Raw genomic sequence first — 55,829 nt, 5'->3', positions numbered from 1 at the left:
GTCCGGGAGATGGAAGCCAAAGGCGTCCAGTTCCAGGACTACGACCAGCCGGACCTCAAGACCGAGAACCACATTTGTACAACTGATTCCGAGAAGTGCGCCTGGTTCATGGACACCGAGCACAACATCCTCTGCGTCCACGAGAACATCACCACGGCGGCTGACTACCAGCTCTAGCCGCCAGCATTTGGCCTAACTCACCCAACCAACAGCGTCCCGGCATGCCGGGGCGCTGTTCTCCTGCTCCGGGGCCGGGGGAACTTTGGCGCGGAAACGCCGGTCTTCGTCGGCGGAACGGGCGCTGCGGCCATCAAAGTGCCCCCCAGCCGCTCAAGCGGGATTTGCGCCGCGCCATCCCCGATGGCAGGGGCGTGGGTACGGTAACTGTCATGTGTCTCGGTGGTCTTCATCGGGATCCTGGGCCGTTGTTTCCCCGTCCGCAGTCTGTCGTTCGTCATGTACGCGTTTTGTACCTTTGCGGCGGCCAAAAGACATCAGCGCGAAGAGGACCGCCAGGACGACGATGATTCCCGCGATGATCAGGATGAGCTGAACGGTTTCCATTGTTGTGCCTCTTCCGTTTTGTTACCGTGCGCCCGCATCTCTGCCGGCCCTGCTGTCATTGAGTAAAAGGTGGCAGCCCGGCGGTGTCGGTCTCCCCGGTGTAGGCGCATGCTGCGCGACCACAGGTGGTGTGCAGCCGGTGACTGCACCCGGGTTAAAGCATTGTGGTGCCGCGGTGGGGCTCTATGGCGAGGATGGTGATGTCGATTGTGCCTGGGGTGAGGCCGGTATGGCTGATGGTTTCGCGCACGCGTTGCTGAACTGTTTCGGCGACCTGGAGGGCGGTGTAGGCGATGTCGGTGACGATATCGAGGTGGACGCGTGCAGTGCCGTCGCTGATTGTCGCCGTGACGCCGTTGTGCCGGTAGGTGCCGTTTTGGCTGCCTGGATTGCGGCGGTTGTGCACGGCGGGCAGACCGAGCCGGGCCAGGAAGCCCTGGATGGTGGGCTCAAGTCTGAGGACTCCGGGTGTTTCCAGAGTCGTGCGGGTGGCGAGAGAGGCTATGAGCTGGCTGGTGATGAGTGAGCCTCGGAGGGGTCGGTCAGACATCGTAGAGGTCCTCCACAGTGATGTTGACGGTTCCGGCCCCAATACCGACGGCCGCCGGAATCGCATTGCTGATCTCTTGTCGTAGCGCCTCCGCAACCAGGGGGATGACGACGTCCGGGGCGGTGGCAACCCGAAGGTTGACGATGAGGCGAGGACCGGCGTTGGTGGCGCTACCGGTGGCTCCAGACGGGTGGTTTTCGCCGGCCAAGCTGGCGGCGGCTGAGCGTAATTCGATGCGGCAGCGTCGTGAGTGGACACCGGGGACCGCTGCGGCCGCAAACCGGACGAGGGAGCCCAGGGCCAGTTCGCTGATCTCCGTGGTGCCGTTGCCTGCGCTCCGCAGGAGGAGTCGGCGGCCGCCCCGGGCTTCCGCGCGGGCCACGTCCACGATGGCTTTCTTGATCTCGGGACGGGGTTTCAGCGCCGGATTATGAAGGTCGCTTTCCCGTAGTAGACGGGTTGCTTCACTGAGTCTTTGCAGCCGGCTTTTGGCAGTCTGGCAATGTTTGCACTGTCCTTCATGTGCGGTGGGTGGCCGGTCGATGTTTGCCCAGATGAGGTCGATGCTGAGGCCGCAGCCGAGCCGGGGGATGTCGTCTAGCGCCATTGGCTCATCCCTTCTGCTATCTGGTGCCGTGCCCGGGCGAGTGTGCCGCGAACGGCTGCCGGGCTGATCTTCAGTGTGACACCAATCTCGGCGTAACTGCGTCCATGCATTTCCCGCAGCAGCCAGCAGGCCCGCTGTGCCGGGGAGAGCGTGTTCAAGACTGCGGTCAGGCCATCCTGTTCGGCGGACCACTCAGCCTCGTGGGCCGGATCCGATGCGGCCGGCACGGCGCGGCCGCAGGCTTCGGGGATGGTGTCCAAGTCTTCCGAGTCGATGATGTTCTCGGCATGGGCGGACCGCTTGCGCAGCAGGTCCAGGCATTTGTTCGTCGCCAGCCGGTAGATCCAGCCACCGAAAGCATCGACATCAGCAAGCATGGGAAGACAGCGCCAGCAGGTTGTCAGAGTCTCCTGCACGATGTCTTCGGCTTCGCCGATGTCGTTCAGCATCCGAAATGCCAGCCGAAAGAGTCTGGACTGATAGGTGAGCACCAAGTGTTCGAATGCTGCCAGGTCGCCGTCCTGGGCGCGGGCGACGATACTCCCCTCGTCCAGGGCCGGTTCGAAGCCGGGGCCAGGATCACCCATGCGCTGTCCATCCCGTCCGGTTAGTTTCCGGCGCCTGCCCCCAATATCCCACAGCCAGCCCACGCCGGAAACCGAACCGCGGTTCTGTTGCCCCGTGAGAAAAGCAATCTGCGCTATCACGTGACGATTCCTGTCGGGCTTCGTCTTTATGGGTGTAAGCACGATCACGAGTACCACGAGGAGATGTTTTCCATGACAGAGACACCCAGGACCCCCGGAGCTTCCAGCGGCGTCATGACGACCTCCGAGGAGCAGAAGCACAGCAGGGATCTGGAAAAATCGAAGGCGAGGGACGCACTGCACACTGATCGCGGTGCCACCACGATCGAGGAAACCGTGGTGCAGAAGCTGGCCGGCATGGCCACCCGTGAGGTTCCCGGCGTGTACGCCATGGGCAGTGCCGGCCGGCGCGCGTTCAGCGCCCTGGCCGAACGCATTCCCGGTTCCCAGACCAATGTCAGCGGCGGTGTCAGTGTGGAAAAGGGCGAACGTCAGACAGCCATCGATGTTTCCATCGTCGTCGAGTACGGGTTCTCCGTGGTGGAGGTCAGCCAGGCCATCCGCCGCAACATCATTCAGTCTGTTGAACGCGCCACTGGGCTGGAAGTGCTGGAAGTGAACGTCAATGTCACCGATGTCCACCTGCCCGAAGAGGAACACGACGACCAGCAGGTCCAGAAGACTCAACTGCAGTAACCACCCGTCGAAATATCCCCGAGAAGGGGAACGGGACGATGAGGAAAAGGATGGCTATGTCTACAACACGGTGGTGCCTGACGATAGGGCTGGTACTGGGAATTGTCTTGGGCTTCGGCGGCTGGCTGGCGCTGCTGACAGCGGTAATCCTCGGATTCATCGGTCTGGTGGTCGGTCGGGTCGCGGAAGGAAAACTCGATATGCAGGCCCTGTTCGGTAGAGCATCGAGCCGATGAACCCGCGAGGAGCCCACGCGCTGCCTCTGCCCTTGGCTGGGGCCGCCGGCGAGGACTTGGGCGAGACGGGCACGCGGGGGCAGACCGTCGTGGCGGCCAGGGTGATTGAGAAAATCGTCGGCCAGGTCGCCAGCGACGAATCATCCGCCGGCGGTTCCTCCGGCGGGTTTCTGGGCATCGGAAGCCGTGCTGATCTCTCCGCCCGGCCCAAGGCGTCCGTGGAACTCACCGGGAACATCGCGACCCTAAGAGTCGAAGTCGGGATGCTGTATCCGGTGCCGTTACGCCAGGCGACCGAGGAACTGCGCAACCGGATCGCTGCCCGGGTGACAGAGCTGACTGGAGTTGACGTCCGGCAGGTCGACATCAGGATCTCCTGGCTCACCACTGGCGCGGACACCAACGGACGAAGGAAGCTGCTATGAGCCGGTACGACCAACGGTCCACGCGCCTGCGGCACCGGCCCAGCCGCGCCGTCCCGGCACTCATCGTCGGAATAGTGCTCCTCGCCGCCGGTGTCGCCCTGGTCTGGCTGAGCCTCACCCGCTTGGTCAACGGCTCGTGGCCCACCCTGCTGCAGGGACCCCGCGACTGGCTCACCGCGATGGCATGGAACGACCCTGCCGCCTGGCAACTGGCGATAGCCGCCGTCGTCGCTGGGGTGATCCTGTTACTGTGCGCCATCGTTCCCGGAGGGTTCAGCGCCCTCACCATCGATGATTCCGGGACCGGCGCCGGAGATGGGGCGCCACCGGTGCGGGAGCAGGAAACAGTGATGACCCGCCGTGCCGTCGCCCGCCTGGCCAAAGCCCGATGCCTGCAGATCGACGGCGTCGGCTCTGCCTCTGCGACAGCCACCACCCGGCGCGTACACGTGAAAGTGACGACTTCCCTGCACGAGCCCGGCGACCTGCGCACCAGGATCACCGACGCTGTCCGGGTCCGTTTGGAAGAGACTGGACTCTCGCCGGTTCCGCAGGTTACCGCCACGGTCCGGTCCGGTGACTAAGACTTTCGCGCACCCGCCCACTGCGACTAATTGAAGGATGGCTTCCGATGAGACAGACCGCAGGAACCCTGAACCGGATCTGGTTGACGATTCTCGGCATCCTTGTCCTGGCCGCCGGCACCGCACTGCTCCTGCAGGCCAGCGGGACCCTGCATCCTCTTCTAAACACCGCCCCCGCAGGAACATCCGTCGTCACCGGTGATCTGCACGCGGTCTTCGCGCCGCCGTGGGTGGCAGCCATCTTACTGATCATCGGAGTCATCATCGGGGTCCTTGGGCTGCTGTGGATCATCGCCCAGATCCCGAGGAAAAACACAGCAGGCGCCTACCGCCTCCATTACGACGGTAGCCAGGGATTCACCCTCTGCGACCCTTCCGTCCTGGCCGCTGCCGTCGAGAGGCAGATCGACACCCTGCCCGGTGTCGTCACTTCCGCGGCCCTGCTGCGAGGAACGGCCAACGCCCCCGACCTGACCTTGAAGGTGACGGTCAACGACAGGGCCGACGTCCAGGACCTCATCCACCGCATTCAAACATCCACCCTGCCGGAGCTCTCCAGCGCACTGGAGGCGCCCCTGCAGCGCAGCCGGCTGCAGATCGACATTAGCGGACGAACTCAAAGCACCGGAACCGTTGTCCTTACCACCGGCACCGTCGTCCACTAGCATCTGCACCTTTTATGCGCCGGAGCGCTCCTGTCGGGTTCAGTTGTGTCTGCACAGATGTCGCATTCGGAAGCGCCTCGCCGTTTTCCTTCAACATGGCCGAGGACCCGACCTCAATTTCATTGCCGTCAGGCGGGGCAGGGGCACATTGACACGGACACGCCGGTATTCGGCGGCGAATGGACCCCCAAGGGCGTCAAAGTGCCCCCGGATCGCAACGAGGTGGCTGCGAAACCCCTCCCGTGGCCGTCAAAGTGCCCCCGGACCGCCGGACCGCCGGACCGCCGGACCGCCGGACCGCCGGACCGCCGGACCGCCGGACCCCCGGACCGCTGGGACGCCGCGGCTGGAGGCCGAGGGAACGAGACCCCTGCAACCGTCAGGCCGCCTCCGGACCGGGGCGCGACCATGGAGTCACCGGTTTGGGCTGCAGAACGCCTGCCACCGTCAGGTCGACGCGCTCGTTGAAGAAGCTGATCAGGCCGTGGATCTGCGCGGCGTCGAGGAACCGCCGGTCGTAGCTCCATGCGACGTTCCGGCCCTTCACGGAGCCCGGGTGGGTCCAGTAGCCGGCCTGGCCCTTGTACGGGCACACGGTCCGCTTAGGGCTCTCCTCCAGCAGGTCCAGCCGGACGTCCGCGGGCGGGATGTAGTAGCGCACCGGCAGCAGCGTCTCGTAAAGCAGCTGCGCGCCGTTGGTGCGGGCCAGCGTCACGCCGTCGAGCGCCACCTCCACGTCCTGGGACGACGCACGGATGTCCACGCGGTGGAACGGGTCGCGGGGGTGGCCGATGATCTCCTCATCGTCCTCCAGCCAGGTGAAGAGGTCGAAATCCAGCACGACATAGCCGGCCAGATCCGGGTCCTCGGGCCGGAAGGCGGCGTGGGAAGCCGTCGCCGATGCCGTCATGACGTCGAGCTCCTCGCCGGCGATGGTGTGCTTGCCAAACGCGGTGGTGGGATCGAGCATCGTCGGGGCCCCGCCCGCGCGGATCGCGAACGGATGTTCCGCGACCGAAGCCGCCGGCCGGTCCGGCGCGGTGAGGTAGGCCTGAAGATCCTGCTCCGGCACGGCAAAGACGGGTGTGACCCGCCGCGGTTCCCACACCAGGCAGGCCTGCAGTGTGTCGACGACGGGGTCCCGGCCGAGGCTCGCTCGGACCCTCTTGGGGGTGGGTTCATAGCGCAGCAGGGGGATTGTGCCCATTATCACCTGGGATAATTTCGTGGCCATCCTCCCAGCGTGGCCCGGGTGCCGGGTGCCGTCAATGGGATTCTGCGCGGCGCACCGGAGACGCGATTGGGCCCGACGCGCGAGCCCAACGCAGCCGCCCCGCGGCCTGGAAAAAAACGCCTTAGCGCGGGACGTGCAGGCCGCGGAAGACCATGGTGATGACGTCGTCGGCCAGTTTCTCGGGGGAGAGGGGGCCGCCGGGTTTGTACCACTCGACGATGGAGTTGATCGTGCCGAAGAGCAGCCGGGTGACGGTGCGCGGGTCGATGTCCTGCCGGAGCGAGCCCTCGTCCCGGGCAGCGGAAATCAGGGCCGCGACCTTGTGGTCGAACGTGCGCCGGCGTTCCATCGCGTCGCGCTCGATCTCGGTGTTGCCGCGCAGCCGCAGCAGCAGGGTGACGAACGGCAGCCGCTCCACCAGCACCGAGATGGTCTCGCGAAGCACGAATTCCAGCCGGGCCTCGGCGGTGCCGGTCTGGGCCTGCGGCTGTTCCAGGATCCCCTCGAGGCCGCCCAGTGCGTGGTTCAGGGCCAGCTTCAGCAGGTCACCCTTGGACGGCACGTGGTGGTAGATCGCCGACTTTGAGATGCCCAGGTTTTCGGCGAGGATGCCCATCGACGTGGCGTCGTAGCCGTGGCGGTTGAAGACGTCGACGGCGATCAGCAGCACCGACTGCTGGTCATAGCCGGGACGGCCGCGTTTGGTGCTGGTGGCTGTTGTGGGCATAGTCGCTAGTTTCTCACGATCAGATGATCAGCCAGCCCGCCGGCGGCCCGGGTGGGCCGGCCCGGCGGGCTGGACACGAGGTGGTCAGGCCTTGGGGCGCATGTCGTAGATCCGGCGGAGCTTGCCGTTGGACCGCTCCAGGGAGCCGGGCTCGACGACGTCGACAGCGCAGGAGGACCCGACGTGGATCTTGATCTGCTGCTGCAGGACCTTGGCGGCCGAGGCAACCCCCTCGGCGGTGACGGACTCGCGGCGTTCGATCTTCACGGTCAGCTGGTCCATCCGCTGGCCCTCGGGCCGGGTGAGCTCGAGCTGGAAGTGCGGGCTCAGCTCGGGGATCCGCAGCGCGATCTCCTCGATCTGCGACGGGAACAGGTTCACGCCGCGCAGGATGATCATGTCGTCGCTGCGGCCGGTGATGCGGCCCATGCGGCGGTGCGCGGGTCGGGCGGTGCCGGGCAGCAGGCGGGTGAGGTCCTTGGTGCGGTACCGGATGATCGGCAGCGCTTCCTTGGTCAGTGAGGTGAAGACCAGCTCGCCGGGTTCGCCGTCGCCCAGGACCACGGAGGAGTCGAAGGCATCGATGATTTCGGGGCGGAAGTGGTCCTCCCAGATGTGGCTGCCGTCCTGCGTTTCCACGGCCTCTCCGGCGACGCCGGGCCCCATGACCTCGGAGAGCCCGTAGATGTCGCAGGCCTTGATGTTCATCATTACTTCGAGCTCGTGGCGCATTTCCTCGGTCCACGGCTCGGCACCCAGCACGGCGTACTTGAGCGAGGTCGACGCCGGGTCGATGCCCTGCTTCATCATCGCGTCGGCAATGGTCAGCAGGTAGGTCGGGGTGGCCAGGATCGCGTCTGGCTTGAAGTCCTGGATCAGCGTGATCTGGCGTTCAGTCTGGCCGCCCGAGATCGGGATGACCGTGCAGCCGAGGGCCTCGGCGCCGGCGTGGGCGCCCATGCCGCCGGTGAACAGGCCGTAGCCGTAGGCGTTGTGGACCTTCATGCCCGGGCGGACGCCGGCGGCGCGCAGTGAGCGTGCCACGAGCTTGGCCCAGTCGGCGAGGTCCTTCTTGGTGTAGCCGACGACGGTGGCGCGGCCGGTGGTGCCGGAGCTGGCGTGGATGCGGGCCACCTCGCGCTGCGGCACGGCGAACATACCGAAGGGGTACTCCAGGCGGAGGTCCTCTTTGGTGGTGAACGGGAACTTGCCCAGGTCGGAGAGCTCGCGGAGGTCGGTGGGGTGGACGCCGGCCTCATCGAACTTGCGCTTGTACAGGGCTACACGGTCGTAGGCGTAGGCCACGGTGTGCTGCAGGCGGCTGAGCTGCAACGTCTCAAGCTCGTCGCGGGAAATGGTTTCTTCGCGGTCCAGGACGGCATCACTGGTGCTGGCGACGGTTTCTTGGGTCATCTGGGGTTCCCTGTTTCTATTTCTTGGAGATGGTGCGGCTGCGGCCGCGGAACTCGGCGACGAGTTCGCCCGGGAGGATATCGGTGGGGAGTTCGCCCGGGACCGTGGCGGGGGCCGGGCCGGCGGAGGACTCCGGGGAGCCCACGCCGGGATCGGCGGCGTAGATCTGGATGTCGTAGAGGCCGCTGCGTCCGGTGCTGGCGCGGCGGTTGGCGACGGCGGTCAGGACCTGGCCGCGGAAGGCGGGCTTGAGGAAGTTGATGTCGACGCCGGAGGCGACGGTGATGTTGCCCTCGTCAGCCGGGCTCGGGGTGCTCTGGTTGCAGGCCAGCGCGAAGGCTGTGTCGCCGAAGGCGAAGATCATCCCGCCGTGGGCCATGCCGAATCCGTTCAGCATTTCCTGCCGGAGCGTCATGCGGATGGTGGCATGTCCGTCGTCCAGCGCCACTACCTCGATGCCCATCCACTCAGACGCGTAGTCGTCTTTGAGGATGGGGTGAATGTCACCGGAAACCGTCGATCCAGCCATGCGTCATTGCCTCCAGCTTTATTTACCGAATGTTCATTAGGTAATCCCATTATGGCGCCTTCTGTCAAGAGCGGGCGACCTCCGGGCACGCGTTGAAGACACAGTTCGGGGCTGGCAGGGCTGGTGGGAGCGGCACCCCGGGCGGGCAGAATGTCGCCGACCCCGGTGCTAATACTGGCGCGACGCCGACGCGCGGTGCGCGCCGTAGCGACACCCACGCCGACGCCGCTGCCGTGCGCGCCGACGCGCGGTGCGCGGTGCGCGCCGTAGCGACGCCGGCGCCCGGCTGCCGCCGACGCGCCGGCCGCAGGATGCCGCGAGGTCCTCCGGTTCAGTTCCGTTCGAAGGTCAGCGCCCAGGGTTCGCTTCCGCTGCCGGTCTGGGTCCATCCGTCGTGCCGGACGTCGCTGACGAGCTCTTCCAGGCAACGGGTCATGCCCGGGGCCCATTGTTCCTCCGGCGGCATTGGCGAGGCCGGCGTCGGGGACACGAAAGTGGAGCTGGTGTAGCGGACCTCATCGGCCACCCGGCCAACGAACCGGAACTGCGTGCTGCCGAATTGGGACGAGAGGGTGGAGAGGATGCGGGCCCACCAGGCGGTGCCGCCAATATCCTGCAGTTCAACATGAAGCGTTTCCACGAGATCCCCTGCCCTGGCCATCCGATGCACTTTCGCTGCCGGCCGTCCGGATCGGAATCGAACACGGTCGCGGTCGGTGGCGTCAGCGCCTGCCCTTCAGACTGGCTGGCGGGGGCCGGATGGGTAAGGGGCCAAAGTCCCGCGGGCGGCCTCCGGGTGCCGCATGGAGAAACCCCCGCTACAGGTGAAAGTATGGAGGGAACGAGCATCACCACGGCACAACCTAAGGGCGAACCATGGCCAAAGGAATCTACGTCAGCGCGACCACCCCGGGCTCGGGGAAGTCACTCATAGCCCTCGGACTCGCGGACACTCTGCACCGGCACGCGGACCGGATCGGGTTCTTCAAGCCGGTGGTCAACGGCCACGACGCCGCCTCGGACCCGATGGTGGCGCTGATGAAGTCCCGGTTCAACCTCGACGACGAACGCTGCCGCGGCGGGCTGACCTTCCCCGAGGTCCGCAGCCTGCTCGCCGAGGGCAAGCGCGAGGAGATCGATGCGCGCTGCGTGGAGATCTTCGCGGAGATGTCCCGGCACTGTGACGTCGTGATCGTGGAGGGCACCGACCTGACCGGCCAGGATGCCGCCGTCGAGTTCGACCTCAACGCCCGGCTGGCCAACAACCTCGCCGCCGCCGTCGTCGCCGTCGTCGGGGCGAAGGGCCGCACCGTCGCGGAGGCGGTCGACGCCGTCGAGGTCGCCCGCAAGGAACTCGTCGCCGAGCGCTGCACGCTGCTGGCCATCATGGTCAACCGCGCCGATCCGGAGGACCTCGAGGCCATCGCCGCCGCGGTCCGCCCGGGCGCCTCCGGCCGTCCCGTGTATGTGCTGCCCGAGCTGGAGGAGATCGCCCGGCCCACCACCGGCGAGGTGGCCGCCGCGATGGGGATGGGCCAGGTGGCCGGCCTCGCCGACCTGGAGCGCGACGTGCGTTCGGTGAAGGTCGCGGCTATGTCCGTGGCCAACTTCCTGCACGTGCTCGACGACGGCGCGCTGGTGATCGTGCCCGGTGACCGCGCCGACGTGCTCGTCGCCTGCCTGGCGTCCTCGTTCTCGCCGGAGTTCCCGGTGCCGTCCGCGCTGATCCTCACCGGCGGCCTGGCCCCGGACCCGACCATCTATTCGCTGCTGGCGCAGGCCCCGTTCCCGATTTTCGCCGCCCCCGACGACACCTACGTCACCGCCAAGCGCGTCTCCGAGGTGCGCAGCGAGATCTGGTCCGGGCACCGCCGCAAGGTGGCCTCGGCCCTGGGGCTGTGGGCCCGCCGGGTGGACGAAACGGAGCTGCTGGAGCGGCTGCACCTGCCGCGGCTGGAGCGGATGACGCCGCTACGCTTCCTGCATGACCTGATCGAGCGCGCCCGCACCGACCGCCGCCACATCGTGCTGCCGGAGGGCACGGACGTGCGCATCCTGCGGGCCGCGGAGATCCTGCGCCGCCGCGACGTCTGCGACCTGACCCTGCTGGGCCGCGAATCCGATGTCCGTGAGCTCGCCTCGACCCAGGGCATCGACCTGACCGGCATCAGCATCATCGATCCGGCCACGTCGGAGCTGCGCCAGGGCTTCGCGGAGAAATACGCCGAGCTCCGGGCGCACAAGGGCGTTGACCTGGCCAAGGCCCTCGAGGTCATGCTGGACGGGAGCTACTTCGGCACCATGATGGTCCAGCTCGGCGTCGTGGACGGAATGGTCTCCGGCGCAGCGCACACCACGGCGCACACCATCCGGCCGGCGCTGGAGTTCGTGAAAACGCGCGACGGCGTCAAGATCGTCTCGTCCGTGTTCCTGATGCTGATGCCGGACCGGGTGCTGGTCTACGGCGACTGCGCCGTGAACCCGGAGCCCAACGTGGAGCAGCTCGCGGACATCGCGCTGGCCTCGGCCGAAACCGCGGAACAGTTCGGCGTGGAGCCGCGGGTGGCCATGCTCTCCTACTCCACCGGCGGCTCGGGCGCCGGCGAGGCCGTGGACGCGGTCCGCCAGGCCACCGAGCTGGTCCGCGCCCGCCGCCCGGACCTCGCCGTGGAAGGCCCGATCCAGTACGACGCCGCCGTCGACGCCGCCATCGCCGAGTCGAAGATGCCCGGCTCGTCCGTAGCGGGGCAGGCGACCGTCTTCATCTTTCCGGACCTCAACACCGGCAACAACACCTACAAAGCGGTCCAGCAGTCCTCCGGCGCGGTCGCCGTCGGACCCGTGCTGCAGGGCCTGCGCAAACCGGTCAACGACCTCTCCCGCGGCTGCACCGTGGAGGACATCGTGAACACGGTGGCCATCACCGCGATCCAGGCCCAGTCCACGGAGCCCGACGCCGGGCGGGCAGCCGCCGCGTCGTCGGCACCTGCGGAGCAGGCTGCGGCTGCCCGCGCCTAGCCAGAGCGCCAGCGCGGGATCCGGTCAGCTGTTTTCAGGCTTCGCGGGGCTGTCCGGATCTTCCTGCTTGGCGGGCTCATCGGACAGGCCCGACGGCGTGAGGTCCAGGTCTTCGAGATTCTCGGGGGCCTCGGGCGCTTCTCCGGTCTCGGCGGACTTGAGCTTCCCGGTGTCGTCCAGCGCCGGGTTCGCGCCCTCGACTCCGGTGGGATCCGGCTTGCCGGACCCGCTGGTTGAGTCGGTGCCCTCCGGCTCGTTGGCCTCTTGCTGGATTGGCTGATCAGTCATGGAAATCCCTCCGTGCGTTGTCCAATAGGTCCGCCGACTCTAAGCGGTCGCCGCAGCTGTGCGCAACGGCCCCGCCGCGGCTCCCGCACCGCTCCGCTGGCGTGGCAGGAAAGTACTCGACGAAGTGAGGAAGCGGTCCGGCTGAGAGCGAACTTCGCCCTGGTCGTCTTCAGAGGTCGTGGGGACAAATTTCAGTGCCCGCCAGCTCAGGCCTTCCCTGTCCGAATGAGGAGTCTTCGTCTCTTCCGGCCCAGACCACACCACCTCCAGGGCAGGGCATCACAGCGAATGCCATGCCGTCATGCTGGGCCCGCAGGTGGCGCCCGTCATCCTCGACCACTTTCCAGCCCGCCGCTTGCAGCGCTGCACGATAGTGCTGCAACACATCGACGTCTCCTGAGAGCACAAATCCGCGGGAACAGCCGCCGACACCACTCATGCCGCCACCACTGAAATGGCCGATGTGCTCGATGGAATCGAACGCCCGCTGGGACTCGCGATCTGCAGTGGCCATGGGCTCATCCGAGCCCCCGATCACGCATTGTGGAGTCGAATTGAACTGCGCCTCCATCCGGGCCCCAAGTGCCGCGGGGGTGACCGCGAACATCCCGATCAGCATGAGGACCGGGATCGCCACGGCCGTCAGCCGCATCCACCGACGTGTCGAGAGCATCAAGCCGATCCCGGCAAAGACCGCGACCAGACCCAACGCCAATCCGGAGGGACCTGCCGTCAACCCCCAAATGAGCCCCTCGAACGCGGTACCGCTGACATCGCCGTAAATTCTCATGAAACCGTAGTGGACCAGCACAGCCAGCACCGCCAGTCCTGCCCCAATGACGAGCAGCACCACGGCGGAGACCACTCGTCCGGTCACGGGCATGGCTCAGTTTAATCCCGCCGGACCAAATGTCCACAGCAGCCGGTTCGCCAGCCCCCGTCCGGGTCCGGACCTATAGTGGGTCCTGTGGAGCGCCCGGCCGGCTGCGGCCTCGCGCCAAGCGCCACCAACACAGCATCAGCCAAGGCTTAGGAGGCCCAGTGCTCGTCCTCGTTATCAACTCAGGTTCGTCCTCACTGAAGTTCCAGGTCCGCGACGTCGAGGCCGGCAGTGTGCTCGCCGAAGGGCTGGTCGAGAAGATCGGGATGGGCAACGGCGGCGGGGGCGACGGCCAGATCGAAGGCCCGCAGGACCACGCCGAGGCACTGGAGCAGGTGGACGCGGAGATCCACACGGCGCTGGGGGACCGGACGCTGGATGCTGTGGGCCACCGCGTGGTGCACGGCGGCGAGCGCTTCGGCGAGCCGGTGCTGATCGACAACGAGATCACGCGCGCCATCGAGCGGCTCAACCCGCTGGCGCCGCTGCACAACCCGGCCAACGTCCTCGGCATCCGCGCCATCGCCAAAAAGTGGCCGGACATGCCGCAGGTCGCCGTGTTCGACACAGCCTTCCACCGCACCCTGCCCGAGCACGCCTGGCGCTACGCGGTGCCGGACGCGCTGTACACAAACCACGGAATCCGCCGCTACGGCTTCCACGGCACCTCGCACGAATACGTCGCGCACCGGGCCGCGGCGCTGCTGGATGTCCCGGTGGACGAGTTCGACGCCGTCATCGCCCACCTCGGCAACGGGGCCTCGGTCACGGCGATCCGCGGCGGCCAGTCCGTGGACACCTCAATGGGCTTCACCCCGCTCGAGGGCCTCGTAATGGGCACCCGCTCCGGCGACCTGGACCCGTCCATCCTGGTCTTCCTCGGCCGGGCCGGCTGGTCCCCGGAAGACCTGGACTCCATGCTGAACCGCGAGTCAGGGCTCAAGGGCCTGGCTGGCAACAACGACATGCGCTCCGTGGTGGAGGCCGCGGACGCCGGCGACGCCAAGGCAGCCATGGCGCTCGCCGTCGCGTCCTACCGGCTCGCGAAGTACATCGGCGGCTACCACGTCGCCGTCGGCGGGGCGAAGGCCCTCGTCTTCACCGCCGGGATCGGCGAGAACTCGCACCAGTTCCGCACCCTGGTCGCGGACCGGCTCGGCGCACTGGGCGTGCAGCTCGACGCCGGCCTGAACCGGGAGCGGTCCAAGGAACCCCGTGTGATCTCCACTCCCTCCTCGGCCATCCCGGTGCTCGTGGTCCCCACCGACGAGGAGCGGGCGATCGCCGAGGCCACCGCCGCCGTCGTCACCCACCCATCGGCTGCTCCGTAGCGGCCCTTTTCGCGGCTCAGAAGGGCACTTGCGGAGCAACCGATCTTCATTCCCCTGCGGGGCCAGCGAGAATGGCCGGCACCGGACGGGCCAGGACCGGCGCCCTCCAACTTCAGATCGGCGTCGAGCAGGAGATATGCGTTCATTCCGATTGAAGAGCCGGCCACGCCGGGACGGTCTAGGCTGGCGCAGCTTGCCGGTTCCGGCCTTGGTAGAGGCGGCGGTAGCTTGAGGGTGTGGTGTTGAATTTCCGGGTGAAGTGGAGCCGGAAATTTGCTGTCGTTCCCAGTCCCGTCCTTGAGGCAACCGCCTGCACCGTAAGGTCAGTGGTTTCCAGGAGCCGGCATGCTTCGGCTATGCGTTGATCGTTCAGCCACCTTAAAGGTGTCATCCCCGCTTCGGCCGTAAATTTCCGTGCGAAGCTCCTAGGTGCCCACCCGGCATGGGCGGCCAGCTCGTTCATTGTGAGCGGTTCAGCCAGGTTCTGCCTGGCCCAGGCGCAGGTGTCGGCGAAGAGGGCCATTGGTGCGGCGACTGCACGGTCCATGAACTGGACCTGGCCTCCTTCCCGGTGCGGGGCCACGACCATCCTTCGTGCGATGCTGTTGGCCGCCTCCGTTCCATAGTCCTTGCGGACCAGGTGCAGGCATAGGTCTATGCCTGCCGCGACCCCGGCGCTGGTGCTGACGCTGCCTTGGTCTATGTACAGGACGTCTGCGTCGACGGTGACGGCCGGGTACAGGGTTTGAAGGCGTTCGGCGTTCTTCCAGTGGGTGGTTGCCCGCTTGCCGTCCAAGAGACCTGCCGCAGCGAGAGCGAAGGCGCCGGTGCACACCGACACCACGCGGGCTCCGTTGGCCGCTGCCTGACGCAGAGCCTCACAGACTTCCGCGGGCGGATCGTTGAGCGGTGCGTAGCCGGGCACCACGACTGTATCCGCGGACAGGAGGGCGTCCAAACCATCCCGGGCCTGGATGGAATACCCGGAGGTTGTCGGCACCAGGCCAGGTTGGGCTGCGCAGACCCGAAAGGAGTACCGTCCCCGTTCATCTTCGTGACCGAAAACCTGCGCAGGAATGGCAAGGTCAAAAGCGACCACTTCCGGCAGTGCCAAGGCGACGACTCGGTGCATAGGGCCCACTGTAGCCACCCAGGCACCGGATGGGCAGGATCCTTTCCATACAGGGCATTTTGCCCCGCATTTCCGCTGCCGGTGACTGACAGCATGGGCGCATGACAAACTTTCCGGCGGTGCAGGAATTGACGGCTACCACTCCCACGGGCCCCACATCCAAGGGCCGGGACCGTCCGCCCGGCGCTGGTCCTTCGCCGAAGGGACACCTGGGTTGGGCAGTGGCAGGCTCTTTGCTTACCGGGGTCCTCGCTGCACTACTGCTGGCCGCCGCGCCGTTCATTCCGGCAACCGAAAGCGGCGTGACCGGCGCCATCCTGTTGGGGCTTGCCTCGGGGTGGGCCATGGTGGCGGTGTTGTCGGTGCGGTTCACGGATCAACCACAGAGATGGGCCGTGGCTCCAGCGCTTTTCCTGGGCCTGGTCGGATTCCTGCTGGTGGCGTTCGGTTCCCCAATGCACGAGACGCTCACGTGGGTATGGCCTCCGGCCTTGCTGGTGTTAGTGGTTTGGATGGTGGCCAGGGCGCATCGGCAGCTTCGAAGCCGGAGCGGGCGCGTGCTGCTCTACCCGGTGATCGCGATGCTGGGTCTGGCTTCGCTGGGCAGCGGCTACGAAACGGTGCGCGAAGCGGTGGATGCAGGGGCATCTCCGGAGCAGGGCCAGCTGATCGACGTCGGCGGACACCGCCTGTACCTGAACTGCACCGGATCAGGCAGTCCTACTGTCTTGATCGAACCCGGCGCCGGCCTAATGTCGTCCGATCTGGCATTGATCGCACCGCTTGTTGCCCGGGACACGCGGGTTTGCGTCTACGACCGCGCTGGACGTGGGTGGAGCGAACCGGCGGGGACCGCGCAGGACGGGGCCCAGATAGCGACAGATCTCCACGCATTGCTGCAGCGCGGGAACGTTCCGGGACCGTATGTGCTGGCCGGCCATTCATTCGGGGGTCTCTACGCACTGACTTTCGCTGACCGCTACCCCGATGATGTGGCCGGATTGGTCCTGGTGGACTCGACTGCACCAGCATCAGACCCGGAATCAGAACACCCCATTCGCACCGACTCTGACGACTCGATCAGCCGTGTCACCGCACTGGTCTCGAGCGCAGCGCGACTGGGCGTCGGCCGGTTGCTCGGTGTGACACCAAGCCACCTCCGAAGCACGGTCAACGAGTACATTCAGGCGGGTTCCTCCGCGCAGCAGGCTGCCGCCCTGAGAAACTTCGCCGACAAGCCGCTGGTCGTTCTGACCGCAGGCAGTGGAAGCCAGCCCGGCTGGGACGCCTCGCAGGAAGCCCTTGCCTCGCTCTCAACCAACAGCCTGCACCGCGTCGTTGACGGGGCCACCCATGCGTCATTTGTCACCGACCAAGAGGACGCGGCCGCGACCGCGCGGGGGGTCCTCGACGTCGTCTCCGCCGTGCGGACTGCCAGCCCGCTCATCCCGCAGGACGGAGGCAGCCAGTGACTCCCGCATCGGGGGATAGCGGCACCTCGTTGATCCTGCCGCGGGTGGGGCCCTGCGGCGTGTTCCATTCCACGGGTGTTCCCTGGCTCAGGGACATCAGCACTCCTCGGATCGGGCGGTCCGGCGGACGGGCGCCAGCCACCGGAGCCTCACCAGTAAGCATGGTGGGTTTTACTGGGTATCGTCCTGTAATGGGGCATGAGCGAATGCTTCAGGAGCGGCAGCAAGACGCGGCAGTCGCTGTAGATCGGGAGGACTGATGGCGCGAATCTTCATCACCGGCTCCACCGAGGGACTCGGACGGGCTACCGCAGGGTCCCTGCTCGACGGCGGTCATCGTGTCGTCGTGCACGCGCGCAGCGCCGGCCGCCTGGCCGCCGTGCAGGATCTCCTGGACCGCGGCGCGCTCAGCGTGGTCGGTGACCTGTCGGACCCCGGGCAAACGCGCGACGTCGCCGACCAGGTGAACCGGGCCGGTCCCATGGACGCTGTGGTCCACAACGCGGGCGTATTCTCCGGCGCGGACATCTTTCAGGTCAACGTCGCCGCCCCCTACCTTCTCACCGCCCTCATCCACCGACCGAGCCGGCTGATCTACCTCAGCAGCGGCATGCACCGCGGCGGCCGCACCGACCGCGCCGGCTTGAGCCGGAGCGGTGCGGCGCCCAGCGTGTCCTACTCCGACAGCAAGCTCTATGTCACCGCCCTCGCCTTCGCCGTCGCCCGGTTATGGCCGGACGTCCTCAGCAACGCCGTCGATCCCGGCTGGGTGCCGACGAGGATGGGCGGCCGCGCCGCCCCGGACGATCTGCGTCTCGGCCACGTCACCCAGGAATGGCTCGCCACCAGCGACGACGCCGAGGCGCGCACGAGCGGCGGCTATTGGCACCATCAGCGCCGGGCGACAGCGCACCGTGCCACTTACGACCACGGGCTGCAGGACGAACTGCTGAACGAGTTGGCCCGCATCACCGGAGAGCGCCTTACCTAACGCGCGCGGCAGCACCGGGGATGAGCGCGGGCCATGGATCGACAGGTAGCGTGGGGTCCATGACGGAACTGACCCTGCCGATCCGCACCGAACGGCTGGTGTTGCGGCGCTTCGAGGCTTCCGACCTCGAGGCCTTCTACGCATACCATTCGGTGCCCGAGACCGCCCGGTTCCTGCCCGGGGAGGCGAAGGGCTACACCAAGTCGATGGAGTCCGTGGGCAAGTACGCCAACTTTGTCTTCGAGAAAGAGGGCGACTGGATCTGCCTGGCCATCGAGGCCGCAGACTCGCCCGGACTGCTCGGCGAGGTCGTGCTGAAGTGGCTTCCGGGCTGCGGGCAGGCCGAGATCGGCTGGAGCCTCGCCCCGGAGGCCCGCGGAAAGGGCATCGCGACGGAGGCGGCCGCGGCCCTATTGAAGCTCGGATTCGAGGAACTCCACTTCCACCGGATCGACGCCAAGCTCGATGCCCTCAATACGGCCTCCGCGGCGCTGTGCGAACGCCTCGGCATGCGGCTGGAATCCACCCAGGTCGACAAGTGGCACTACAAGGGTCAGTGGGCCACGGAAGTCGTCTACGCCCTGCTCGCCGATGAGTGGAAGTCCCGCCGGCCGGCTTGAATCCACCCTTAGGACTGCACCGATTCGCCCCAAATGGCCGCTATGGCCGGTTGCTTCCACCCGCCCGGTCACCGGTTCGTCGCAGATGGCCGCTATGGGCGGTTGCTTCCACCCGCCCGGTCACCGGTTCATCGCAGATGGCCGCTATGGGAGGCTCATAGCGGCCATCTGCGACGGATGGTGACCATAGGTGGCGCCGTCGGTGCTGCGCCGGCCGGTGAACAGCCTTCCGATGGGCGCAGCTGCCTGCACTGATATGCAGAAGCTTTCAATGAACCCGAAATGGGTATTTCCCATCGCGCAATGCCGGCCCTACCGTTGAAGCAGCACCACATGTGATGCCGGACACACCGAAGGCGGCCTGTTTAGGACAGCAGCCGAACACGGACCGTGCCCGGCGGATTACGCCTCGGCGGCTGGACCGCCGCAGACGTCACGAGCAGCGACCACGTCGGACTGCTCCTCAAATGCATCTCACCCGCCCCAGCTGCCCGAGCCGTCTTCCTTGGGGGAAGTCGGTCCGGGCCCCCTTTTGAAGGACACATCATGACAGCAGCCAGCCACAACGACCTCGTAGATCACACCACATCGCAAGCGCCGGAGGTTCGCTCGACGGCGCTGGTCCATACCGCGTGGGCCGGTTGGTACTACGAAGGGTCCGCCACGGAAGTTGCGCTCGCCGCCGCGTAGAAATTCCGCCGCCGAGAGACCCGCTCCCGGCATCCGGGTCACGACGATGTGACGGAAGCGACCACGACTTCAGCGAATTGACGCACCTACCCCACGGGGCCAATCAGCGGCAGGATCTCGAGGTCGCCCGCGGAGTCCGAGCCTCCAAGCCGGCCTACCGGGCCGTGCGGCGAGTGAAGATCAGATGGATAACACCGAATTGAGAAGTGGTCGCTTCGATTTCAAAGCGTTGTTCGAGTCCTTCGAGTCCATCCCAGAGCCGTTCGCCCCTGCCCAGGACGATCGGCACGAGGACGATGTGCATGTGGTCGATCAGGTCAGCCTCGAGGAACTGTCGAACCGTGCTGACGCCGCCACCGATCCGGACGTCGAGGTCGCCGGCCAGGGCGCGTGCCTGCTTGAGCGCGGAGACGGGGTCGGCGTCAACGAAATGGAAGGTTGTTCCGCCTTCCATCTCGAGTACCGGCCGGGGATGGTGTGTCAGAACAACGACAGGGGTGTGGAAGACAGGGTTATCGCCCCACCATCCCTTCCATTCCTCGTCCTCCCAGGGACCGCGTTGAGGGCCGAACTTGTTGCGCCCCATGATCTCCACGCCGATCCCGGGCCCCCACTTGCTGGCGAACGCCTCGTCGACGCCGAAGGATCCCTCGGACTCCCCGGGGATGCCCATCTCGCGGAAGGTGCGCGTCTCGATGGCCCACTCCACGAGCCGTGAGCCTGCGTGACCGAACGGGGCATCGAGTTGCTGGCCCTCACCGGTGCCGAAGCCGTCGAGCGAGACCGAGAAGTTATGCACGCGGACGAGGGACATGTCATCTCCTGAAGTGCTGGTCGTTCGCCTCACTTTAGGGTGATCGAACCCAACGGCTCAAGACCAACGATGAAAGAATCAAGCCGCGGTGCACTCGGAACCGCGTAGCGGATGCCCCATCAATGCGGCGCTCGACCAGGTACGCTGTCGGGCTCGAGCACGCGCCTAGTCGCCACGGCGGATGAAACCCGCGATGAGTTCCCCGATGAGGACCGCTGTCGCGGCCGGACCGCGGGTCGGGGTCGTCGGCAGGATCGACGTGTCCGCCACGCGAAGCCCCTGGACTCCATGCACGCGGCCGTACTGGTCCACCACACTCGAAGGATCCTCGGCGGGTCCAAACTTCGCGCTGCCGCAGAGGTGGATGGCGGTTCCGAGGTGGAGCCGCATCCACTCGTCGAGGCGGGCATCGTCGTCGAGCGTCGGCGCACGCCGAAGGATGTCAGCGAACCGCGTACGACGGCGGGTGCTACTTGGTGCCCTCTGCTCGCCTGACCCCGGCCGGCGCCTCGTCAGGGGATCGTATTTGAGATGCCGGGGAGGGGGCACAATCGATTGCGGGCCGCGTTGCCTCTGACTGTGCCGGGCGGTGTTTTGTCAGATAACGATGCAAAAAACTCGGAGGGACAGCGATGCTGTAGTCGCAGTCGTTGGAGCAGCGGACATTTGAACCTGAAGGGTGCAGGCAGCTCCGGTGGGGGAGGGATTACGCGGGTGTACCAACAATGTCTTGCAAGTCGGCTGAAGCAGTTCCAGCATTGGGATATGGACGCCCGGTCCAGGGCCCGAGACCTCCTCGCAACGAGCGAGCTGTCCTTCGAGAGGATTTGGCTCTTTTATTTTAGCGCCGGCGGTAACGCCGGGCCCTTTGAGCTGGAAGCCTTCATCTACGGGGTTGTTGACATGCTTGACCCGATCGACCTGATGTTGCTCGAGTGCGCACTCACTGATGCGCTCCCGCCTGACGTCGCGGTCTGACTCCCTCAGATTCGACGACATCAGGGCGCGGGATAGGGCCGATGAGGGAATCGGGGCGGCAGGAATGCCACTCCTGCGTCCTCCACCCATATCCGAGGGCCGGCAGCGCGCAGTACCCCCACCCGGCTACTCAAGCAGTACCCCCACCTGGCTACTCAAACAGGAAAGCCCCTCGACGGAGGGGCTTTCGCGGATGAAACATTGAGTTGGTGGTGTTGGTCAGCGGTGATGTGCGCCCCCTTCCCGGACGTCGTGTCCGTTTGCCTGTATTCGATACAGCAAGACTGTAATAAATGATCCGCGCATCGTCCAGCCGCGGTACGGCGTGTCTTGCAGCACCCGGGTTGGCCCGCGTTGAATGCGCCTTGGGGCACAATGAATTCATGTGCGGCAGATACGTGATGTCGAAGGCCACCGGGGATCTCCTCAGCCACTTCGAAGCCAAGGAAGTCGAGGGCAGCCCGCCGCCGCCCAGCTGGAACGTTGCCCCCACCCAGGATGTGCCTATCATCGCCGAGAGGCTGCACGACGACGGAAGGGACCGCCGGCTGCTGATCGCCCGCTGGGGTCTGGTTCCGTCCTGGGCCAAGGACATCAAGATCGGCGCGAGGCTGATCAACGCCCGCAGCGAGTCGATCCTAGACAAGCCGTCGTTCCGCAGGGCCGCCTTCAAACGCCGGGCTCTGGTCCCGGCGGAGGGTTATTACGAGTGGCAGAAGACCGGTGACGGGAAGAAGATCCCGAATTACCTCTATTCCGAAAAGGATGATGTGCTGGCCTTTGCCGGGTTGTATGAGTTCTGGCCGGACCCGTCCCTTCCCGAGGATGACCCGCACCGGTGGCTGCTCAGCTGCACCGTTCTAACGACGACGGCGCATGATTCCCTGGGCCACGTCCATGACCGGGCTCCCGTCATCATTCCGCCGAGTATGTATGCCCAGTGGCTGGACCCGGACACGACGGACAAGGAAAAGGTGCAGAAGATGCTCGATGCCATCCCTGAACCGGTGCTGACGCCCCGGGTGGTCACCGACCGGGTCAACAGCGTGCGCAACAACGGCCCGGAACTCATTGAGCCGGCCACCTGATGGGTGGGGACGATTCGAATGCTGTGAAGTTCCGGACTTATATGCCACCGCGGTACCGTGCTGTGCTGGCCGCCGTCGGCGTTGTAGCGGTTTTGATCCTGCTGGTTAGTGGCTCTTGGCCCTGGCTGGCGGTGCCCCTGGCGGCGGTTTTCGTCGCAGCCACCATGATGAGCACCCTAGTTCGGCTGGATAAGACCGTCCTGTCGATCCGCGTGGCCGGCCTCTTCTCGACCACCATCCCCTATAGCGACATATCCGCCGTGTCCGCCGGGCGTGCCACAGGATTTGTTCAGGGTATGGGTTTGCGCATTCTTCCCGGTGGAGTCACCGGATACCTCGTTGGTGGCCCATCCGTGCGCATCCAGTGCGGAAATACCCCAGTGCTCGTCTCGTGCGCTGACACCCAGTACCTGGTCACACAGATTGGCACCCGCATGCCACGATGAAGACCGCGGGCGGAGCAGCGGGGAGAGGATTATCGCGGGAGGCCTTCGCACTAAAGACCCAGTCTTGTGCCAAGCCCCCGACCGAGCTTGATAGAAAAGACACCATGGAACTCGACGATCTCCTTGAGGCACTGAATGCCGGCGATACCATCACCGGGGACTCGCCCGTGCATGAGGTCATGCGCCGGGTCAGCCAGGATGCCCTGCGCCTTACCGGCGAACTCAACAGCGGATATCAGGAACCGGCGCGGATACGGGAGCTGTTGGCCCAGCTCACCGGCAAGCCGGTTGACGAATCCGTGACGGTTTTCCCGCCCTTCTACTCCGACTTCGGGAAGAACATCACCCTCGGGAAGCGGATTTTCATCAATTCCGGCTGCAAGTTTCAGGACCACGGCGGTGTCGTCGTAGGGGACGACTGTCTGATCGGGCACAACACGGTGATTGCCACACTCAACCACGACCTGGCACCGAGCCGCCGCGCGGACATGCACCCGGCCCCTGTCGTCATCGGCCGCAACGTATGGATCGGATCTAACGCCACCATTCTGCCGGGCGTGACTATTGGTGATGATGCCGTCGTGGCGGCTGCCTCCGTGGTCACGAAGGACGTGCCCGCAAAGTCCATTGTTGTGGGCTTGCCTGCACGAGTAGTGCGCTCACTGGCCAACTGAGCCGCCGCTGGTGGATCATCGGCAGGATCTCAAGGCCAACCGCAAGCTCCGAGCCGCATTAGGTGAAGTTCAGGAAGTTCGACGTCGACTGCCGTTGGGCCGCCGGTCCCTGTCCTGCAAAAGCGGCTCCGGCCGGACCAGTAGCCGACGCCTGCATCCCTGACGACATGTACAACCCGGGCAGGAGAGCGGGATTTGCTGGAACGAAGAAGGCGAAGATGATCAGCGCCGCCCCGACGAGCCTGCTCAGCGCGCGCCCGTGGCTCCAGGTCTTTTCCAGCAGCACGACGGCCGCGATGACCGCCATCCACCCCAGATTCATCACGCCCACGGCCGTCAGCACCACCATCAGTCCCCAGCAGCACCCGATGCAGTACAGGCCGTGGTACAGGCCGACGCGAAGGTCACGCAGCGGGCCTTTGTAGCCTGCGACATGGAGCAGGAAGGCCACCGGCGAGCGGCAGTGGCGCAGGCAGAAGTCCTTGAGCGGGGTCAGCTGGTAGATGCCGGCGGCGGCCACAACCCCGGCGCCCACCCAGGGGGCGGCTTCGGGCGCCCGCATGGCCAGCTCGGCGGCCAGCACGGCCGTTGCAAACGCGATTGCGCCGAACGCGGACCAGGCCAACAGGTACCCGATCACCAGCGCACCGGTGCGTGCCGCCCGGCCCAGGGCGCTCCTTGTCGCACGGATGGACCGGAGGTAGACGGCGGTCAGCGGCGCCAGGGATGGCAGCATCATGGCCGCCATCATCAGCGTCCAGGCCGAGAGGAACCCGGCGAGGCCGAACCCCATCGTCCCGGGTCCCGGCGGCATATCCCCGAACTCCAGGATGGTAAAATACCACGCGATGACCGCGCACCCAAGCAGCACCAGCAGTGCAGCGTGGCTGCGGATCCGTACGTGGGCCTGCCCCGGCAATTCAGGCCGACCAGGCGAACGGCGCCGAGAAGGAATTCTTTCCGGCGTTGTCCCAGGCCAGCCCGAAAACACCCACGGTGGACGTGACGGCGCGCCCGGCCGCCAGCGTGTCGGCGGGGAAACCGACTCCGCTGACCTTCACCCCGGCGCCGGTGGCATCAAACGGAGAGACGAAGTCCTCCACCGCCATCTCGACGGCCCCACCAATCCGGACACTGTGCCCGCGGCCCTCGTCGGCGTAGGTGAATCCGTGGGACTCCATGCCCAGCATTTCCCCGATCAGCGGAGCCAGACCCTCCATCGGCCCGCCCAGCTGCCCGCCAAACACCTTCCCAAGCGCGTCCGCCTGTTCCGGCGAAGCCGCCGCGTCCATCAGGACCCCGACTCTCCACCCGCCCTCGCTCATCACCGCAGGCGTGTCGGCCACCACGCAGACGTTCAGGCCGCCGACGTCGACGCCGTTAACCTCGCCGCGGCTGACGTGGAAGGCCAGCGCGACGTTGCAGCGGTCATTGTCCGCGGGCAACGTCTGGCCGGAGGTCGTACAGGGGCAGACCATATCGCAATTGCAGTTTTCGAAGTACGTGCCTTCGATTTGCCATGTCATTTGAGGCTCCCTTGGAAACCCCCCACGCTCACAGTTTCCCTCCGGCCAAAGTCGGCGTCAACAACAAGAATTCGATGCAGGCTCCACCGGTCGGCGGGCAGCGATTCCGCCCCGTTCCCGGAGGGTCTCGAGCGTCCCGGACCCGCCGATCCGACGAAAATGGCCGCTATGCGGGGTCCCATTGCGGCCATCTGTGACGGATGGGCGAGCCGGTGACGTTGGCGGATGGCCCATAGCGGCCAGCTGCGGCGAATCGGTGAGCGGCCGGTCGCGCCCCCCCGCGTCGGCCCATCCGCTGCTCCGTAACCGCCCTTATCCGGGCTCAAAAGGGCGGCTACGGAGCAATCGATGGGGGGTGGGAGGTGGGGGTTACTTGACCCCGGCCCCTGGCAGCAGCTCAGTCGCGCCCAGGGAATCGGCGACGAAGGCGTAGTCCCAGGCGCGTTCCTTCCACTGCACGTAGCGGCCGGAGGCGCCGCCGTGGCCGCCCTCCATCTCGATCTTCATCACTATCGGCTCGCTGCCGGTGTTGAGTTCGCGCAGCCGCTGCACCCACTTGGCGGGCTCCACGTAGAGCACCCGGGTGTCATTAAACGAGGTGACCGCCGCGATCTTCGGGTATGCCACCGCGCGGACGTTCTCGTACGGTGTGTAGGACTTCATGTACTCGTACACGGCGCGGTCGGTGATCGGGTTGCCCCATTCCTCCCACTCCAGCGCGGAGAGCGGCAGTTCCGGATCCAGGATGGTGGTCAGGGCGTCCACGAACGGGACGGCCGCCACGATCGCCGCGTACTTCTCCGGCGCCAGGTTCGCCACCGCGCCCATCAGAAGGCCGCCGGCCGAGCCGCCCATCGCCGCGATCCGGGCCGGGTTCACCCAGCCGGACTGCGCCAGCCAGTCGGTGGCCGCGATGAAGTCGGTGAAGGTGTTCTTCTTCTGCAGCTTCTTGCCGGTGTCGTACCAGTGCCGGCCCAGTTCCCCGCCGCCGCGGATGTGGGCGATCACAAACACGATGCCGCGGTCCAGCAGCGAGAGCCGGGGGATCCCGAAGCTGGGATCCATGCTGAGCTCGTAGGAGCCGTAGCCGTATACCAGCCCGGCCGCCGTCGAGTCCCGCGCAATGGAGGCGTGCCGCAGCACGGAGAGCGGAATCCGCGTCCCGTCGGAAGCCGCCGCCCACTCCCGGGTCGCGACATAGTCAGCGGACGAGTAGCCGCCCAGCACCGGGCTTTCCTTGCGCAGCAGCAGCTCGCCGGCGGGCTGCTCAGCGGTGGGCAGGACAAAGTCGTAGACCCGCGACGGCGTAAAATAGGACGTGTAGCCCATCCGGATCACGGGGGCCTCGTAGTCGGACCCGGCCACCCCCGCGGTGTAGAGCTCCTCCTCGAAGGCGGGCTCCACCGGCGCGCCCTGCTCCGGCGTGCCCAGCCCGGCCAGCGGCAGGATCTGCACCCGCTCGATTGTGTCCTTGCGGATCGAGACCACCAGGTGCGTCGAGGTGACCCCGGCGCCGTTGACGCGCACCTGGTCGGAATGCTCGACGACGGTCGTCCAGTGCTGCTCGGCGACCGGCTTGGCGAGCTCCGCCGGGTCCACCAGCGAGACCATCGAGTTGATCGCGTCCCTGTTGTGGGTCAGCAGGATCGCCTCGGCCTGCGTCCCGGACGCGTCGGTGAGCAGGAACGGCTCCGCCTCGTAGAGGATCCGCTCGTCCCGGGAGATCACGGTGCGCAGTCCGGCGTCGAGCGCGTCGAAGCGCAGCAGCCGGGTCTCGCTGAATTCCGAGCAGCCGATGCCCAGCACCAGGTGGCGCCGGTCGGCGGAGAGCTCGAAGCCCAGCCACATGGCAACGTCGTCCTCCTGGTAGATGACCTCGTCACCGGCGACGGGCGTGCCGAGCACGTGGGCCTTCACCTGGTAGGGCCGCCAGGAGTCGTCTACCACGGTGTAGAAGATCCGCGTGCCGTCGGGGGAGAAGGAGATGCCGTAGAAGACGTTCTCGATCACGTCGGGGAGGAGGTCCCCGGTCCGCAGGTCCTTGATCCGCAGGGTGAACCGCTCGTCGCCGGAGTTGTCCACGGCGTAGGCGTAGAGGTTCCCGTCGATCGTCACGGCGGAGCCGCCGACGGCGAAGAACGGCTTGCCCTCGGCCTCGACGTTCCCGTCCAGCAGGATCTCCTCTCCCGGAATCTCGACGCCGACCTCGACGGCGGGAGGCGTCCAGTCGGCGACGCGGTCCCCGGTGTCCTCGGCCCGGACGCGGCACTGGATGCCGTACTCCTTGCCCTCCACCGAGCGGGTGTAGTACCACCAGCCGTCCTTGCGGTTGGGCACGGAGAGGTCCGTCTCCTGGGTGCGGCCCTTGATTTCCTGGAAGATGGCCTCACGCAGCGGCTCCTGGTGCGCGGTCACGGCCTCTTGGTAGGCGTTCTCGGCCTTGAGCAGCTCCACAACCTCGGCGGATTCCTTGTTCCGCAGCCACTCGTAGTTGTCCTCGAAGGCGTCACCATGGTGGGTGCGGAGGGCGGGGATTTTCTTGGCAACGGGTGCGGTCACGGCGGAATTTTCCACGGCGGTGGAAGGGCCACCCGTGGCGGGAGTCTCAGTCATGCTCCCCAATATATAGAGCCAACAAGCGCGTGGCGCCCACTTTCGCCACGGGGGTATTCGCCCGCCCGGCAGACCGCGCCCGACGGCGGCGCAGCTGCCTCGCAGATACGGCCCGACGGCGGCGCAGCTGCCTCGCAGATACGGCCCGACGGCGGGACCGGCGCTACGTGGGCCCGTCTGCCAGGAGTCCGAGCAGGTAGGTCCCGTAGCCGCTTTTCACGAGCGGCTCGGCCCTGGCCCGCAGCTCGTCGTCACTGAGGAATCCCAGCCGCCACGAAATTTCCTCCGGCGCGCCGATGATCAGTCCCTGCCGTTTCTGGACAGTCCGGACGAAGTTGGATGCGTCATTGAGATCGTCGAACGTGCCGGTGTCCAGCCAGGCAGTTCCGCGGGGGAGGACTTCGACGTGAAGCCTGTCGAGGCCAAGGTATGCCTTGTTGACGTCGGTGATTTCCAGCTCGCCGCGGGGGGACGGTTTCAGTTCGCGGGCGATCTCCACCACGTCGTTATCGTAGAAGTACAGTCCGGGAACCGCGTAGTTGCTCTTGGGCTGCGCAGGCTTTTCTTCCAGGGACAGCACACGCCCGGAATCGTCGAACTCCACGACGCCGTAGGCCCCGGGATCCTGCACCCAGTAGCCAAACACCGATCCGCCGTCGACGTCCGCGTACTTGCCGAGCTGGGTGCCCATGCCGGGCCCGTAAAAAATGTTGTCGCCGAGGACGAGGGCCACCGAATCCTGGCCGACGTGTTCCTGGCCCAGAATGAAGGCCTGGGCGAGCCCATCCGGTGATGGCTGGACCTTGTAGGTGATGCTGACCCCAAATTGCGAGCCGTCACCCAGCAGCCGGTGGAACGGGTCCGCGTCATGCGGGGCCGTGATAATCAGGATGTCCCGAATTCCGGCCAGGATGAGCGTGGACAGCGGGTAGTAGATCATCGGTTTGTCGTAGACCGGGACCAGTTGCTTGCTGATGCCAAAGGTAATCGGATGCAGCCGTGAACCGGTTCCCCCGGCCAGAATGATTCCACGCATGGGCACATCTTTTAGGTTTCTCGGAGCAAGCGCAACGGGTAGGGTCTGTGTCATGCAGCGAGTACTCGTCACAGGTGGCGCAGGTTTCATCGGCGCCAACTTCGTCCACCACGTTCTCGAGAACACCGGGGACCACCACATCACGGTGCTGGACAAACTCACCTACGCCGGCAATCTAAAGTCGCTGGCCGGGCTTCCGGAAGAGCGCTTCGCGTTCGTGCAGGGCGATATCTGCGACGCCGGTCTGGTGGACGGTCTCGTGGCTGACGCCGACGTTGTGGTTCATTACGCCGCGGAGTCGCACAATGACAATTCCCTGCACGATCCGCGGCCGTTCCTGGACACGAACATCATCGGCACGTTCACGCTGATTGAGGCGGCCCGGAAGCACGGGAAACGGTTCCACCACATCTCCACGGACGAGGTCTACGGCGACCTGGAGCTGGACGATCCGGAACGCTTCACGGAGGACACCCAGTACAACCCGTCCAGCCCGTACTCGTCGACGAAGGCCGGGTCGGATCTGCTGGTCCGGGCGTGGGTGCGGTCCTTCGGGCTGCAGGCGACGATCAGCAACTGCTCGAATAACTACGGCCCGTACCAGCACGTGGAGAAGTTCATTCCGCGCCAGATCACCAACGTGATCGACGGGATCCGCCCCAAGCTTTACGGCAAGGGCGAGAACGTCCGGGACTGGATCCACGCCAACGACCACTCCTCCGCCGTCCTGGCGATCATCGCGAAGGGCCGGATCGGCGAGACGTACCTGATCGGCGCCGACGGGGAAAAGAACAACAAGGACGTCGTCGAGCTGATCCTCAAGCACCTCGGCGAGTCCCCGGACGCCTACGACCACGTGGTGGACCGGCCCGGCCATGACCTGCGCTACGCGATCGACTCCACCAAGCTCCGCACCGAGCTGGGCTGGGAGCCGCGGTTCTCCAACTTCGACGCCGGCCTCGAGGACACCATTGCGTGGTACCGGGAGAACGAGGCCTGGTGGCGGCCGCAGAAGGCCGCCACCGAAGCGAAGTACACCGAACAGGGCCAGTAGATTATGCCGATCGAGTTCTCGAAAAAGCTCACCGCCCACAACACCCCGATCCCCGGCGTTGTTCTCTACGACCTGCCGGTCCATGGCGATAACCGGGGCTGGTTCAAGGAGAACTGGCAGCGGGAGAAGATGCTGGCGGCGGGCCTGCCGGACTTCCGGCCGGTGCAGAACAACATCTCGTTCAACGAAAAGGCCGGCACCACCCGCGGGATCCACGCCGAACCGTGGGACAAGTTCATCTCCGTCGCCACCGGCCGGATCTTCGGGGCCTGGGTGGACCTGCGCGAGGGCCCGTCCTTCGGTGCGGTGTTCACCGCCGAACTCGACGCCAGCCAGGCGATCTTCATCCCTCGCGGGGTGGGGAACGCCTTCCAGACCCTGGAAGACAACACCGCCTACACCTACCTGGTCAACGACCACTGGTCCGCCGACGCCCAGGGCCAGTACACCTTCCTGAACCTCGCCGATGAGACCGCCGCGATCGCCTGGCCGATCCCGCTGGGCCAGGCCGAACTCTCCGACAAGGACAAGAACCACCCCCGGCTCGCGGACGTGACCCCGATGCCACCGAAGAAAACCCTCGTTGTGGGCGCGGACGGCCAGCTCGGCAAGGCCCTGCGGGACCTGTTCGACGGCGACCCGTCCGTCGAGTTCGCCGGCCGGGCGGAGTTCGACCTCGGCACCGAGGAGGCGTTCGCCGCGCGGAACTGGAAGAACTACGCCACCATCATCAACGCCGCCGCTTACACCGCGGTGGATGCCGCCGAAACCCCCGAAGGCCGCACGGCGGCCTGGGCCATCAACGTCACGGCCGTCGCCCGGCTCGCCCGGACTGCCGTCGACCATGACCTGACCCTCGTGCACGTCTCCTCGGACTACGTCTTTGACGGCACCGCCCAGACGCACCCCGAGGACGAGCCCTTCTCCCCGCTGGGCGTCTACGGCCAGACCAAAGCCGCCGGCGACGCCGTCGTTTCCGTGGTGCCCCGGCACTACATCGTGCGCACCAGTTGGGTCATCGGCGAGGGCAACAACTTCGTCCGCACCATGGCCTCCCTCGCGAGGCGCGGGATCGAACCGTCCGTGGTCAACGACCAGATCGGCCGGCTCAGCTTCACCCAGGACATCGCAGCCGGAATCCGCCACCTGCTCGAGTCCGGTGCAGCGTACGGCACCTACAACCTGAGCAACGACGGCGAACCCCAGTCCTGGGCCGACATCGCCGCGGACGTCTACGAACTCTCCGGCACCCCGCGGGACGCCGTGACCGGCGTCAGCACCGAGGACTACTTCAAGGGCATGGCGGCAGCGCCGCGGCCGCTCAACAGCGTGCTGCCCCTGCAGAAGATCCAGGCTGCCGGGTTCCAGCCCAGGCACACGAAGGAAGCCCTCGCGGACTACGTCGCAGAACATCTGGCTGACTAAACCACCCGGCGGGCCAACGCGGCAGCACCTGGCGCAGCCCCGCCCGGCGCCTGCAAGTCAGTTGCCGTTCTGCAGTCCGTTCGCGGCGACGTAGTCGGCCAGCGTCCCGGAGGACAGCGCCGCGGACACGGCGGCGGTGGCGGCGGGGTTCTGCCAGATTACCGACTGGCCGGTCCTGGTGGTCCCGACGCCGGCAGTGGGGAGCGTGAAGAACACGCCGTTCCCGGATACCGTGCTGCGCAAGCTGAAGGCCAGCCGTTCCAACGTCTCCACCGTCAGCCCAGGGTCCACCGTGACGTGCGGGAGGACGGTCGCCACCAGCTGCTTCACGGTGTTGCGGTCCGACAGCCCGCCCTCGGCCGCCATCTTGGCCATGACGGCCTTGAGGAAGGTCTGCTGGTTCCGCACCCGCTGGTAATCGCCGTCGGCGAAGGCCTTGCGCTCCCGGACAAAGGCCAGGGCCTGCGCGCCGTTGAGCCGGTTCACCCCGGCCGGATAGTACACGTGGTCGTCGATCGTGCCCTGAAAGGGCGTCTTGACGTCGACGTCTACCCCGCCGAGGGCATCGGTCATGGCAGCGAAGCCCTGGAAGTCCAGCATCACCGTGTGGTCGATGTGCTGGCCCAGCAGGACCTCGACGGTCTGCGTCATGAGCGGCACCCCGCCGAGCTCGAGCCCGGCATTGACCTTGGACCCGCCAACGCCGGGGATGTCCACCCACAGGTCACGCATGATCGAGATGCCGTAGACGCTCTGGCGGTCGGCCGGGAGATGGAGGAAGACGAGGGCGTCCCCGCGCTGGTCGGAGGTTCCGCCGGATGCCGCGACCGCGCGGTCGTTCACGCGGCTGTCGCTGCCGATCAGCAGGATGTTCAGCGCGGTGGGCGGCGGATCCGGCGTCGGCGTTGGAGTAGGTGTGGGCTCCGGGGTGGTGGGCGGATTTGTCTCCGGCGCCGGGGCGGAGGTCTCCACCGGGGCGGCGGTTTCAGTGCCCGGCCGGTTCAGCAGGAGCGCTGCGACGACCGCGGCGAGGACCACCAGCCCGGCGATGACGGCGATGACAATTGTGCGACGGCGGTTCATTCCGCCCGGTGCCGCGGCTGAGCCTGCGGCTGGTCCTGCTGGTTCCGGCGACGTTCCCATGGCCGGACACTACCACCGGCATCCCCTAAATGATGCTTGCGGCACAGGGATAAAAAAGTCAGCTGTGCTGGCGGGCGAACCGCAGGATGGTGAGGATGGCCGGCGCGAGCTCGTCCTCCATCTGGTGGTACAGCTCCGGCCCGCGCCGGTACGGGTCCACCACGTCGTTATCCGAGGCGTCGGGGGCCAGCGCCAGGTGCCGGACGGAGGCCGCGCGGGCCGGCAGTTCACGCCAAAACGTAGGAAGGTCGACGGCGGCGGTCGGCGTGTCGCGCTGTTCCAGGACCTCAAGCATCCGGGCGAATTCGCGGATCGTGAAGGTGCGCTTCAGCAGGGAGGCGTCCATCTGCATCACGGCGCCGCGGTGCTTGGCGGTCATCGCCAGCACCAGATCGGACTCCCGGAGGATCTTGGGCGTCAGCTGGCGGGCCGCGAAGCCGTCCGGGGTCCCGCCGTAGGTCCTGATTATGTCCGCGGAGAGCGGCTGGATCGGATCTCCCACCATGGCGTGCGTTCCGGCGCTGCGCACTTCAAAGGCTCCGGGCTGCACCTGGTCCAGGCCGGCCCGCAGCAGGCGTTCGGCGGCCGGCGAGCGGCAGATGTTGCCGGTGCAGACCGTCAGGATCCGGACGGGGTAGGGCGTTTCCAAGGTTTGTCCAACTTCCATGAGCGAGGCTCGTGCCGCGGCGTGGTTTCCGAGTCTAGCCGCGCCTAGCTCGGCCAGACCGAATCGAGGAGATAGGGCCGAGTTCTGTCGTTCTTGAAAATAAAGCATCTTGATATTGAAGATTCATGCTTTTCTGCGTACAGTCGTCCAGGGATGCCGAAACGCTCGGCAGGAGCTTGCCCGACTGGGGGTTCTCCGCAGCATTAGAACTTGGGGTAGAAATGTCGGAGATCAAGAGCCTGGCCGCACCGAAAGCCAGTTTCGACCGCCGCACCGTCGTGAAGACCGCCGCGTGGAGCGTGCCTGTTATCGCGGCCGCCATCGCAGCGCCGGCCGCTGCTGCTTCGCATCACACGCCGACTCTGACCGCTGCACTTTCCGCAGGTGCTGGCAGTTACGCAAAGCACGGCCAAGAACAAGCGACTGGCCAGAGGCGTTTTGGAACGACTGCCTCGGCCCTGATTATCGGAAATTTTGCGGGCACCACCGCCATCGACGGGACTGTTTCGTTCACGTTCACGCCTGTGTCCGGCCAGGTGCTCGACATGGCAGTGGGCGTCTACACGTTCCCCAACGGATCCCAAACTGCACAGAGTCTGAACGCAACTACGAAAGTTTCCTCGGCTTCGTACGATTTCTCAGTCAAGCCGGTAAATGGACTTTTGAATCTCCCCATCGCCCTGTACCACGATGCATCGAGATCGGGCCCGGAACGGAAGTTCAAGATGACGGCATCCCTCAAAATTCAAGGTCAGCCGGTGACGGTTGAGAACCTCACTCTTATCGTGGACTTAGCCAAATAGAGCGCTTGATAGCCCGCCGGACACTCTGTGGCCTTGCCTACCCGCTGGTGATCTAGTATTAAGGGTCAACTTCCGGAGATAACGCTTGGAGCGCCATGTCGGTAAATGTGAGACGTCGACGGCGTCGGATAGTAGATGACGGAAGTTTCGGAAGGCCAGCAGACACGGTTGAACGAAGTTGAGGGGCTCAACTGAACTCAACATCGATGTGCTGGGCACCAGCTTCAGCGTTCAGTGGGGTCTCGGTGTCACTCCTGCCCAGCGGCTAGCAACGGCCCGAGCTTGGCGACGATGCCTCACCGATGTGCCGGGCTCCCATACACGCGAAGCGGCGCCTGGGGCTTCAAACATGCCCTTCACTGCATCCCTCTACTTCGATTCGACGCTTCCCGACGCCGGCGTGAGGCACCTTAGTTCGGATACGTTTGAGGGTTTGGCCGAAGCCGTGACGTCGCAAGTCACTATTTCCGCCATCCTGGAACGTGCCGGGGAGATGACGATGCTCCATGCTTGTGGCGTCGCGGATCCCGAAGGTGCTGTCATAGCCCTGGTGGCAAAATCGGGTACCGGCAAGACCACTGCATCGTCACACCTTGCCCGGGCCTTTGGCTACGTCACTGACGAAACCGTCGCGATACGGGCCGATGGAACCGTCGTGCCCTACCCGAAGCCGCTGTCCATAAAGCAGGCGACCCCTGGTGCCGCTAAACTCCAAGTAGGCCCGGACGATCTGGGACTACTGGACGCGCCTTCGAATCCCCGTATCAGAGCCATCGCGCTGCTGGATAGAGTATCCGGCGCGGCCTACCGGTCACCTGTTATCGAGCCGGTTGCTTTGGTGGAGGCCGTGTTGGCGCTTATTCCTGACACCTCCTCCCAGGCGGCCGTGGCTCGGCCGCTGCAATCTCTTTGCCGGCTGATCGACAGCGTGGGCGGCGTGTTCCGGGTCAGCTATTCGGAAGCGGTTGACCTGACGGACATTTTGGCGCCGCTCTTTCTCACCAGTCCGATGGAGACGTTGGGAGCCACTAAGGAATGGTCGCCCGCCCTGACTGAGCCGGAGTCCGATATGGCCGCCGGGCAATACGACCAGGCCATCGAAAAGTCACCAGAAGCGTTACCTGCCGGCTGGCTGCAGCGGACCGGCGCCGTCGACGCTGTGGAGATCGGCGAGGACCTGCTGGTCCTGACGGAAACCGAACTCACCAAACTCAGCGGCATCGGACCCATCATCTGGAGGTCAGCCCAGCAGCCGGTCTCCATGCAGACTTTGACGGCCCGGATCGAGGCCGAGCATGGGCTGCCCGAGGGCTACGAAGCGATGCTCGGCGCGGCCATTGACGGTCTCATCAGTCAGGGACTGCTCCTGCGCGGTTAGCGCCGTAGATATGTGCACATCAACGCGGTCGCCGTACCGTACAGTAAATTTTCGTGTGGGTCGTTGGGGCCAGGCACGGGGGAGAGGACCTTAGCGTGACTGGTTTTGAAGCGGCCGAAGACAACGGTCAGACTGCGGCGGGACTTGCGCTGGAGGACTACCTGCGCATCGCCCGGGCACGCTGGAAGGGCATCCTGGCGTTCACGCTTGCGCTGACCGTGCTCGCCTTCTGCTGGACCCTCCTGCAACCGAAGATCTACGCAGCACAGTCGAGTGGGATCGTTGTGGCGGGCGGCTCGGACAACCTCAGCCTCTCGCTTATGAGCGAGAACCTGGCTCAGACCAAGGCCGCTAAGTACGAGTCCGTCGCCAAGTCCCGCCTCGTGGCCGAACGCGTCGTCACGGCACTGGGTCTCACCACTTCGCCAGACGCCCTTCTTGGTTCGGTCACCGTGACGGTGCCGAAGGAAAGTGCCCAGCTTGCCGTCACTGCCACCTCCACTAACCCCGAAATGGCCCAGAAGGTCGCGGATGCCTGGGTCACGGGTCTGGCCGAGCAGGTCAAGGAGTTGGAAAGCATCCAAGCGGTGGAAGGCTCGGATGTCGTCCCCGTTCCGGTCATCCGCGTGGTCCCGTTGGGCGAAGCCACACTGCCGACAGCTCCCACGTCCCCGAACGTGAAGTTGTCGCTGGCCATCGGAGCTCTCGCGGGACTGGCCCTCGGCCTCGCTTACGCCCTGATTCGCCACCGCCTGGACCGCCGGCTCCGCAGCGCGACCGCAATCGAGCGCCGCTTCGGCGTGCCGGTGCTCGGCACCCTCCCGGTGGACCACCGCCTGGACGGGAAAAGCACCGTGCTGGACGACGGGTTCAGCCCGGTCGCCTCAGGCGAAGGATCGCATGCGATCACCGAGGCCCTGCGGGAACTCCGGACAAATCTTCAGTACGTCGACGTCGACAATCCGCCGCGGATAATCGTGGTCACCAGTTCCGTCCCAGCCGAGGGCAAGTCCACAGTGACGGCCAACCTGGCGGTGACCATGGCTGCGGCCGGCGAGAACGTTGTCGTGGTCGACGGCGATCTTCGCCGCCCCACCCTTGTGGACGTCTTCAACCTGGTCCCCGGAGTCGGCGTCACGGACGTCCTGAGTGGCCACGCCGAGCTCGAGGACGTGCTGCAGGAATGGAGCGCGATGCCCAACCTGCGTGTGCTCGGATCCGGCCGCATCCCGCCGAACCCCAGCGAGCTGCTGGGATCGCAGGCCATGAAGACTCTGCTTAAAACGCTCGCCCAGGACGCCATTGTGCTGGTCGACGCGCCGCCCTTGCTGCCCGTCACGGACGCTGCCGTCCTCACCCGTATTGCCGATGGAGCGATCGTTGTCATCAGGTCCGGGAAGACCACCGATGAAGAGCTTGGGAAGTCTCTCGGCAACCTGGGGCGGGTCAATGGCAACGTCCTGGGCACGATCCTCAACCGCGTGCCCACCACCGGTGCAGGGTCCTACCGGTACTACACCGCTTATCAGTCCCGTGAACAGGAGCCGCAGCCTGTGCGGTAGACCTGAAGATATCCCCTCGGAGTTCAGACGCTCCGGGGGGATTCTTCGTCTCAGGAGAAGTCAGCCCACTCCGCCAACACGGTTCAGCGGCCAGAACCTGCCCGCCACCTGGCCGACGACGGCCGAGGACGGGATCGTCCGGACGCAGTCCCCTGCCACGTCAGCCATGCTCCGGCAGGCAATGACGGAGTCCACCGAGTTGGACCGGTGATCGCCCAGCACCACCAGTTCACCCTCGGGGACCGTAAACGACGGAATACACCGCAGGGACTGCGGACTGTTCTGGCAGTCGAGGACGCCTGCCTCAAACGGCAGATCCTCGAAAATATAGGGTTCGTCCAGGGGCTGGCCGTCGATCCGCAGCTTGCCATCGTCCCCGCAGCAGCTGATGGTTTGGCCGCCGGTGGCAACCACCCGCTTCACCAGGAACCGATCGTTCGAGGGTCCGATCCCGGTCACGTCGCCGAAGGAACGGACCACCCCGGCCACCCCGCCGGCGCGCGGCACGGCAGTTTCCGCCTGCCAGCTCTCCGGCCGGGTGAACACCACGATGTCCCCGCCGCGGGGCGCCGAGCCGGTGTAGGCCAGCCGGTTCACCAGGATCCTGTCGCCGCCGTCCGAAGAACCCTGCAGCGTCGGCTCCATCGATCCCGACGGGATGCGGTACGCCTTGACCAGGAACCCCTGGACCAGGGACACGGCCACCAGGGCGATGAGCATGTTCCGGGCCACGGAGGCCCAGAGGGGAAGCTTCTTGCCGCGGCCGATAATCACCAGTTCAAGCTATCACCGGCCACCCGCGCCCCAGCGCCGCAATCGGCCCCGGTGCTTGACGCATCTCCCGCCTTCCGCATATCCTGAACGAACGGTCGGTAATTATTTATCGGAAATGCATAGGAGCAACCATGGCAGCGCAGACCCTGCAGTCAGTGCCCGGAGAGCCAACAGCGGCACGGCACGAACAGAGCCTCGAAGATGCGGCCCGGCGTGACGCTGAAGGCCAGGCATACTTCGACAAAGTCATGGCGGATGACTCGCGGATCGAACCCCGCGACTGGATGCCCCCGGCATACCGCAAGACCCTGCTGCGCCAGGTCTCACAGCACGCGCACTCGGAGATCATCGGCATGCAGCCGGAAGCCAACTGGATCTCCCGCGCCCCCAGCCTTAAGCGCAAGGCCATCCTGATGGCCAAGGTTCAGGATGAGGCGGGCCACGGCCTGTACCTCTACTCCGCCGCCGAAACACTCGGCCAGCCGCGGGACCAGATGAACCAGGACCTGATGGACGGCAAGGCCAAGTACTCGTCCATCTTTAACTACCCCGCCCGTACCTGGGCCGACATGGGCGCCATCGGCTGGATGGTCGACGGCGCCGCTATCGCCAACCAGGTGCCGCTCTGCCGTGCCTCCTTCGGCCCCTACGGCCGCGCCATGGTCCGCGTCTGCAAGGAAGAATCCTTCCACCAGCGCCAGGGCTTTGAGATTCTGCTGGAACTCTCGCACGGCACGCCCGAGCAGAAGCAGATGGCCCAGGACGCGGTGAACCGCTGGTACGCCCCGGCCCTGATGATGTTCGGCCCGCCGGATGACGACTCGCCCAACTCCAAGCAGTCCATGGCCTGGAACATCAAGCGCTTCAGCAACGACGAACTGCGCAACCGCTTCGTCGGAATGATGATGGAGCAGGTCAAGGTCCTGGAGCTCACCCTTCCGGACAAGGACATCCGCTTCAACGAAGAGACCAAGAAATGGGAGCACGGCCCGCTGGACTGGGATGAATTCCACGAAGTCCTCGCCGGCCGCGGCCCCTGCAACGCCCAGCGCCTGGAACGGCGCCGCGAAGCACACAACAATGGCACCTGGGTCCGCGAAGCCGCCGCCGCCTACGCGGAAAAGCAGAGCCGCAAGCTAGCAGAAAAGGAATCCGCAGCATGACCACCCCCGAACCGCACGCAGGAAACGTCTGGCCCATCTGGGAAGTTTTCGTCCGCTCAAGCCGCGGCCTTTCCCACGTCCACGCCGGATCCCTGCACGCGCCGGACGCCGCCATGGCCCTGCGCAACGCCCGTGACCTCTACACCCGCCGCAATGAAGGTGTGTCCATCTGGGTTGTCCCGGCCGACGCCATCGCCTCCAGCGACCCGGACTCCAAGGGCGCGTTCTTCGAGTCGCCCCAGGGCAAGGACTACCGGCACGCCACGTACTACACCAAGAGCGAGGGCGTGAAGCACCTGTGAGCACTTCACCTGAAACTGCGGCGGCCGCGGCTCCCGCAGCGGAAGCGTCCGGCCACGGGGACCTCTCCGTCGGCGTTAAGGCTGCCAGCGGCAGCGGCGAGGCCACGGCCAGCGCTACCCGCATCACCCCCGGCAACGCGCTCCGCCCGGAGGACATCGCCCTGGCCGTCCGCACCGGCACCGCGAAGCCGAGCGAGGACGTGGCCGAGTTCGCCCTGCGCCTGGGCGATGACGCCCTCATCCTCGCGCAGCGCCTCGGCCACTGGATCTCCCGCGCCCCGGAGCTCGAGGAGGACATCGCCCTCGGCAACATCGCCCTGGACCAGCTGGGCCACGCCCGTTCCTTCCTGAGCTACGCCGGCGGACTCGACGGCCGGAGCGAGGATGACCTCGCCTACTTCCGCCGGGAGAACGACTTCCGTTCGGTCCAGATCTTCGAAATCCCGAACGGCGACTTTGCGGTCACCATCGCCCGCCAGTTCGTCGTCAGCTACTACCAGTTCGAGCTTTACCGCCGGCTGGTGGAGTCCACCGACGCCACCCTGGCCGGCATCGCCGCCAAGGCCGTCAAGGAAGTGGATTACCACCGCGACCACAGCGCCCAGTGGGTGCTGCGCCTGGCCCAGGGTACGGATGAGTCCCGCGAGAAGATGATCCACGGCTTCAAGGTCATCTGGCCCTACGTCGACGAGCTCTTCCGCGACGACGAACTCACCGCCCGCCTCGCCGCGGCCGGTGCCGCCGTCGAGCCGTCCAGCCTGCGCGCCGACTTCGACCGGCTCACCGGCGAGGTCCTCGCCGAGGCCGAACTCGACGTGCCCACGGTCCAGCCCGCCCCCGGCGGCGGACGCAAGGGACTGCACTCCGAACACCTCGGTTACATCCTCGCCGAAATGCAGGTGCTCGCCCGCGAGTACCCCGGAGCAAGCTGGTAACCATGCCTGACATGGACACCAAAACGGCCGAGCAGAAGGCCTGGGACATCGCGGCCACGGTCTGCGACCCGGAAATCCCCGTCCTCACGGTTGCGGACCTGGGGATCCTCCGGAACGTCCAGTTGTTCGACGACGGCGGGCCCGTGCCCGCCGTCCAGGTCACCATCACGCCGACCTACTCCGGCTGCCCCGCGATGGACGCCATCCGTGACGACCTCACCACGGCGTTCCACGACGCAGGCTACCCCCACGTCCGGGTTGAGCTGGTGCTGTCCCCGGCCTGGACCACGGACTGGATGACCGAATCCGGCAAGGCCAAGCTGCAGGAGTACGGCATCGCCCCGCCCTCCGGCCACTCGGCAGCGGTGCGGCACGCCGGGCCCATCCGGCTGTCCCTCGCCGTCAAATGCCCGCAGTGTTCATCGCTGAACACCAAGGAACTCACCCGCTTCGGTTCCACCTCCTGCAAGGCGCTGTACGTCTGCCAGGACTGCAAGGAACCGTTCGACTACTTCAAAGTTTTGTAAGGAACAGGTGCTCCCATGACTGTTGTCCGCCAGACCGCCGCTGAAACGGCTGCAGCCACCGGCCGCCGACGCGCGTCCTTCCACCCGCTGACCGTGGACGAAGTCCGCCGGCTCACCGACGACGCGATCGAGGTCACCTTCGGTGTCCCGGCCGAGCTCGCCGGCCAGTTCGACTACCTCCCCGGCCAGTACGTCGCCCTGCGCACCACGCTGCCGGACGAGAACGGCGAGCTGAAGGAAATCCGGCGCAGCTACTCGATCTGCGCCGAACCGCGCAGCTTCGCGGACGGCAGCAGCGAGATCCGGGTCGCGGTCAAGAAGGACCTGGGCGGGCTGTTCTCCACCTGGGCGAACGCCGAGCTCAAGGCCGGCGACGTCCTGGACGTGATGAGCCCGATGGGCGCGTTCGTGTCCAAGCACGGCCGCGACGGCAAAGAGCAGAACCTGATGAACTCGATGAACCATCCGGAGGAGCTCGCGGGGGAGCCCGGCTCGTTCGTCGCGATCGCCGCCGGTTCCGGCATCACCCCCGTCATCGCGATCGCCCGCACGCTGCTCGCGGCTCACCCGGAAACCCGCTTCGACCTGGTCTACGCCAACAAGGCCGCCATGGACGTGATGTTCCTCGAGGAGCTCGCGGACCTGAAGGACAAGTACCCGGCCCGGCTCGCCCTGCACCACGTGCTTTCCCGCGAACAGCGGATCGCGCCGCTGCTCAGCGGCCGGATCGACGCCGAGAAGCTGCAGGCCCTGCTGGGCACCGCCATCCACGCCGACGACGTCGACGAATGGTTCCTGTGCGGCCCGTTCGAGCTGGTCCAGCTCTGCCGGGACACCCTGGCCGAGCGCGGCGTCAACCCGGACCACATCCGCTTCGAACTCTTCACCACCGGCAAGCCGGACCGCCCCGAGGGCAACGCCGGCCGCCCGGTGATTGTGGACGAGTCCCAGGCCACCTACAAGATCACCTTCAAGCTCGACGGGCTGCAGGGCGAGGTGGCCAGCCCCACGCACGCCCGCGAATCGATCCTGAACGCGGCCCTGCGGGTCCGCCCGGACGTGCCGTTCGCGTGTGCCGGCGGCGTCTGCGGAACCTGCCGCGCCAAGGTGGTCACCGGTGCCGTCACCATGGACGAGAACTACGCGCTGGAGCAGGACGAACTGGACAAGGGCTACGTGCTCACCTGCCAGTCCCACCCCACGACGCCGGAAGTCACCGTCGACTTCGACGTCTAGCAGCCCATCCCCCGCTTCCCGCCCCGACCTCAGGAGCCCCATGATTTCCTTCTCCATCGCCGACGGCGTCGCCGAGATCGTCCTTGACGCCCCGCACAAGCTCAACTCGTTGGACGGGCAGGCGCTCAAGGATTTAACCCAGGCGTACGACGACGCCGCTGCCGCCGCTGAGCGCGGCGAGGTGCGGGCGCTGCTGCTCCGGGGGGAGGGCCGTGCCTTCTGCGCGGGCCGGGACATCGCCGGCGTGACACCGGAAACCGACGACGTCCAGGCCTACCTGGCCGGGCTGCTGCAGCCGCTGCTCAAGAAGATGACGGCCTTCCCGGCCCCCACCTTCGCCGCCGCGCAGGGCGCCTGCCTGGGCGTGGGGCTGGGGCTGCTGCTGGCCACGGACGTGGTCTACGTGGCGGAGAACGCCAAGTTCGGCTCCCCGTTCGCGAATCTGGGCGCCACCCTCGACTCCGGCGGCCACTGGTACTTCACCGAACGCCTCGGCATGCACCGCACGCTGGACCTGATCTACACCGCCGAACTCATGTCCGGCGCGGACGCGGTGGCCCAGGGCATGTTCAGTCGGGCCATGCCAGCGGCCGACCTGCTGGAAAACACCCGCGCCATCGTGGCCAGGGCAGCCACCGGCGCCACCAGCGCGTTCAACGCCAGCAAGGAACTCGTCGCGCACATCCGGGACCAGCGCCTCGGCCTCTGGGAATCCATGGAAGAGGAGAACGCCGAGCAGGCCCGGCTCTGCAAGACCGAGGACTACTCCGAGGGCTTCCGCGCCTTCCAGGAAAAGCGCAAGCCCGTTTTCAAGGGCTAGCCATTCTCATTTTGAGGTAGCGCTTGTATGGTTCCCCTATGACTTTGGGGAAACCGGTAACTAAAGCTGTCATTCCGGCCGCCGGACTGGGAACACGGTTCCTGCCCGCCACCAAGGCGATGCCCAAGGAAATGCTCCCGGTGGTGGACCAGCCGGCCATCCAGTACGTGGTCGAGGAAGCTGTCCGCGCCGGCCTGACCGATCTGCTGATGATCACCGGTCGGCAGAAGCGCGCGCTCGAGGACCACTTCGACCGTGAGCCCAGCCTGGAACGCGCCCTGGAACTCAAAGGCGATTTTGAGAAGCTGGAAGCCGTCCAGCGTGCGTCCGCCCTGGGGCCGCTCTATTACGTCCGCCAGGGCGACCCCAAGGGGCTGGGACACGCCGTACTGTGCGCCCGCCAGCACGTGGGCGACGAGCCTTTCGCGGTTCTGCTGGGCGATGATCTGATCGACGAGCGTGACGAACTGCTGAGCACCATGATCGAGGTGCAGGCCCGGACGGGAGGCTCCGTCATCGCCCTGATCGAAGTGGACGCGTTCGAGATCAGCGCCTACGGCTGTGCCGACGTGTCACCCGTCGACGGCGAAGGCCATGTGCGCGTCAACCGGCTGGTGGAAAAACCCTCCACCGCTGACGCGCCCTCCAACCTGGCCGTCATCGGACGTTACGTGCTCCACCCCGCGGTCTTCGATGTCCTGGAGGAAACCGAGCCCGGCCGAGGCGGAGAAATCCAGCTCACTGACGCCCTGCAGACTCTCGCCACCTCGGACGGCGAGGGCGGCGGCGTGTACGGAGTGGTATTCAAGGGCCGCCGCTATGACACCGGCGACAAGCTCAGCTACCTGAAAGCGGTCATCTCGATCGCCTCGGAGCGGGTGGAATTCGGCGAGGAGCTCAAGGCCTGGATGAAAGCTTTCGTCAGCTAGCCCTGGTGCCGCTCTGAGGGCGGATAAACAGTGCAACGAGCAGTGAGCCCAGGGAGGCTCCAAGAGCGTTCGTGGCAAGGTCCAGCGGGCTGGGGAAGCGGCTGTGAAGAAAGAGCAGCTGGCCCAACTCCATGCAGCCGGAAACTAATAAGCCTAGGGCGCCGATCCGCCACCAAGGTTTCTCTGGGAAGGCCATTGCCCCCACGACGCCTAGCGGAACAAAGAGGGCCACATTGGCGGAGGCTTCAATGAACCCGTAGCCAATCCACGCCGGAAAACCGAGGGTGTGGATAAAAAAGATGAATCCGGCAACCTGTCCCCGCACTGGCTGGTCCACTGGGCTGGGCCAGAACCCAACCAGCGCCAGGAACGCCAGGAACCCTGCCAGGATGATGCGCCATATCCGCGGCGTGGCTGTGGCCCTCATGTGTTCCTTAGGAAGTGTTCAAAGCAAAAGGGAGGTGGTCTCCAGTATCCCGGAGACCACCACCCTTTTGATGCGTTGTAGCTGTGCCTAGGCGGCGACGTCACCCTTAGCGCGGCGGCGAACCACTACGACGGAGGTGATGCCGGCTGCCAGGGCGCCCGCGCCTACCAGAGACCAGATCATCAGGTTGGCATCTGCACCGGTGTTCGCCAAGGCGGTTCCATTACCCGTGTCGGCCAGGCCGGCGCCCACCGCGAGGCCCTGCACCGTGACAGTGGAGCTGGCGGTGAGGCCGGACTCAAGGCCGGTTGCAGTCAGGGTGTAGATGCCCGTCTCACTGATCGTCAGCGGGAAGGCGAAAGCGCCATTGGCTTTCGCTTCGGCGGGGAAATTCTGCGCTGCCAGCGGCAGGGTGATTTTTCCGGAAACCGTCATGCCACGACCCGCGACGCTTGCGCCGGTCGAAGCCGGACGCTCGCCCGGCCTCACGCTAATAGTCAGGCCTTCGCCGGCCTTGAAGCCGTTGCCGCGGAAGACGAACTGCTCACCCGGGCCAACAGTGCCGTCAGAAACGGCGGCGTTGGCGGAGTTGGGGGACTGGCCGGGGCCCACGGGCGGGGCCGGGTAGGTTGCCATGGCCGGAACTGCGCCGATAAGTGAGATGGCGCCGGCGAGTGTGATCGCTGCAAGTGTTTTTTTCATGAGTCCCCCTGAGACCGTGTATACGAGTGTCACGCGATGTGGAGATTTCCGGCCCCCCAGTGGCCGCCAGATGAAATCTCATTAGATAAGTCCCTGCAGACACTAGCATCCATAATGAGTGTGACCAAAGTGAATCAAGTTGCTTTACATACCGTTAACTCAGTGTTTACGTTCATTGATCGCAGACTGCCTCTTCGGTGGCGAGGATCACGTCTTTGACAGGCTGGACGGTGGGCGTGACAACCACGTTAGGTTCCGTATGCTGGACGATTTTGCCGAAGGTCAACTCGACCGTGCTGCTTTGGCCCGGAGCCAGGGTTACGGTCACCGCTCCAACTGGTCGATTGGCGTGGCGCTGGGCGGCAAAGTCGGTCTTTTTACCATCGACAAAGGCGGTTTCCACATTGGCCTGTACCGGGCCGTACCCAATCACGTTGGTGCGGACAGAGCCCGCCGGAACCCCAAAAGCGCCATCGCCGGTGACGTAGGCCGGCAGAGAAGTCGCCGCGTCGGCGGGGGCGGTATTGCTGCTGATAATGCGGACTGCTGTTTGTTCGTAGCCGTCGACGGCGCATTTCTTGACAAGTTGGACAGTCCGTTTGACATGGAAGTCCATCTTTGCGCCGGTGCCGTCGTTGAAATACACTCCAAACTGCGCGGGGGCGACGCTTGGACCAGCGATTGATCCGCTTACAGGGTACTTAGCGAGAACGGACTGTTCCTGGGCAGCGGCCGACCACAGGAGAATTCGGCCCTCCGAGGCGCCACGGGCAATTCCGTCAATGAGTCCCTTGGCGTCGCCGTTTCCGCCGGTGGAAAGCTTGCCGAATATTTCTTTCGCCACTCCGGCGAAGTAAGCATCCTGGTATTTCGGCACCTTGATTTTGGCATAGACGTCGGAAAGTAGGGTTGGAACGACGTTCTTGCCGCTCAGTTGCGTCGGCAGCCCGCCGCTAGCCAGGGCAAGGAGCTCGGGCCCCGTGAGTTCTACAGGTCCTGTTGCATCGAGGACATAGCCCAACGAGATTGGATCCATGGAGATCACACCGTCGACCCGCTGGCCGGTCTTCTTCTCCCACATGGCCTGCGCAGTGGCAGCCGCGGTAGGGAAGTCAGGGGTCAGATTGACGTCTTGCATGTATTTGCCGAGTCGCGTCGAGTAGATCTGTTCTTGCTCGTCGTCCACTGCGATTGAAGGCGACATGGTGCCAACTTCGCCGGCACTGCTTTGTGCGCCGAGAGTCAGCTTGCCGTCGTTCAGTGTAAGTACAGCCAGAGCTCCCGGAATTCCGCCCGAGGCTCGGGCTTCAGCATTGTTCTGGATCATGAGCAGGTAGTTCCGCTGGCCGTCGGCTCCGAGCATGCGGGGAGCGATCTCGGCCGCAACTGCCGATGCATCCAGCGCACCAGTCACTTCCTGCAGCTGCTGACGTGCCCGCATCAACGGCTCGGCCACCTGGGGCCACAGGCTGCCCGTCTCGATTCCGTCGAGCCGTTCGGCTGACACCCGTACTGCGTGAGCGGCCGCTGAAACGCTGGGAGAGGCGCTTTGGATTGGATCCAGGTCAGTCCCCACGCCGTTTGGCAGCAGGCTGTCCCAGTTGAGGGAATCGAAAACCCGAACGAGGGGAACCAGACCCAGGCCGGCGACATCGTCTGCTGAGCGGGCAACTTCGGCGACCGCGCTGAAGTTAGCCCCGACTCCCGGGACTGCGGAGGCCAGGGTCCAGAGGGGGTCTCCCGCCGCCGCGCGGGCCGTCGCCGCATGGGCGCGAAGCTGATCCGCCGTCGCGTTGGCCTCTTGCGATTTGCCGCCAGCAATACTGTCCTTGAGAACCGGGATGAGCTGCGTGGTGGCCTCAAGTTCGTTCTTGATGATCGTTGCTCGGGAGCCTAGCCAAGCGGCCACAGCCACAGCCAGGACCAATACAGCCCCCAGACACGACGCAACAATAACTAGCCGACGGCGGCGTGTGCGCGGGTCGACTGCCCGAGTCCCCGCCGATTTGGGGCGGCATTTGTCGCCGGCTATCTGGGCTCCGTCTGTTTCAGTCATGGTCTATGGACGCCCGAGTCCGCGATAAGTCCAACCGGCTGCACGCCATTTGCCGGCATCCAGGACGTTACGCCCGTCTAGGATGCGGGGAGAGCCAACGGCCGCCGCTAGCTCGTAGGGATCCAGGTCGCGGTATTGCTGCCATTCCGTCAGAAGCAGCAAGGCATCGGCCCGCTGTACAGCCATGTCTGTGTCCAGTTCGTAATGCAGCTCGGGGAAACGTCCGGCGGCATTGGTCAATGCCTTAGGATCCGTAACGGTCACAACGGCGCCCTGCAATTGGAGCTGGGCGGCAATACTCAGCGCCGGCGAATCGCGGACGTCATCGCTCTCAGGTTTGAACGCTGCACCCAGTACGGTGATCCGCTTCCCCAGCAGCATCCCGCCGCACAGTTCACGGGTTAGCTCCACCACCCGCGTTCGGCGGCGCATATTGATCGCGTCCACCTCGCGAAGGAACGTCAGTGCCTGGTCCGCGCCCAGCTCGCCAGCCCGAGCCATGAACGCCCGGATGTCCTTCGGCAGGCATCCCCCACCGAAACCGATACCGGCGTTGAGGAATTTCCGGCCGATTCTGTCGTCCAGGCCGATCGCATCGGCTAGCTGGGTAACGTCGGCCCCTGCGGCTTCGCATACCTCGGCCATCGCATTGATGAATGAGATTTTTGTGGCAAGAAAGGAGTTTGCTGCTGCTTTGACCAGTTCAGAGGTGGCAAGATCTGCCACCAGCCGCGGCGTGCCAGCGGTTAAGGGCACGTAATAGACCTCATCCAGAATCGCTACGGCAGGATGGTCTTCGGAACCACCGGCGACGCCGTAGACAAACCGATCTGGCTGCAACGTATCGGAGACGGCATGTCCTTCGCGAAGGAACTCGGGGTTCCAGATAAGGTGTGCAGTCGCTTCCACGTCCTGGACCAATTTTGCAAGCCGCGCAGCAGTCCCTACAGGCACGGTGGACTTTCCGACGACGACGTTTCCAGGCTGGAGATGGGGGAGGAGGGCGAGCGTTGCGGCGTCAACGTAGCTCATATCGGCACCGTTTTCACCCTTCTTCTGTGGAGTCCCCACGCAGATGAAGTGGACATCGCTTCCCTTCGCAGCGGCCATGTCTGTTGTGAAAGACAGCCTTCCGGCTGACTGAACCTCGTCAAGGAGTTCATCCAGTCCGGGCTCGTAGAAGGGCGCTTGCGCCGCAGAGAGGGCAGCAATCTTCCGCGCATCGACGTCGATCCCGGTGACATCGTGTCCCAACTTCGCCATGCAGGCGGCATGGACGGCCCCTAGGTAGCCACAGCCGATTACTGAAATACGCATTTTTTGCCTTCCCAAAAGAAGAATTGGCGGCCGCGGCCGCAGGAGTGATGCAGTGCCCGGATCAGACCGCGCCGGTGCTCGCAAATACTGCTTTGAACGTCTTGAAGAGAATCAGGACATCGCCCATAAGTGACCAATTCTCCACGTAATAAAGATCCAGCCGGATGCTCTCCTCCCAGCTGAGATTGGAACGGCCACTCACCTGCCAAAGTCCGCTCATGCCGGGGCTCACATAGAGTCTCCGATGGGCGGCGTCGTCGTATAGCGCTACTTCACCTTCGCGTTGCGGTCTTGGCCCTACGAGGCTCATGCTTCCACCGAGAACGTTAAGAAGCTGTGGCAACTCATCCAGCGAGTACTTGCGAAGAACACGCCCCACTGCTGTAATGCGCGGATCGTTATCGACTTTGAAAAGCGGCGTGTCACCGGATCCTTGTGCCTCAAGTAAGGCCTGGAGTTCGGTGTCGGCATCGACCTTCATGGATCGGAACTTCAGCATGTTGAATGTGGTTCCTCGCAGCCCTATTCTTTCCTGCCGGTACAACACGGGTCCCCTGTCGCTGAATCTGACAAAGAGGGCTAGCGCTAAGAAGATGGGGGAGAGCGCGGTCACTAGGAGTCCGGCCACAGCTATATCGAAAGCTCGCTTGGCCACCTTCTTGCCCCCCGTTAGCTTGGGCGTGGAGACGTGGATCAGAGGGAGGCCGGCTACTGGCTGGGTGTGGATTCGGGGACCAGCTATATCCGTCAGTGCGGGAGCCAAAATCATGCCAATGTCCCTCGCGGCCAGTTCCCAACCGAGTCGTCGAAGATCCTGCGGATGGAGGTTCACCCCAGCCGACACAGCAACAGCGTCTACGTGCGAGTCCAAAATAACGGCGAGAATAGATTCGAAATCTGATTGCACTCCCGTGACCGGAACAGCCAAACCGGCCCCCTCTGCCGAATCTCTATTTGCTCCCGGAAGATGTGCGGCCACAGGAAGATATCCTGCCGAAGGCACGCTCTTAAGCGAGCGCACCAGGTGGGCGGCAGAATGGGGACCACCGATAATCAAAACACGGGCGCTGCTGTTGCCACGTTTTCGCTCAAGAGCCAGGTGTTGCCGAACAAGCCACCTTGCAACAAGGAGACCGACAGCGCCGGCCGGAAATGCCAAACCGACAAACCCACGCGCCGTATCGACTCGAAGGGCGTAAGAGACTACGGCGACAAAGCCAAATAACCAAGCCGAACTGGCAATGACTCTTTTGTACTCTTCAGATCCCGAACCGAGGACGCGGGGCTCTCTAGAACCCCAAAAACCAAGCATCAGCCACCATGCAACTACCAGTGCCGTCGACAACACAAGGTAATCGACTTCTCTAGTGTTCCCGGAGCCGAAGTCGGTGAAACCAAATCGAATGCCGTACGCGCCTGCGACTGCCCAGATCACGACCCCAGCATCGAGAATTCTGAGACGTCGCGGATACTTGTGCCGCCAATCACCGAACCGGCATATTCGAGGCTCTGAATTTTCATTTATCGTCACTCTGTCATCCCCCGAGCAAAGCATTCTTCACGAGCGGACTTGGCCGATGTTAGCTCGGTACCAGTCAACAGTGTTCTTTATTCCGTCATGCAAATTAGTTCGGGCTGTCCAGCCAGCGTCGGCCAACTTGGAGACGTCCAGAAGTTTCTGATGTGTACCGTCAGGTTTGGCTGTGTCCCAAGCGATTTTCCCGGTAAACCCGACAGCTTCCGCGACAATTGAAGCCAGTTCTCTAATTGTTATGTCGGAGCCGGTCCCCACGTTTACTTGGTCAGCGCCGTCGTAGTTTTCCAATAGGTGGAGGCACGCAGCCGCCATGTCATCCACGTGAAGGAACTCGCGTCGGGGTGACCCCGTCCCCCAGTTGGTAACGGAGACGGCTCCAGCAACCACGGCTTCGTCGTAACGGCGGATCAGTGCAGGTAGAACATGGGAACCATCAGGGGAGAAATTGTCTCCTGGCCCATAGAGATTGGTCGGCATCGCCGAGATCCATGGCAAGCCGTACTGTCGGCGAATCGCTTGAATTTGCATGATTCCTGCGATCTTTGCAATCGCGTAGGCGTCGTTCGTCGGCTCCAAGTGCCCAGTTAGGAGTGATTTTTCGCGGATGGGCTGTTCTGCGAATTTGGGATATATGCAGGAGGACCCGAGGAAGAGCAACCGCTCAACGCGGTGCTCCACTGCAGCGTCGAGGACATTTACCTGGATGCGGAGGTTTTCACTGAGAAAATCAACGGGGTAAGTGTTGTTTGCTAAGATCCCCCCGACCTTGGCTGCCGCTAGGACTACATAACGAGGCTTCGCCTCGGCAAAGAACTGGAACACGGCGTCCCGCTCAGTCAAATCGAGTTCCGTGGATGTTCGCCCGACGAGGTTCGTGAAGCCCTCCAGTGCAAGATTTCGCCAGATGGCCGAGCCGACCAGTCCTCGATGTCCAGCAACGTAGAACTTCGATGAACGATCGAGATTCTCCGGGACGAATTTGACGCTATCGTGCATTACAGTTTCCAACTGTCCAGGTCAACGCTGTCGATCCAAGGGTTCCCCGCATGTTTCAGGGCCTCAATATCAGCGTCCACCATGATCCGGGCTAGCTCCGGGGTATGCACAGAGGCCTTCCAACCGAGCTTCTCCTGGGCCTTGGATGCGTCGCCCACGAGTGCGTCGACTTCAGTCGGGCGCAGGTAACGTTCGTCGAAACGCACGTGGTTCTCCCAGCTGAGGCCTGCGTGTTCGAATGAGATCTGGAGGAAGTCCCTTACTGTGTAATTGCCGCCGGTCGCGAGGACAAAGTCGTCCGGTTCGTCAGCCTGAAGCATGCGCCACATACCTTCGACATATTCGGCCGCATAACCCCAGTCGCGAACGGCGTCAAGGTTTCCCATATAGAGCAAATCCTGCTTGCCCGCCTTGATTGCAGCAACCGCACGAGTAATTTTGCGGGTGACAAAAGTTTCGCCACGGCGGGGAGACTCATGATTGAACAGGATACCGTTGACTGCGAACATTCCATAAGCTTCTCGATAGTTCTTGGTTATCCAGTAGCTATACACTTTGGCTGCGCCGTAAGGGGAGCGCGGATAGAAGGGGGTGTCCTCATTCTGAGGCGGCGGTGTGGCGCCGAACATCTCTGACGACGAAGCTTGGTAGAACTTCGTTTCGATCCCAGACATTCGCACTGCTTCAAGGAGGCGGACGGTACCCACGCCTGTGGTGTCAGCTGTATGTTCTGGTTCATCGAATGAAACCCGCACATGTGATTGAGCCGCTAAATTGTATACCTCATCAGGCTTGATATCAGCAAGAAGCGTCACTAGGCGTGCGCCGTCACTTAAATCGCCATAGTGCAAGAACAACTTAGCCTTCGGGTCATGAGGATCGACATAAATGTGGTCAACGCGAGCGGTATTAAATGTCGACGCACGACGAATTAGCCCGTGGACCTCGTAGCCTTTGCCGAGCAGAAGCTCTGCCAGATAAGAGCCGTCCTGTCCCGTTATCCCCGTAATTAATGCGCGCTTAGTCAAGGTGCCCCCATTGCTGCGAAAGAACCGCACAAACTACCTGCTGCGCGATGAAGCCAGATTTGCTACGAAGTCATCATACTGGCTCAAAGCTGATGCTTCGGCCAATGCGTCAAACCTGAAACGTAGACCCCGAAGTCCCAACTCGCGCGCGTAACCGGGATTGTCGGCCAAAGTCTCGGCAGCGTGGAGCAGGGCTTGAGGATCGGCTGCTGACACACGGATGCCGCCCCCGGAGGCTTCAACTTCGACCGACGTCACGCTGCCTCGATCGGAGGCGGCGATGACCGGAACTCCGGCGTTGAAGTAAGATGTCAGCTTACTTGGCACAGACATGTCGCGGACTTGAGGGAGCTCATTTACCAAGAGGGCATCGGCAGAGGTCAGTGCGAGCTGGAAGTCTTCGTCCGGCAAGGAGTCCACAAAAGACACACGTGTCAAGCCCGCAGCAGCCAGTTCAAGGACCGAGCGTTGGTGACCGTCGCCCATCAGCACAAACCGTACGTGGCTACCACTTTGTTCTGCCAAGGATGCTGCGTTTACGACGTTCTCCAGCCCTTGCTTAGTGCCCATGTTTCCCGCGTGCAGGACAATGAATTCTCCACGCTCCCAGCCCATGCGCTTTCTGAAGGCCGCCTGGCCTTGTGAGGGAGCAAGGGGGAGATGAGTCCAATTTCGGATGACCCTCACGGAGGATTTTTTTATATTCAAAACGTCAACGAGGTAGCTCTGGAACCGTTCGTGTATGGCGACAACGCCGTTCGCCGAACGAAGGATGCGGCTTTCGACATATTTCAATACGGCCGCCGAGCCTCCACGTGCTGCGGATGTCTCCACTAATCCTCGGCTGTACAAGTCTTGGGTCCAGATCCCGACCGGCGGCCGACGGTATCCGAATTTTGCTCGAAGTACCCCAAAGGCCGTAGAAAAGAGGGCTGGGCTAACAAGTATCACGACATCGGGTCGATTCCACGGAGCGAAGAAAAGCCGGATACCAAAGCTGAGCTCCATGTGGAGCCGGGACAAGCCAGTGGGCTTGCGCGGGATATGGTGCCGGAGCCTAGTCACGGGGACCCCATTGATGCTTTCGGTAGCAGACCAGCCGTCATACCCGTCACGGCGTCGCCATTCCGGATAGTGGGGGTAGCCAGTTATCACTCTCACAGAGTGGCCACTGCGAGCCAGTCCCTCGGCAAGCCCAGTAGTATATGGAGCGTTTCCTGAGGGTTCGGGGGAATAGTGGAGCCCGATGATTGTTACGCGTAGATTTCGTTGAGTCACAAGGTGTAAGAGTAGTTCTAGTCTGGATTTTGGATGCATTGGGGGAACGTTGATGAGTCAGGAACAGCGGTCGAGCGCGTGCGGCGAGGTGCCCGTTATCGATCTGTCCCAAGCCCCTGGGGAGCGAGAGGCTTGGGACAGACCCAAGTGGATCGTCTACTTCTGGGGTGCGTGCGAGCTACTTTTTGTGACGAATCCGTGGCAAGTAAGTTCTGGCTTGAGGGTGCATATACTCCGGGCGTTTGGCGCAACTATAGGGAAAGACGTGATCTTTCGACCTCGAACTCGAGTCAAGTTTCCGTGGAAGCTCCACGTCGGGGACCGGAGCTGGATAGGCGAAGGGGTCTGGATCCATAATCAGAATCACGTTTTCCTTGGAGACGACTGCGTTGTGTCCCAGGAGGCGTTCATAACCACGGGGAGTCATGCCCACAGACGCGACATGGCGCTGATTACCGACAAGGTCGTTATAGAAGATGGGGCCTGGGTCACCACAAGGTGCATAATTCTGGGAGGATCTGTGATCGGGCGGTCCGCACTTATAGCTCCCGGCACTGTCGTAAAAGGACATGTTCCCGCGAACAAGATAATAGGCCAGGACGGCCCTAAAGTTTTGGGCGATAGATTCGATCTCGGCAATCCGAAAAGACCCGGGCGCGCACAACGGTGACTAGACCGTTTGTGTCGAGCCTTCGTGATTGAGTCCCTCTTGGCGTCAGCCTGAGTCCAGCCCTGGTGTTTATTGGAAGTTCATTTCCTTCGCGGCGCGAGACTCAAGACCAGAAACTGCCCGGCCTCGGCCATCTTGAATGCCGTTGCCGACCGCGCGGTGGATTTTGCCGGTGACGGGAGGGACCATATTTTTGGCCTCGGAGAGGAAAAGAGGGGACCCAGTCGGGCAATAAGGATCCGGTCCCCGGAGTGCTGGTGGTCGAAGCTGAAATCGTATAGCTCCTTATGCGCGGAACCTCGCGGCCTTGATACTTGTCCCCGCTCCGGCGGCGTCGGTTTCGGCAACTTCACGGGAGAGAACAGCTTCCACATACTCCTCATGGGACCAGCAGTGTTCCGGGCCTGAGCCCAGGCGGAACCCTTCGTCTGATCCGTGGTGCCCGGGCGTAGTGCTTGACTTGGGAGGGGTCCCGATCATCACGCCCTCTCCGCAGCCCGGCGGCCGGGGTCGATGCCGAAGACGAGGGCATAGGCGCCTAAATCCCTCACCTTCAGCCCTTCCACGGGTTAGGTGCCTTGCGCCCGCTGGGTTCGGACCTCTCGGCGCATCACAACACACATGGGCCGGACCGGTACAATCAGGTGCCGGGGTCGCGGATCTCCGCCCAATTATCCAAACCGATCACGTTCCATAATCGTCGAAAGCCACGTTTACAGTTAGCCTTCTGGGGCCTATTTCGGTGGGATTAACCGTTGGGGGTCTTGATGCCCGACACGCAGATTTTGGCCGGCGTCTAATCGACAACGCGACTTCGTCTTGATCCCCCACCCGTGATTGCCGCAGGATTGCGGGAGACTAAGTTCATCCTCATCGCCCATCGCCGCACCGACGTCGTTCTCGCTTCAGTAATAAGCGAGAGGCCCCAGGCAAAGAGGGCAACTAATGCGACGAGTCCTATCGCGGCGGAAACTGCCATCCCTGACACTTGCCAGCGCCCGGCGGCGGACGGGACAAATATGGAAGCTAGAAGTGCCAAGACCGGGAGATGCAGGGCGTACAGAGAGTAGGACCATTCTGCAGCGTTGGAAACTGTGGAGAGTGCTTTACCGCCAATCTGGACATCCGTTAGCAGGCTAGCGACAAATAGGGTGGCTGCTGCCGCAATGACGTAGTCCATGAGCAAGTTCTGTTCGCCAAATTTAACACTTGCCGCACACGCCGCACACAAGATTAACGTTGCGGCGCCGCGAAGCAGGGCACGGAAGACACCGGTGAACTCGCGAATCATAGCAATAAGACGGTCTCGCTGCCACGCAATCACTGCCCCCGCGAGCCAGACGGGGAAAAGAATCAATACATCACCGCCCACGAACAGGCAGCCAAGGATGACGAGGAGAGCACAAACTAGACGCTTCGTCATGGTTTTGGCGGCGAAGACAAGTAACAAACCCGGAAAAAGAAGATAATACCAAAATTCGTATGCCAGCGACCAAAGCGGTGTGTTTGTGCCAAGCGCCGCCACATGGATCGACTGCAGGAAGAATATGTTGCCGAGTATTTCCGTCATGCCCAGGGTTGGGAGGGGTCCCGACGCTGGTACTACTGTGTGATAAGCAAGTGACCCCGTATAAATGCTACTCGTCGGGGCGATTATCGATCCCAGCCGATCCAGCAATTGAGTGATGGCAAGCGCAGGGATTAGCACTAGCCAGAGCCTCGTCAGGCGTGCGAGACCGTAAGCCTTCCATGTAAAGGTCCCATTGGCAACGCCGCGCAGAGCTGTTCCGCCAACCCAATAGCCGCTGAGAACGAAAAATACTATGACCGCAGGGTGCCCTAAGGACGTCATCAAATAAAATAGCTGCGTAAAAACGGACTTCGAGTTGGAGTCGTCAAAATCGACGAAGTAGAGCGCACGCATGTGGCCGAATACAACAAGGAATGCAGCAACTGTGCGCACAGAGTTGAGGGACACATTGACGTTGTGACTCTGCGTGGTGGCTGATCGCATGGTCGCATTGTGCCATGAGCACAGCAGTCGGCTCTAATTGAGTGCGAGGGCATACGTACACCCGCTGGAGAGGTCGTTGAGCTGCATGTGGAGTCCAGTTGCTTCAGCCGCTGTTGTAGATCGGCTGTACGCGATAAATGGATGTTGACTTCATGCGCGTCACGAAATTGCTTTTAGCTGCCAGGGCGGACCGGTTCTTTGCTCTCAGCCGGACGCTGGTCTCTCTCAGCCCTCAGGTTCAACGATCATCAGACTCTCTTTAATGGGGCCGCACCGGGGACGCGGAGCACTCGAACTCGATCGTCAACCTGCTGCGAAAAGTCCATCATGCCAATGACGAAGTGGCCTTGGCGAAAGGGGCTTCGTCCGTGGTGGTCTTCGCTTCGCGGGGTGGCCGGGAGGCCGGCGGCATGGGGATAAACGGAGGAATTGTTGCTTCTCCGCGCGCAGCCGGCAGGGGACCGCATGGCATAGAAAGAGGGAGCGTCTCCGCCGCCGCAGCTGGGACAAAGGGGAAAAATCCCCGTGCTGCCGACGGCCGACAACGATTTGGCCTATTAACCCGGATTTTTCATGATGGCCGGGTTGGGGGTCGGTCAGGGTCTGATTTCCTTTTCCGGCTGATTTTGCGGTTTTGGGTGTGCTGGAGGGGCCTGTTGTCGCTGGTTGGGC

The 55,829-nt window shown here is 64.3% G+C and carries 58 protein-coding genes (1 of these 58 running past the window's edge); 28 read left to right on the top strand and 30 right to left on the bottom strand.

Going from position 1 to position 55,829, the window contains the following annotated elements; all coding sequences use genetic code 11:
• Window positions 1-177, top strand: partial view of a VOC family protein gene (locus AC50YM_RS11795; RefSeq protein WP_494957137.1) — the 3' end only. Its footprint begins 231 nt before the window's first position; 177 of the gene's 408 nt are visible here — the last part of the coding sequence; the start codon falls outside the window, past its left edge; it ends in the stop codon at window positions 175-177.
• 210 nt (window positions 178-387) lie between these two features.
• Here AC50YM_RS11795 and AC50YM_RS11790 read toward each other — a convergent pair whose 3' ends face one another.
• From AC50YM_RS11790 to AC50YM_RS11775, 4 genes are all read right to left on the bottom strand, one after another.
• On the bottom strand, window positions 388-564 hold the full coding sequence (locus AC50YM_RS11790) for a hypothetical protein (RefSeq protein ID WP_494957136.1): 177 nt from the start codon (window positions 562-564) through the stop codon (window positions 388-390).
• Window positions 565-718: 154 nt separating this feature from the next.
• Window positions 719-1,114: an Asp23/Gls24 family envelope stress response protein gene (locus tag AC50YM_RS11785; protein ID WP_494957135.1), complete on the bottom strand. Its 396-nt coding sequence runs from the start codon at window positions 1,112-1,114 to the stop codon at window positions 719-721.
• Window positions 1,107-1,721, bottom strand: a complete 615-nt coding sequence (locus AC50YM_RS11780; protein ID WP_494957134.1) for an Asp23/Gls24 family envelope stress response protein — start codon at window positions 1,719-1,721, stop codon at window positions 1,107-1,109. The genes AC50YM_RS11785 and AC50YM_RS11780 overlap by 8 nt, the downstream gene beginning before the upstream one ends.
• Complete coding sequence (locus tag AC50YM_RS11775; protein ID WP_494957133.1) at window positions 1,712-2,485, bottom strand: RNA polymerase sigma factor; 774 nt, start codon at window positions 2,483-2,485, stop codon at window positions 1,712-1,714. The genes AC50YM_RS11780 and AC50YM_RS11775 overlap by 10 nt, the downstream gene beginning before the upstream one ends.
• 15 nt (window positions 2,486-2,500) lie before the next feature.
• Between AC50YM_RS11775 and AC50YM_RS11770 the strand changes: the two genes are divergently transcribed.
• From AC50YM_RS11770 to AC50YM_RS11750, 5 genes are read left to right on the top strand one after another with little or no spacing between them, the layout of a single operon-like run.
• On the top strand, window positions 2,501-3,004 hold the full coding sequence (locus AC50YM_RS11770) for an Asp23/Gls24 family envelope stress response protein (RefSeq protein WP_494957132.1): 504 nt from the start codon (window positions 2,501-2,503) through the stop codon (window positions 3,002-3,004).
• Window positions 3,005-3,060: 56 nt separating this feature from the next.
• The gene (locus tag AC50YM_RS11765) at window positions 3,061-3,240 is read left to right on the top strand and encodes a hypothetical protein (RefSeq protein WP_494957131.1); all 180 of its coding nucleotides are present in this window, start codon (window positions 3,061-3,063) and stop codon (window positions 3,238-3,240) included.
• Window positions 3,237-3,665: an Asp23/Gls24 family envelope stress response protein gene (locus AC50YM_RS11760; protein ID WP_494957130.1), complete on the top strand. Its 429-nt coding sequence runs from the start codon at window positions 3,237-3,239 to the stop codon at window positions 3,663-3,665. Before AC50YM_RS11765 ends, AC50YM_RS11760 begins: the two co-directional genes overlap by 4 nt.
• Window positions 3,662-4,249, top strand: coding sequence for a DUF6286 domain-containing protein (locus tag AC50YM_RS11755; protein ID WP_494957129.1), 588 nt, complete (start codon window positions 3,662-3,664; stop codon window positions 4,247-4,249). Before AC50YM_RS11760 ends, AC50YM_RS11755 begins: the two co-directional genes overlap by 4 nt.
• A gap of 47 nt (window positions 4,250-4,296) precedes the next feature.
• Window positions 4,297-4,914, top strand: coding sequence for a hypothetical protein (locus AC50YM_RS11750; protein ID WP_494957128.1), 618 nt, complete (start codon window positions 4,297-4,299; stop codon window positions 4,912-4,914).
• A gap of 379 nt (window positions 4,915-5,293) precedes the next feature.
• On the opposite strand, the gene AC50YM_RS11745 is transcribed toward AC50YM_RS11750, so the two are convergent.
• From AC50YM_RS11745 to AC50YM_RS11725, 5 genes are all read right to left on the bottom strand, one after another.
• Complete coding sequence (locus AC50YM_RS11745) at window positions 5,294-6,121, bottom strand: DUF427 domain-containing protein (protein ID WP_494957127.1); 828 nt, start codon at window positions 6,119-6,121, stop codon at window positions 5,294-5,296.
• Window positions 6,122-6,269: 148 nt separating this feature from the next.
• Window positions 6,270-6,875 carry a TetR/AcrR family transcriptional regulator gene (locus AC50YM_RS11740; RefSeq protein ID WP_494957126.1) on the bottom strand — a complete coding sequence of 202 codons (606 nt, stop codon included), beginning with the start codon at window positions 6,873-6,875 and terminating at the stop codon, window positions 6,270-6,272.
• 84 nt (window positions 6,876-6,959) lie between these two features.
• Window positions 6,960-8,288: a phenylacetate--CoA ligase PaaK gene (gene paaK, locus AC50YM_RS11735; RefSeq protein ID WP_494957125.1), complete on the bottom strand. Its 1,329-nt coding sequence runs from the start codon at window positions 8,286-8,288 to the stop codon at window positions 6,960-6,962.
• Between the two features lie 16 nt (window positions 8,289-8,304).
• A complete protein-coding gene (locus AC50YM_RS11730; protein WP_494957124.1) occupies window positions 8,305-8,817 on the bottom strand; it encodes a hotdog fold thioesterase in 513 nt (170 codons plus the stop codon).
• Window positions 8,818-9,148: 331 nt separating this feature from the next.
• Window positions 9,149-9,478 (bottom strand): hypothetical protein, encoded by a 330-nt coding sequence (locus tag AC50YM_RS11725; RefSeq protein ID WP_494957123.1) that lies wholly within the window; start codon window positions 9,476-9,478, stop codon window positions 9,149-9,151.
• A gap of 215 nt (window positions 9,479-9,693) precedes the next feature.
• Here AC50YM_RS11725 and pta point away from each other — a divergent pair, with 215 nt between their 5' ends.
• The gene (gene pta, locus AC50YM_RS11720; protein ID WP_494957122.1) at window positions 9,694-11,835 is read left to right on the top strand and encodes a phosphate acetyltransferase; all 2,142 of its coding nucleotides are present in this window, start codon (window positions 9,694-9,696) and stop codon (window positions 11,833-11,835) included.
• A gap of 24 nt (window positions 11,836-11,859) precedes the next feature.
• Here the strand turns inward: pta and AC50YM_RS11715 are convergent, their stop codons facing one another.
• Both AC50YM_RS11715 and AC50YM_RS11710 read right to left on the bottom strand, forming a co-directional pair.
• Window positions 11,860-12,123, bottom strand: a complete 264-nt coding sequence (locus tag AC50YM_RS11715; RefSeq protein ID WP_494957121.1) for a hypothetical protein — start codon at window positions 12,121-12,123, stop codon at window positions 11,860-11,862.
• Between the two features lie 169 nt (window positions 12,124-12,292).
• A complete protein-coding gene (locus AC50YM_RS11710) occupies window positions 12,293-13,006 on the bottom strand; it encodes a hypothetical protein (protein ID WP_494957120.1) in 714 nt (237 codons plus the stop codon).
• Between the two features lie 158 nt (window positions 13,007-13,164).
• Here AC50YM_RS11710 and AC50YM_RS11705 point away from each other — a divergent pair, with 158 nt between their 5' ends.
• Window positions 13,165-14,334 (top strand): acetate kinase, encoded by a 1,170-nt coding sequence (locus AC50YM_RS11705; RefSeq protein WP_494957119.1) that lies wholly within the window; start codon window positions 13,165-13,167, stop codon window positions 14,332-14,334.
• A gap of 178 nt (window positions 14,335-14,512) precedes the next feature.
• On the opposite strand, the gene AC50YM_RS11700 is transcribed toward AC50YM_RS11705, so the two are convergent.
• Window positions 14,513-15,466, bottom strand: a complete 954-nt coding sequence (locus AC50YM_RS11700; protein WP_494957118.1) for a GlxA family transcriptional regulator — start codon at window positions 15,464-15,466, stop codon at window positions 14,513-14,515.
• A gap of 101 nt (window positions 15,467-15,567) precedes the next feature.
• Between AC50YM_RS11700 and AC50YM_RS11695 the strand changes: the two genes are divergently transcribed.
• From AC50YM_RS11695 to AC50YM_RS11680, 4 genes are all read left to right on the top strand, one after another.
• Complete coding sequence (locus tag AC50YM_RS11695) at window positions 15,568-16,938, top strand: alpha/beta fold hydrolase (protein WP_494957117.1); 1,371 nt, start codon at window positions 15,568-15,570, stop codon at window positions 16,936-16,938.
• Window positions 16,939-17,197: 259 nt separating this feature from the next.
• Window positions 17,198-17,929 (top strand): SDR family NAD(P)-dependent oxidoreductase, encoded by a 732-nt coding sequence (locus AC50YM_RS11690; protein ID WP_494957116.1) that lies wholly within the window; start codon window positions 17,198-17,200, stop codon window positions 17,927-17,929.
• Window positions 17,930-17,988: 59 nt separating this feature from the next.
• On the top strand, window positions 17,989-18,549 hold the full coding sequence (locus AC50YM_RS11685) for a GNAT family N-acetyltransferase (protein WP_494957115.1): 561 nt from the start codon (window positions 17,989-17,991) through the stop codon (window positions 18,547-18,549).
• A 546-nt stretch (window positions 18,550-19,095) separates the two neighbouring features.
• The gene (locus AC50YM_RS11680; protein ID WP_494957114.1) at window positions 19,096-19,239 is read left to right on the top strand and encodes a hypothetical protein; all 144 of its coding nucleotides are present in this window, start codon (window positions 19,096-19,098) and stop codon (window positions 19,237-19,239) included.
• Window positions 19,240-19,393: 154 nt separating this feature from the next.
• Here AC50YM_RS11680 and AC50YM_RS11675 read toward each other — a convergent pair whose 3' ends face one another.
• Both AC50YM_RS11675 and AC50YM_RS11670 read right to left on the bottom strand, forming a co-directional pair.
• Window positions 19,394-20,053 carry a dihydrofolate reductase family protein gene (locus tag AC50YM_RS11675; RefSeq protein WP_494957113.1) on the bottom strand — a complete coding sequence of 220 codons (660 nt, stop codon included), beginning with the start codon at window positions 20,051-20,053 and terminating at the stop codon, window positions 19,394-19,396.
• 165 nt (window positions 20,054-20,218) lie between these two features.
• A complete protein-coding gene (locus AC50YM_RS11670; protein ID WP_494957112.1) occupies window positions 20,219-20,602 on the bottom strand; it encodes a GMC family oxidoreductase in 384 nt (127 codons plus the stop codon).
• Window positions 20,603-20,818: 216 nt separating this feature from the next.
• Here AC50YM_RS11670 and AC50YM_RS11665 point away from each other — a divergent pair, with 216 nt between their 5' ends.
• From AC50YM_RS11665 to AC50YM_RS11650, 4 genes are all read left to right on the top strand, one after another.
• Entirely contained in the window at window positions 20,819-21,031 is a 213-nt protein-coding gene (locus tag AC50YM_RS11665) for a hypothetical protein (protein WP_494957111.1), read from the top strand.
• Window positions 21,032-21,432: 401 nt separating this feature from the next.
• Window positions 21,433-22,119 carry an SOS response-associated peptidase gene (locus AC50YM_RS11660; RefSeq protein ID WP_494957184.1) on the top strand — a complete coding sequence of 229 codons (687 nt, stop codon included), beginning with the start codon at window positions 21,433-21,435 and terminating at the stop codon, window positions 22,117-22,119.
• 62 nt (window positions 22,120-22,181) lie between these two features.
• On the top strand, window positions 22,182-22,565 hold the full coding sequence (locus AC50YM_RS11655; protein ID WP_494957110.1) for a hypothetical protein: 384 nt from the start codon (window positions 22,182-22,184) through the stop codon (window positions 22,563-22,565).
• 104 nt (window positions 22,566-22,669) lie between these two features.
• The gene (locus AC50YM_RS11650) at window positions 22,670-23,239 is read left to right on the top strand and encodes a DapH/DapD/GlmU-related protein (protein ID WP_494957109.1); all 570 of its coding nucleotides are present in this window, start codon (window positions 22,670-22,672) and stop codon (window positions 23,237-23,239) included.
• A 58-nt stretch (window positions 23,240-23,297) separates the two neighbouring features.
• Here AC50YM_RS11650 and AC50YM_RS11645 read toward each other — a convergent pair whose 3' ends face one another.
• The 4 genes from AC50YM_RS11645 to rfbA all read right to left on the bottom strand — a co-directional run bounded on the left by AC50YM_RS11645 (window position 23,298) and on the right by rfbA (window position 28,414).
• Window positions 23,298-24,053 (bottom strand): DUF2182 domain-containing protein, encoded by a 756-nt coding sequence (locus AC50YM_RS11645; RefSeq protein ID WP_494957108.1) that lies wholly within the window; start codon window positions 24,051-24,053, stop codon window positions 23,298-23,300.
• 106 nt (window positions 24,054-24,159) lie between these two features.
• On the bottom strand, window positions 24,160-24,765 hold the full coding sequence (locus tag AC50YM_RS11640; protein WP_494957107.1) for a DUF1326 domain-containing protein: 606 nt from the start codon (window positions 24,763-24,765) through the stop codon (window positions 24,160-24,162).
• A gap of 369 nt (window positions 24,766-25,134) precedes the next feature.
• Window positions 25,135-27,378 (bottom strand): S9 family peptidase, encoded by a 2,244-nt coding sequence (locus AC50YM_RS11635; protein ID WP_494957106.1) that lies wholly within the window; start codon window positions 27,376-27,378, stop codon window positions 25,135-25,137.
• Window positions 27,379-27,541: 163 nt separating this feature from the next.
• The gene (rfbA, locus tag AC50YM_RS11630; RefSeq protein WP_494957105.1) at window positions 27,542-28,414 is read right to left on the bottom strand and encodes a glucose-1-phosphate thymidylyltransferase RfbA; all 873 of its coding nucleotides are present in this window, start codon (window positions 28,412-28,414) and stop codon (window positions 27,542-27,544) included.
• Between the two features lie 52 nt (window positions 28,415-28,466).
• Here rfbA and rfbB point away from each other — a divergent pair, with 52 nt between their 5' ends.
• Window positions 28,467-29,468, top strand: a complete 1,002-nt coding sequence (gene rfbB, locus AC50YM_RS11625) for a dTDP-glucose 4,6-dehydratase (RefSeq protein WP_494957104.1) — start codon at window positions 28,467-28,469, stop codon at window positions 29,466-29,468.
• Between the two features lie 3 nt (window positions 29,469-29,471).
• The gene (locus tag AC50YM_RS11620) at window positions 29,472-30,893 is read left to right on the top strand and encodes a sugar nucleotide-binding protein (protein WP_494957103.1); all 1,422 of its coding nucleotides are present in this window, start codon (window positions 29,472-29,474) and stop codon (window positions 30,891-30,893) included.
• A gap of 57 nt (window positions 30,894-30,950) precedes the next feature.
• On the opposite strand, the gene AC50YM_RS11615 is transcribed toward AC50YM_RS11620, so the two are convergent.
• Both AC50YM_RS11615 and AC50YM_RS11610 read right to left on the bottom strand, forming a co-directional pair.
• On the bottom strand, window positions 30,951-32,036 hold the full coding sequence (locus AC50YM_RS11615) for an LCP family protein (RefSeq protein WP_494957102.1): 1,086 nt from the start codon (window positions 32,034-32,036) through the stop codon (window positions 30,951-30,953).
• Between the two features lie 58 nt (window positions 32,037-32,094).
• Window positions 32,095-32,685, bottom strand: coding sequence for an arsenate reductase/protein-tyrosine-phosphatase family protein (locus AC50YM_RS11610; RefSeq protein ID WP_494957183.1), 591 nt, complete (start codon window positions 32,683-32,685; stop codon window positions 32,095-32,097).
• A 239-nt stretch (window positions 32,686-32,924) separates the two neighbouring features.
• Here AC50YM_RS11610 and AC50YM_RS11605 point away from each other — a divergent pair, with 239 nt between their 5' ends.
• From AC50YM_RS11605 to AC50YM_RS11595, 3 genes are all read left to right on the top strand, one after another.
• Window positions 32,925-33,506 (top strand): hypothetical protein, encoded by a 582-nt coding sequence (locus tag AC50YM_RS11605; protein ID WP_494957101.1) that lies wholly within the window; start codon window positions 32,925-32,927, stop codon window positions 33,504-33,506.
• A gap of 349 nt (window positions 33,507-33,855) precedes the next feature.
• Entirely contained in the window at window positions 33,856-34,884 is a 1,029-nt protein-coding gene (locus AC50YM_RS11600; RefSeq protein ID WP_494957100.1) for a hypothetical protein, read from the top strand.
• Between the two features lie 95 nt (window positions 34,885-34,979).
• Window positions 34,980-36,446 carry a tyrosine-protein kinase domain-containing protein gene (locus AC50YM_RS11595; protein WP_494957099.1) on the top strand — a complete coding sequence of 489 codons (1,467 nt, stop codon included), beginning with the start codon at window positions 34,980-34,982 and terminating at the stop codon, window positions 36,444-36,446.
• 60 nt (window positions 36,447-36,506) lie between these two features.
• On the opposite strand, the gene lepB is transcribed toward AC50YM_RS11595, so the two are convergent.
• A complete protein-coding gene (gene lepB, locus AC50YM_RS11590) occupies window positions 36,507-37,220 on the bottom strand; it encodes a signal peptidase I (protein ID WP_494957098.1) in 714 nt (237 codons plus the stop codon).
• Window positions 37,221-37,351: 131 nt separating this feature from the next.
• Between lepB and paaA the strand changes: the two genes are divergently transcribed.
• From paaA to galU, 7 genes are read left to right on the top strand one after another with little or no spacing between them, the layout of a single operon-like run.
• Window positions 37,352-38,383, top strand: coding sequence for a 1,2-phenylacetyl-CoA epoxidase subunit PaaA (gene paaA, locus AC50YM_RS11585; RefSeq protein WP_494893518.1), 1,032 nt, complete (start codon window positions 37,352-37,354; stop codon window positions 38,381-38,383).
• Entirely contained in the window at window positions 38,380-38,685 is a 306-nt protein-coding gene (gene paaB, locus AC50YM_RS11580; protein WP_136321706.1) for a 1,2-phenylacetyl-CoA epoxidase subunit PaaB, read from the top strand. Before paaA ends, paaB begins: the two co-directional genes overlap by 4 nt.
• Window positions 38,682-39,620, top strand: coding sequence for a 1,2-phenylacetyl-CoA epoxidase subunit PaaC (paaC, locus tag AC50YM_RS11575; RefSeq protein WP_494957097.1), 939 nt, complete (start codon window positions 38,682-38,684; stop codon window positions 39,618-39,620). Before paaB ends, paaC begins: the two co-directional genes overlap by 4 nt.
• 2 nt (window positions 39,621-39,622) lie before the next feature.
• The gene (paaD, locus tag AC50YM_RS11570) at window positions 39,623-40,147 is read left to right on the top strand and encodes a 1,2-phenylacetyl-CoA epoxidase subunit PaaD (RefSeq protein ID WP_494957096.1); all 525 of its coding nucleotides are present in this window, start codon (window positions 39,623-39,625) and stop codon (window positions 40,145-40,147) included.
• A gap of 15 nt (window positions 40,148-40,162) precedes the next feature.
• Window positions 40,163-41,383, top strand: a complete 1,221-nt coding sequence (paaE, locus tag AC50YM_RS11565; protein ID WP_494957095.1) for a 1,2-phenylacetyl-CoA epoxidase subunit PaaE — start codon at window positions 40,163-40,165, stop codon at window positions 41,381-41,383.
• 40 nt (window positions 41,384-41,423) lie between these two features.
• On the top strand, window positions 41,424-42,203 hold the full coding sequence (locus tag AC50YM_RS11560) for an enoyl-CoA hydratase/isomerase family protein (protein WP_494957094.1): 780 nt from the start codon (window positions 41,424-41,426) through the stop codon (window positions 42,201-42,203).
• 38 nt (window positions 42,204-42,241) lie between these two features.
• A complete protein-coding gene (galU, locus tag AC50YM_RS11555; protein WP_494957093.1) occupies window positions 42,242-43,132 on the top strand; it encodes a UTP--glucose-1-phosphate uridylyltransferase GalU in 891 nt (296 codons plus the stop codon).
• On the opposite strand, the gene AC50YM_RS11550 is transcribed toward galU, so the two are convergent.
• The 9 genes from AC50YM_RS11550 to AC50YM_RS11510 form a co-directional block, all read right to left on the bottom strand.
• A complete protein-coding gene (locus tag AC50YM_RS11550; RefSeq protein ID WP_494957092.1) occupies window positions 43,125-43,559 on the bottom strand; it encodes a VanZ family protein in 435 nt (144 codons plus the stop codon). The two genes, galU and AC50YM_RS11550, sit on opposite strands and share 8 nt — an antisense overlap.
• Before the next feature lie 87 nt (window positions 43,560-43,646).
• Entirely contained in the window at window positions 43,647-44,261 is a 615-nt protein-coding gene (locus AC50YM_RS11545; protein ID WP_494957091.1) for an LPXTG cell wall anchor domain-containing protein, read from the bottom strand.
• Between the two features lie 172 nt (window positions 44,262-44,433).
• The gene (locus AC50YM_RS11540; protein ID WP_494957090.1) at window positions 44,434-46,170 is read right to left on the bottom strand and encodes a DUF4012 domain-containing protein; all 1,737 of its coding nucleotides are present in this window, start codon (window positions 46,168-46,170) and stop codon (window positions 44,434-44,436) included.
• 150 nt (window positions 46,171-46,320) lie between these two features.
• Complete coding sequence (locus AC50YM_RS11535) at window positions 46,321-47,634, bottom strand: UDP-glucose dehydrogenase family protein (RefSeq protein ID WP_494957089.1); 1,314 nt, start codon at window positions 47,632-47,634, stop codon at window positions 46,321-46,323.
• A gap of 61 nt (window positions 47,635-47,695) precedes the next feature.
• Window positions 47,696-49,165, bottom strand: coding sequence for a sugar transferase (locus tag AC50YM_RS11530; protein WP_494957088.1), 1,470 nt, complete (start codon window positions 49,163-49,165; stop codon window positions 47,696-47,698).
• 27 nt (window positions 49,166-49,192) lie between these two features.
• Window positions 49,193-50,167 carry a GDP-L-fucose synthase family protein gene (locus AC50YM_RS11525; protein ID WP_494957087.1) on the bottom strand — a complete coding sequence of 325 codons (975 nt, stop codon included), beginning with the start codon at window positions 50,165-50,167 and terminating at the stop codon, window positions 49,193-49,195.
• Window positions 50,167-51,195: a GDP-mannose 4,6-dehydratase gene (gmd, locus tag AC50YM_RS11520; protein ID WP_494957086.1), complete on the bottom strand. Its 1,029-nt coding sequence runs from the start codon at window positions 51,193-51,195 to the stop codon at window positions 50,167-50,169. The genes AC50YM_RS11525 and gmd overlap by 1 nt, the downstream gene beginning before the upstream one ends.
• Window positions 51,196-51,228: 33 nt before the next feature.
• Window positions 51,229-52,512, bottom strand: coding sequence for a glycosyltransferase family 4 protein (locus AC50YM_RS11515; protein ID WP_494957085.1), 1,284 nt, complete (start codon window positions 52,510-52,512; stop codon window positions 51,229-51,231).
• Between the two features lie 1,427 nt (window positions 52,513-53,939).
• Window positions 53,940-55,157 (bottom strand): acyltransferase family protein, encoded by a 1,218-nt coding sequence (locus AC50YM_RS11510; protein ID WP_494957084.1) that lies wholly within the window; start codon window positions 55,155-55,157, stop codon window positions 53,940-53,942.
• Window positions 55,158-55,829 lie beyond the last annotated feature (672 nt).

It is taken from the genome of Pseudarthrobacter sp. RHLT1-30-1 (genome assembly GCF_059383415.1).
The sequence above is the reverse complement of the archived record's forward strand: the minus strand, read 5'-3'. Positions and strand labels throughout refer to the sequence as shown.

Coding starts and splice junctions, on each gene's coding strand:
- AC50YM_RS11790 (WP_494957136.1), bottom strand. CDS start 564: ATGGAAACCGTTCAGCTCATCCTGATCATCGCGGGAATCATCGTCGTC.
- AC50YM_RS11785 (WP_494957135.1), bottom strand. CDS start 1,114: ATGTCTGACCGACCCCTCCGAGGCTCACTCATCACCAGCCAGCTCATA.
- AC50YM_RS11780 (WP_494957134.1), bottom strand. CDS start 1,721: ATGGCGCTAGACGACATCCCCCGGCTCGGCTGCGGCCTCAGCATCGAC.
- AC50YM_RS11770 (WP_494957132.1), top strand. CDS start 2,501: ATGACAGAGACACCCAGGACCCCCGGAGCTTCCAGCGGCGTCATGACG.
- AC50YM_RS11765 (WP_494957131.1), top strand. CDS start 3,061: ATGTCTACAACACGGTGGTGCCTGACGATAGGGCTGGTACTGGGAATT.
- AC50YM_RS11760 (WP_494957130.1), top strand. CDS start 3,237: ATGAACCCGCGAGGAGCCCACGCGCTGCCTCTGCCCTTGGCTGGGGCC.
- AC50YM_RS11755 (WP_494957129.1), top strand. CDS start 3,662: ATGAGCCGGTACGACCAACGGTCCACGCGCCTGCGGCACCGGCCCAGC.
- AC50YM_RS11750 (WP_494957128.1), top strand. CDS start 4,297: ATGAGACAGACCGCAGGAACCCTGAACCGGATCTGGTTGACGATTCTC.
- AC50YM_RS11745 (WP_494957127.1), bottom strand. CDS start 6,121: ATGGGCACAATCCCCCTGCTGCGCTATGAACCCACCCCCAAGAGGGTC.
- AC50YM_RS11740 (WP_494957126.1), bottom strand. CDS start 6,875: ATGCCCACAACAGCCACCAGCACCAAACGCGGCCGTCCCGGCTATGAC.
- paaK (WP_494957125.1), bottom strand. CDS start 8,288: ATGACCCAAGAAACCGTCGCCAGCACCAGTGATGCCGTCCTGGACCGC.
- AC50YM_RS11730 (WP_494957124.1), bottom strand. CDS start 8,817: ATGGCTGGATCGACGGTTTCCGGTGACATTCACCCCATCCTCAAAGAC.
- AC50YM_RS11725 (WP_494957123.1), bottom strand. CDS start 9,478: ATGGCCAGGGCAGGGGATCTCGTGGAAACGCTTCATGTTGAACTGCAG.
- pta (WP_494957122.1), top strand. CDS start 9,694: ATGGCCAAAGGAATCTACGTCAGCGCGACCACCCCGGGCTCGGGGAAG.
- AC50YM_RS11715 (WP_494957121.1), bottom strand. CDS start 12,123: ATGACTGATCAGCCAATCCAGCAAGAGGCCAACGAGCCGGAGGGCACC.
- AC50YM_RS11710 (WP_494957120.1), bottom strand. CDS start 13,006: ATGCCCGTGACCGGACGAGTGGTCTCCGCCGTGGTGCTGCTCGTCATT.
- AC50YM_RS11700 (WP_494957118.1), bottom strand. CDS start 15,466: ATGCACCGAGTCGTCGCCTTGGCACTGCCGGAAGTGGTCGCTTTTGAC.
- AC50YM_RS11695 (WP_494957117.1), top strand. CDS start 15,568: ATGACAAACTTTCCGGCGGTGCAGGAATTGACGGCTACCACTCCCACG.
- AC50YM_RS11690 (WP_494957116.1), top strand. CDS start 17,198: ATGGCGCGAATCTTCATCACCGGCTCCACCGAGGGACTCGGACGGGCT.
- AC50YM_RS11685 (WP_494957115.1), top strand. CDS start 17,989: ATGACGGAACTGACCCTGCCGATCCGCACCGAACGGCTGGTGTTGCGG.
- AC50YM_RS11680 (WP_494957114.1), top strand. CDS start 19,096: ATGACAGCAGCCAGCCACAACGACCTCGTAGATCACACCACATCGCAA.
- AC50YM_RS11675 (WP_494957113.1), bottom strand. CDS start 20,053: ATGTCCCTCGTCCGCGTGCATAACTTCTCGGTCTCGCTCGACGGCTTC.
- AC50YM_RS11665 (WP_494957111.1), top strand. CDS start 20,819: ATGGACGCCCGGTCCAGGGCCCGAGACCTCCTCGCAACGAGCGAGCTG.
- AC50YM_RS11660 (WP_494957184.1), top strand. CDS start 21,433: ATGTCGAAGGCCACCGGGGATCTCCTCAGCCACTTCGAAGCCAAGGAA.
- AC50YM_RS11650 (WP_494957109.1), top strand. CDS start 22,670: ATGGAACTCGACGATCTCCTTGAGGCACTGAATGCCGGCGATACCATC.
- AC50YM_RS11645 (WP_494957108.1), bottom strand. CDS start 24,053: ATGCCGCCGGGACCCGGGACGATGGGGTTCGGCCTCGCCGGGTTCCTC.
- AC50YM_RS11640 (WP_494957107.1), bottom strand. CDS start 24,765: ATGACATGGCAAATCGAAGGCACGTACTTCGAAAACTGCAATTGCGAT.
- AC50YM_RS11635 (WP_494957106.1), bottom strand. CDS start 27,378: ATGACTGAGACTCCCGCCACGGGTGGCCCTTCCACCGCCGTGGAAAAT.
- rfbA (WP_494957105.1), bottom strand. CDS start 28,414: ATGCGTGGAATCATTCTGGCCGGGGGAACCGGTTCACGGCTGCATCCG.
- rfbB (WP_494957104.1), top strand. CDS start 28,467: ATGCAGCGAGTACTCGTCACAGGTGGCGCAGGTTTCATCGGCGCCAAC.
- AC50YM_RS11620 (WP_494957103.1), top strand. CDS start 29,472: ATGCCGATCGAGTTCTCGAAAAAGCTCACCGCCCACAACACCCCGATC.
- AC50YM_RS11615 (WP_494957102.1), bottom strand. CDS start 32,036: ATGGGAACGTCGCCGGAACCAGCAGGACCAGCCGCAGGCTCAGCCGCG.
- AC50YM_RS11605 (WP_494957101.1), top strand. CDS start 32,925: ATGTCGGAGATCAAGAGCCTGGCCGCACCGAAAGCCAGTTTCGACCGC.
- AC50YM_RS11600 (WP_494957100.1), top strand. CDS start 33,856: ATGCCCTTCACTGCATCCCTCTACTTCGATTCGACGCTTCCCGACGCC.
- paaA (WP_494893518.1), top strand. CDS start 37,352: ATGGCAGCGCAGACCCTGCAGTCAGTGCCCGGAGAGCCAACAGCGGCA.
- paaB (WP_136321706.1), top strand. CDS start 38,380: ATGACCACCCCCGAACCGCACGCAGGAAACGTCTGGCCCATCTGGGAA.
- paaD (WP_494957096.1), top strand. CDS start 39,623: ATGCCTGACATGGACACCAAAACGGCCGAGCAGAAGGCCTGGGACATC.
- paaE (WP_494957095.1), top strand. CDS start 40,163: ATGACTGTTGTCCGCCAGACCGCCGCTGAAACGGCTGCAGCCACCGGC.
- AC50YM_RS11560 (WP_494957094.1), top strand. CDS start 41,424: ATGATTTCCTTCTCCATCGCCGACGGCGTCGCCGAGATCGTCCTTGAC.
- galU (WP_494957093.1), top strand. CDS start 42,242: ATGACTTTGGGGAAACCGGTAACTAAAGCTGTCATTCCGGCCGCCGGA.
- AC50YM_RS11550 (WP_494957092.1), bottom strand. CDS start 43,559: ATGAGGGCCACAGCCACGCCGCGGATATGGCGCATCATCCTGGCAGGG.
- AC50YM_RS11545 (WP_494957091.1), bottom strand. CDS start 44,261: ATGAAAAAAACACTTGCAGCGATCACACTCGCCGGCGCCATCTCACTT.
- AC50YM_RS11535 (WP_494957089.1), bottom strand. CDS start 47,634: ATGCGTATTTCAGTAATCGGCTGTGGCTACCTAGGGGCCGTCCATGCC.
- AC50YM_RS11525 (WP_494957087.1), bottom strand. CDS start 50,167: ATGCACGATAGCGTCAAATTCGTCCCGGAGAATCTCGATCGTTCATCG.
- AC50YM_RS11515 (WP_494957085.1), bottom strand. CDS start 52,512: ATGCATCCAAAATCCAGACTAGAACTACTCTTACACCTTGTGACTCAA.
- AC50YM_RS11510 (WP_494957084.1), bottom strand. CDS start 55,157: ATGCGATCAGCCACCACGCAGAGTCACAACGTCAATGTGTCCCTCAAC.